We start from the raw sequence: 54,669 nt of genomic DNA on the forward strand, positions 1-54,669 counted from the left end.
CGAACTCGACGTGCACTGCATCGTCGACAACTACGGCAGTCACAAGCATCCGAAGGTCAAGGCGTGGCTGGCGGCACACCCCCGCTGGCATATGCATTTCATTCCCACCTACAGTTCGTGGCTCAACCAGGTCGAACGCTTCTTTGCGCTGATCACCGACAAAGCGATCCGTAGAGGCTCGTTCGGCTCGGTCAAACAACTGGTCAAGCGAATCGATCAATTCGTCTCCCACTACAACGAAAACTGCAAACCGTTCGTCTGGACCGCCTCAGCCGATTCCATCCTCGAAAAGCTGCATCGACTTTGCTCGCGAATCAGCGGAACAGGACACTAGGTCCCCCTCCATGCATCGCTAAGCATTGCTTTCAGAGTCTCGATCGAATCATAAAATCTCTTCTCCTGCTTGCGCTTCTCACCGGTAGCGAGAAACTCGCTCGTACCACTACCGATTCCGACGACATTTCTCCAGCATTGATTCGGAAGGGAGGCTAGATCGCTAGAGTGGAACGCGCGCAAATGTCGAATTGATCGTATGCGAGTGCTCCGAGGATGAGTTCATCAACTTGTACGACCGGAAACGGCCCCATTCGAGCCTGGCGGATCAGACGCCGAATGAGGCATACGTCGCGACGTTGCCTGCGACCAATTCGGCAGTATGATTGCCTCGGATGCTCCACTTAGAAATCTCAGAAAACGGTCCGAACGAGCGAGACCACCTCTCCCCACGACGGAACGTCGAAGGGTGCATCGCCGTCGTCCGACACCCGCGCCTGTCGGACGAAGCTCACGCATGCCACGTCGCCATGCCTGTTATGAGCTGGAAACGACACCCCGTCGCTTAACCCGTACATGCGACTTCCGATTCGAAGTTCGCGCTGTTCGGTTGTCGCGAAGATGCGATCGCACCAGATAATCGGCGTCAACGACGACATCGCGTGCAGCGCGATCGGATCAATCATCAGATAAGCCCGCTCCCGATAACGGGATAGCCACGCCTCCGGATAGTTCGACAATATGCGGCCAATCTTCAGTGTCCCGCCAGTCATTCGACAATCCTGGTAACAGACATGGTCAAATCCCGCGAGATGCCCGATGTCGATTAACATCCGGCGCAGTTCATCCACGCAAGTGCAACTGCCAATCTCGAACACCATCTCGAGCATTCGTTCGCTGCACCGACACGATGCAGACTCGCGACACTCGTCGGCCCGTTGAATGACGCGATCTCTGGCTTCTCTCATAATTTTTTAGAATTACTTATTGATTTAAGGTTATGAATCGATTCGATTGATCCTCAAGGCACTTGCTATCCGCCGATACCTGCCGGCAGGTCAGAACACCCGCGTCGCAGACGGGGGGCACACATGCTGTTTCAGGTAGGCGATCGCATCATTGATGGTCAGCACGTGCTGCTCCCCGCCCCTCATTCGCAACGACACCTCGCCGGCCAGCATCTCCTTCCGTCCGGCCACCGCAACGATCGGCGCCGCCAGTTCCCGCGCGTCAAAGATCTTGCGCGGCAGGCGCTCGGAACGGAAATCCCTCAGAACCCGACAGCCGAGGTCTTCGAAGGCAAACGCCGTGTTGTCGGCAAATGCACGTTCATCCTGCCCGATGTTCGCAACGACGATTTGATCGGGTGCCAGCCACGTCGGGAGCCACCCCTCGTAGTGTTCCAGGAGGATGCCGATGAACCGTTCGAGGCTCCCCAGTACAGCGTGGTGCAACATGACGGGCGTCGCTTTCGCGCCGTCCTCTGCGACATATGCAGCACCAAGCCGCTCGGGCAAGACGAAGTCGAGCTGGATCGTTCCGCACTGCCACTTCCGTCCTTGGCGGTCGAGCAGATGAAATTCGAGTTTGGGGCCGTAGAATGCCCCTTCCGCGGGCAGGATCGCGAAATCCAGGCCTGCCGCTCGCGCAGCGGACGCCAGCATCGCTTCGGCACGATCCCACACTGCATCGTCGCCGGCCCGGACCGCCGGCCTCGTCGACAAAGCTACATCGAATTCTCCAAACCCGAAGTCCGCATAGATCGTCTTCAGCAACACGCAGAATCGTGCGACCTCAACTTCGACCTGATCCGGCATGCAAAGAACATGTGCATCGTCCTGAGTGAACGCACGGGCGCGCATAAGACCATGCAGCGCCCCGGACGGTTCGGCTCGATGGACCGCCCCGAATTCCGAATATCGAATTGGGAGATCGCGGTACGAGCGAGAGCCTTTTTTAAAGATCTGCACGTGGCACGGGCAGCTCATCGGTTTGAGACAGTATGGGTTGTTATCGCTCTCGAGAGAAAACATGTTTCGCCCGAACTTCTCCCAATGACCGCTCTGTTCCCAAAGACTGCGCGAGACAATCTGAGGGGTCCGCACTTCGGAAAAGCCGGCCTGGCGCATGCGGGCGCGAATATATTCCTCGACGACCCGATATAGAACCATTCCACGCGGATGCCAGAAAATGGAGCCTGGACTTTCATCCTGCTGATGAAACAGATCCAGTTTGTTACCAAGCACTCGGTGGTCGAATTCGTCCATCATGTTCTCCGTTGACATTTGGTACCGGTCGAACGGAGCATTAAAAAAGCCCCGTCCGTTTCCGGCGGGGCTTGGGGATCGCTTGAGGCACTGACCTACGACGTGCAACCTCCCCCCGGCCCGCCATTGGCGGTCGTGGTGGTGGTCGTGGTAGTCGTGACGAAAAGTGCGTTCATGCGACTAATCTAGTCAACCGGCTAACGTCTGTCAATGTGGCATTCAAATCTAATTTCATTTTTCGATACCTCTTGATTCATTAAGAACCACAAAACCGTAAAGACAATGAAAGACCAAGTAGGAGTAAACAAAAGTGCGCCGAAGTAAATACAGGGAAGCTTTGTTCATGAATCAGATAGCGTGTGACGACAGCAAATCGATACTCGTTGGAGCCAGTCCCTCAACATTTGGCTTGCATTGCATCGCGTCCGGCACGGATCCACACCACTCAGCCACCGGATCACTGCTCCGCGAAAGTTGCACGAAGCGTGCGAGTTCCAACTGCGTTGTCAACCAACGCCAAAACGCCTGCATGAGCAGGATCGTCTCTTTGCTCCGGCCACAGCCGTAGACTTGCTGGGTGTTGGTTCGGGATACGCCACGAACCTCGGACTGCACAACTGCCGCGGGTGTGTGAATCGCGAAATAGTGCAGATCTCGCGTTTGTGCTGGAGTCGCTCTATAGGCCGAGAGCGCCGGAAAAGAAACGAAGTCGCCGACAAAAATTGTGCGAAATTTGATTTAATTGGAATTTCATCGCACATTTTTCTCGATGGTATGTTTTTAATCGCGCAAAACCATAAGTTTCCGCCCTTTATTCAAAAACAAAATATTTAGACCGCGAACATCTTTTCCGAGAAACAACAACCGATGATTCCGTCCCGGCCCCCATCCCCCTCCCCGTACCGGCAATCGTCAATCAAACTGTACCGGTACCGTACAGACAACCGTCGCTACACTGGCTCCATCCCAGTCTCGAACACGAATGGAGAATCCGCGATGGACTTCCTCACCCTCAGCGCATTGCCCGCCGGCATGCTGTTCGCGCTCGTCACGTCGATCACGCCCGGCCCGAACAACACGATGCTGCTCGCCTCCGGCGTCAATTTCGGTTTCCGCCGCACGATGCCGCACCTGTTCGGCATCAGCATCGGCGTCGCGATCCTGATGCTGTGCGTCGGCTTCGGTCTCGGCGAGGCGTTCCGGCGCGTGCCGGTCCTGTACACGATCCTCGAAATCGCGAGCGTCGCGTACCTGCTGTACCTCGCATGGCGCATCGGCACGTCCGGCGAAGTGAAGGCGCAGGGCGCCAAGCCGCGGCCAATGACGTTCCTCGAAGCCGCCGCGTTCCAGTGGGTCAATCCGAAGGCATGGATGATGGTGCTGACCGCCGCGACAACGATCCGCCTGTCCGCCGACTACGGGATGAACGCCGCGTGGATGGCCGTCGTGTTCATCCTGATCGGCTTTCCGTGCATCAGCCTGTGGGCCGCGTTCGGCCAGGGCCTGCGCCGCTTTCTGTCGAACCGCCGCGCGCTGCGCATCTTCAATGTGACGATGGCCGTGCTGCTGATCCTGTCGCTATACCCGCTCGTCGCGCATCTGCTCCCGCAGTAAGCGCTCACAAGCGCCCCCGTTGAGCTTCACGCCATGCAGGCGTACCCTTTCGGTACGGGCGCGTGCAGCCGCTTCGCCGGTTGCACCGCTGTTCTGCATGGAGATGCCGATGAAGCCGATGCTGAAAGCCGGCGAGCACATCGAGGGCATGCACTGGGTCGCCGAGTACCACCCGCTCACGCACGAGATCCGCGTGCTGCGCGAAAACATCGAAGTGGGTACGTACTGCGCGCCGTCCACGCTGTTCGGCGACGAGGAAGAGATGGGCGCCGCGAACCTTGCCGATCACCGCAGCCAGGAGGCCGCGCTGCGCGCGTATCTGCGCAACTTCGTCAAGGAACACGACGCGGAGGAGTAGCGGCGCGACGGCCGTAAAGTGGACGGGCCGCCGACGCGGCCCGGTCTGCCGTTGCGTGTCGGCCGCCGGCTCACGACCTTTCGCAACCAGCAAAAGGCCGGCGCATCGCCCCGGCCCCGATCCCGCTCAATGCCCGAGCGACTCGATCTTGCCGCTCGACTGCGCGACGCCGTGCGGCTGGGCCATCTGCTTGATCAGCAACGCAAGGCACGCAAGCAAGCCCGCGACCGCGATCGTCGCGAACACGCCGGCGAACGAGAAGTGCCGGCGCGTCAGTTCGGCAACGAGGAACGACCCGGCGATCCCGCCGAAGCGGCCGACACCGAGCATCCACGCCACGCCCGTGCCGCGCCCTTCGGTCGGATAGAACGCGGCGGCAAGCGCCGGCATCGACGATTGCGCGGTGTTCATCAGCACGCCGGCGATGAACACGACCAGCACGAGCAGCCCCACGTTTCCGGCCGCCTGCCCGATCGCATACACGCTGATCGCGGTCAGCGCGTAGCACACGGCGATCACGCGATTCGCGTTGAAGCGGTCCATCAGCACGCCGCACAGCACCGCGCCGACACCGCCGAGCGGGAACAGCGCAGAAATCAGCGTCGCGCTCTTCGGCGTGAGACCGGCATCCTTCAGCAGGATCGGCATCCAGTTGATCGACGCGTAGAAGATCACGAGGCCCATGAAGTACGCGAGCCACAGCATCACCGAGCCGACGACATACGAGCGCGACAGCACGACGCCTATCCCCTTGCCGCCCGTCTGCGGCGCGGATTCGGTCATTGCGAACGAGCCGGCGTTCAGCGCATCGCGCGAGATCCGCGAAAGCGTCGCGCGGATCCGGTCGATGCTCTGGCCTTGCGCGACCATGAAACGCACCGATTCGGGCATCTTCAGCAGCAACAGCACGCCGAGCAACAGCGGCGTCACGCCGCCGAGCATCAGCACGCTGCGCCAGCCGAAATGCGGGATCATCCACGCGGCGAGAAAGCCGCCGAACGCGGCGCCGAGCGGGAAGCCGCAGAACATCAGGTTGATCACGGTCGCGCGGCGCTTGTCCGGGCAGAACTCGCCCATCATCGTGACCGCGTTCGGCATCGCGGCACCAAGGCCGACACCGGTGACGAAGCGCAGCACCGTCAGGTGCCCGATGGTGTTGGAGAACGCCGACACGAAACATGCGACGCCGAACAGGAACACCGAGCCGAGCAGCAGCGAACGGCGCCCGACGCGGTCGGACAGCGGGCCCGACACGAGCGCGCCGCACGCAAGGCCGAACAGCGCGGCACTCAGCACGGGTGCGAGATCGGGTTTGGTGAGGTTCCATTCGCCGAGCAGCGAGGGCGCGATGAAGCCGATCGCGGCCGTATCGAAGCCGTCGAGCAGCACGATCACGAAACACATCAGGAATACGAGCCACTGGAAGCCGCCGAACGGCTGCTCATTGATGAAGGTCTGGACATCGACCACGGGTGCGCGATTCATCGCGAGTCTCCTGTTTAAACAACGCGGCCTGATGGCCGCGTCTTTCCTTGTTTGCGCGCCGATTCGCCGCCGGCGCGTCATGCGTCGTCGACACCTGCCGGCAGCGGCAGGTGTCGCGATCGGGTCACGTCCGGCGCAAGCCGGCCGTGTTATTCAGCCGCACCTAGGCGGCCCCATCCTGTTCCTTGAAGATCTTGTCGGCGAGATGGAACGCGGAATTCGCGGCCGGCACGCCGCAGTAGATCGCGGTCTGCAGCAGCACTTCCTTGATCTCGTCGCGCGTCACGCCGTTGTTGCGCGCGGCACGCAGGTGCAGCGCGAGTTCCTCGCCGCGGTTCAGCGCGACCATCATCGCGATGGTCAGCAGGCTGCGCGTATGGCGCGGCAGGCCCTCGCGCGTCCAGATCTCGCCCCATGCATAGCGCGTGATCAGGTTCTGGAATTCGTCGGTCACTTCGGTGCGGTTCTGGATCGAACGGTCGACGTGCGCGTCGCCGAGCACCGCGCGACGCACCTTCATCCCCGCTTCGTAACGTTGCTGGTCGTCCATCGTCGGTGCCTCACGCGGTCAGGAAGTCGAGCAGCGCGCGGTTGAAGCCGTCGGTGCACTCGATGTTCGAAATGTGCGCGGCGTCGAATTCGACGTGACGCGCGCCGGGAATCGCGCCGGCCAGCGCACGGCCCTGGTCGGGCGGCGTCGACATGTCCTTCGCGCCGGTCACGACGAGCACCGGCAGCGCAATGCCCTTCACTTCCTCGCGCAGGTCGGCCGCGTTCAACGCGTCGCAGTTCGCCGCGTAACCGTCCTTGTCGGTATGCACGAAGGTGTCGCGGATCGCGTCGAACAGGCGCGGCTCACGATCGACGAACGCGTCGGTGAACCAGCGCGGCAGCACGGCGTCGGCCAGCGCGGCCATCCCTTCCGCACGCGCCTTCTGCGCGCGCGGCGCCCATACTTCCGGCGAGCCGATCTTCGCGGCGGTGTTCGACAGCACGGCGCGCACGATGCGCGACGGGAAGCGCGCGGCGAGCGCGGCACCGGTCAGGCCGCCCATCGAAATCCCGCAGAAGTACGCGCGATCGATGCCGACGTGGTCGAGCAGGCCGATCACGTCGCCCGCGAGCTGGTCGATCGTGTACGAGCCGGCCGGTGCTTCGGAATGGCCGTGGCCGCGCGTGTCGTAGCGCAGGATGTTGAAGTGCTGCGTGAGCGGGCGAATCTGCGGTGCCCACATCTGCAGGTCGGCGCCGAGCGAGTTCGAGAAGACGAGCCACGGCGCGTCGTCGCGCGCGGCACGGTCGATCCGGTAATGCAGTTTCACGCCGTTGACAGTGGCGAAAGGCATCAGTGTTCTCCTGGTTGTGTCGTGCCCGCGTGCAGCGCGAGCACAGCGTCGACGTAGGCCTGCGCCTCGCCGACATAATGTGCGGGATCGAGCAGCCGCGCGAGCGCGTCGCGCGACAGATGGGCGGATACGGCCGGATCGGCGGCAAGCACGTCGAACAGCGTCGCGCCGGTGCGCACGGCTTCCTTCGACGCATGCTCGACGACATGATGCGCATCGAGGCGCCCGATCCGGTCGCCGAGTGCGAGCATCACGGCTTCGCCGAGGATCAGCCCGTGCGTCAGGTCGAGGTTCGCGGCGAGGCGTTCGGTGTTCACGTCGAGGCCCGCGACGATCTGCGCGATCTGCGCGAGCGCGCCGCCGGTCAGGCGCGCGAGGTCGGGCAGCGCATCCCATTCGGCCTGCCAGCCGCCGAGCGCGCGCTCGTGCTCCTGGACCATCCCGGCAAACACGGTCGCGACGAGGTTCGGCGCGCGCACCGCGGCGGTCAGCACGGCCGCACAGCCGACGGGGTTGCGTTTGTGCGGCATCGTCGACGAGCCGCCCTTGCCGGCGGCTGCCGGTTCGCCGAGCTCGCCGACTTCGGTCTGCATCTGCAGCGACACGTCGCGCGCGATCTTGCCGAGCGTGCCGGTCAGCATCCCGAAGCACGACGCGGCTTCCGCGATGCGGTCGCGCTGCGTATGCCACGGCACGGCCGGCAGTGCCAGCTTCAGGTCGGCCGCGAGCGCGGCGCTCACGCCGGCCGCCTGCTCGCGCAAGCTCGCCAGCGTGCCGGCGGCGCCGCCGAACTGCAGCACCAGCGCGCGCTCGCGCAATTCGGCGAAGCGCGCGCGATGGCGCAGCAGTGCGTCGAGCCATTGCGCGAATTTCAGGCCGAGCGTGATCGGCAGCGCCTGCTGCAGCCACGTGCGGCCGATCATCGGCGTCGCGCGATGGGCGCGCGCGAGCACCGCGAGCGACGCGCACGCTTCGTCGAGCAGCGGCTCGAGCACGTCGAGCGTGTCGCGCAGCTGCAGCACCGTCGCGGTATCGATGATGTCCTGGCTCGTCGCGCCCCAGTGCACGAACTTCGCGGCCTCGGGGTCGTCGGCCTTCACCTGGGCGGTGAGCTGCTTGACGAGCGGAATGGCGAGATTGCCGCCGAGCGCCGCGCCGTGCGCGAGCGCGTCGGCGTCGAGCCGGCCGGCGTCGCACGCGCGTTCGATCGGCGCGACCGCGGCGGCGGGAATTACCTGCCGCGCGGCGAGCGCACGCGCAAGCGCGGCTTCGACGTCGAGCATCCGCTGGATCGTCGCGCGCGGCGACCAGATCCGGTTGAGCGGCTCGGTGCCGCAAATGAGAGAGGTCAGGCGGGCGCTGTCTTCGAGCATGGCATCAGATTGGGGAAACGGCGTGCGCCTATTGTCTACCCAAGCGTGCCAACGTGCGCGCGATCGCGCGCGCCGGCACGCTTGCCGTTCAGGCCGCGGCCTTGCGCGTCGCGTCGATCAGCGGCACGCCGGTCAGCTTCTGCAGTTCGTCGAACGACAGGTCGGTGAAGATCTCGCTCACCGCGAGGCCGTCCGCCGTCACGTCGAGCACGGCGAGATCCGTATAGATACGGCTCACGCATTGCACGCCGGTGACCGGGTACGAGCACTGCGCGACGATCTTGCTCTCGCCCTGCTTCGTCAGGTGCTCCATCATCACGAACACCTGCTTCGCGCCGATCGCGAGGTCCATCGCGCCGCCGACGGCCGGAATCGCATCGGGCGCACCCGTATGCCAGTTCGCGAGGTCGCCGTTCGCCGACACCTGGAACGCGCCGAGCACGCAGTAGTCGAGGTGGCCGCCGCGCATCATCGCGAACGAATCCGAGTGGTGGAAATAGGCGCCGCCGGTGAGCAGCGTCACGTGCTGCTTGCCGGCGTTGATCAGCTCGTCGTCTTCCTCGCCGGGCGCGGGCGCCGGGCCCATGCCGAGCAGGCCGTTCTCGCTGTGCAGGAAGATCTCCTTGCTCGGATCGAGGTGGTTCGCCACCAGCGTCGGCACGCCGATGCCAAGGTTCACGTAAGCGCCTTCGGGGATGTCCTGGGCGACGCGCTTGGCCATTTCATCGCGGGTAAGTCGTTTCATTTCGGGTCTCCTCAGGCTGTCAGGCGGCTTGCGATGCACGTTCGGCGGCCAGCTCGGCCGCATGCGCGGCTTGCGGCACTTCGACGACGCGCTGCACGAAAATGCCCGGCGTCACGATGTGTTCCGGGTTCAGCCCGCCGAGCGGTACGACTTCCGACACCTGCACGATCGCGACCTTCGCGGCGCTGGCCATGATCGGCCCGAAGTTGCGCGCGGTCTTGCGATACACGAGGTTGCCCCAGCGATCGCCCTTGTACGCCTTCACCAGCGCGAAATCGGCGTGGATCGGCGTCTCGAACACGTACGACTTGCCGTCGATCACGCGCGTTTCCTTGCCTTCCGCGAGCTTCGTGCCGAAGCCCGTCGGCGTGAAGAAGCCGCCGATGCCGGCGCCCGCCGCGCGGATGCGCTCCGCGAGGTTGCCCTGCGGCACGAGCTCCAGCTCGATTTCGCCCGCACGGTACAGCGCGTCGAACACCTGCGAGTCGCTCTGGCGCGGGAACGAGCAGATGATCTTGCGCACCCGCTTCGCCTTGAGCAGCGCCGCGAGACCCGTCTCGCCGTTGCCCGCGTTGTTGTTGACGATCGTCAGGCCGCGCGCGCCCTGCTCGATCAGCGCGTCGATCAGTTCGGACGGCATGCCTGCCGTACCGAAACCGCCGATCATGATGGTCGCGCCGTCGTGGACGTCCGCGACCGCCGATTGAAGCGATTCGAAAATCTTGTTGACCATGTCTCTTCCTGATACGAACCCGCGGCACGATGCGCGGCCTGTCGAGGGGACACGCGCGTGTCGCGTGCCGCGTCGAAGGCCGTCGTCGACCTTCGGCATTTGTTCGCTATTCGAACCCATATTCGATTAGCGAACGATGGGCCGATCATAGAGTCGCGCACAGCGCGTTGTCAAGGCGGGATCCCTCGGGGGGTGTCTGGTCGTCGAACGGCAGGCCGACGTAGTTTTCGGCGAGCGATTGCGCGGCGGCCCGCGAGCGCGTCACGTACTTCAGCTCGGCAAACTTCAGGCGATTGACGAACGGCGAGTCCTCCGGCGACGAGTGCAGCATGTTCGTCATGAAGTACGAGAAATGCTCGGCGCGCCACACGCGTTCGAGACAGGTCGCCGAATAGCGCTCGAGCGGCGTCGCGTCGCCGCTGCGATAACGCGCGCCGAGCGCGCGGGACAGCGCGCGGACGTCGGCCACCGCGAGGTTCATCCCCTTCGCGCCGGTCGGCGGCACGATGTGCGCGGCATCGCCCGCGAGGAACAGGCGGCCGTGCTGCATCGTCTCCGACACGAAACTGCGCATCGGCGTCACGCTCTTCTGCGTGATCCGGCCCTCGGTCGGCGTCCAGCCGGTGTCGTTCGAAAAGCGCGTGTGCAGTTCGTCCCAGATCCGCGCGTCGGACCATTCCGCGAGGTCTTCGTCGGGCTTGCACTGCAGGTAGAGGCGCGTGACCGTCGGCGAACGCATCGAGAACAGTGCGAAGCCGTTGTCGTGATGGGCGTAGACGAGCTCGTCGAGCGACGGCGCCGCGTCGGCGAGGATGCCGAGCCACGCGAACGGATAGACGCGCTCGAACGTGTTCAGCCGCTCGGCGGGAATCGTCTGCCGTGCGATGCCGTGGAAGCCGTCGCAGCCGGCGATGTAGTCGCAGTCGATGCGGTCCGCGCGGCCGTCCGCATGCTTGAACGTGACGAACGGGTGCTCGCTTTCGATATCGTGCAGCGCGACTTCGCTGACTTCGAAATGCATCTGGTGCCCATGCGCGTCGCCGGCCGCGATCAGGTCGCGCACGACTTCATGCTGGCTATAGACGGTGATCGCGCGCCCGCCGGTGAGCGCGCTCAGGTCGATGCGATGGCGCTGACCGGAGAACAGCAGCTCGATGCCGTGATGTTCGAGCCCTTCGCGGCGCATCCGCTCGCCGAGGCCGGCTTCGTTCAGCGTGTCGACGGTGCCCTGCTCCAGCACGCCGGCGCGGATGCGGTTCTCGCAATATTCGCGCGAACGCGCTTCGATGAGGATGGAATCGACGCCTTGCAGGCGCAGCAGATGGGAAAGCAAAAGGCCGGACGGACCGGCGCCGATGATGGCGACCTGGGTGCGCATTGTTCGTCTCCTGAACATTGGTTCGAATAATTGAACCCATTTGAGCGCTTTCCCGACTATGCGGCAACGCGATTTTGGAGATAAGTTGTATACGTTTCCCGGATACCGGCCTCACGATGGATGCGCTCGATCTGAACCTGATTCCCTACCTCGTCGCGCTCGACGACACGCGCAACGTCAGCCGCGCCGGCGACCTGCTCGGCGTGAGCCAGCCGCGCGTGAGCACCGCGCTCGGCCGCCTGCGCGAGTATTTCGGCGATCCGTTGTTCGTGCGCACGTCGCGCGGCATGGAGCCGACGCCGCGCGCGCTCGCGCTGCTGCCGGCCGCGCGCGATGCGCTCGCGCAGATCGAGCGCGGCCTCGTCGCGCCGCATGACTTCGATCCGGCGGCGAGCACGCATACGTTCTCGATCGCGCTGTCGGACGTCGGCGAGATCGTGTTCCTGCCGAAGCTGCTGCAGGCGTTCGCGACGCGCGCGCCGCATGCGAACCTGCGCTCGGTCTCGCTCGCGCACGACGAAGTCGGCCGCGGCCTCGAAGCCGGCTCGATCGATCTCGCGGTCGGCTACTTCCCCGATCTCGACGGCAACAACTTCTTCCAGCAGCGTCTGTTCACGCACCGGTTCGTCTGCCTGATGCGGCGCGGCCATCCGCTCGAACAGGCGCGCCCGTTCACGGCCGAGCAGTTCCTCGCGTGCGGGCATGCGGTGGTGCGCGCCGAGGGGCGCAGCCAGGAGGTGCTCGAGAAATACCTCGCGAAGCAGCGCATGCACCGCCGTGCGGTGCTCGAGACGCCGCACTTCATGAGCCTGCCGTTCATCCTGAGCCGCACTGACCTGATCGCGACGGTGCCGCACGCGATCGGCTATGCCTATGCGGCCGAGCATGCGTTCATCGTGCCGGTCGAGCCGCCGTTGCCGCTGCCGCGCTTCGACCTGAAGCAGCACTGGCACCGCAAGTTCCACAACGATCCGCGCACGGCGTGGCTGCGCGGCGTCGTCGCGTCGTTGTTCAACGACGAGCAGGACGAATGGCCGAAGTGATGCAGGGTGTGCGACAGGCCGCACGCACGACCCGCGAAAGCATGAAACAATGCCCGGATATCCGCGCCGCCGCAGGCGGCCGCATTCGATGGAGTGACTAGATGGGTAAAAAATCCGCGCGGCCCGAGCCGGCCGCATCCCGGCCGAGTCGGGAAGAAGCCGAGGATGCCGTTCGCGTGCTGCTGCGCTGGGCCGGCGACGATCCCGCCCGCGAAGGCCTGCTCGACACACCGGCACGCGTCGTGCGCGCATATGAACAGTTCTTCGCCGGCTATGCGCTGGAGCCGCGCGACATCCTCGCGCGCACGTTCAGCGAAGTCGACGGCTACGACGAAATGATCGTGCTGAAGGACATCCGCTTCGAGAGCTACTGCGAGCACCACATGGTGCCGATCATCGGCCGCGCGCACGTCGCGTATCTGCCGAACCATCGCGTCGTCGGCATCTCCAAGCTCGCGCGCCTCGTCGACGCGTTCGCGAAGCGCCTGCAGATCCAGGAAAAGATGACCGTGCAGATCGCCGACACGCTGTTCGACGTGCTGCAGCCGAAGGGCGTCGGCGTGATCCTCGAAGCCGCGCATCAGTGCATCTCGACGCGCGGCGTGCACAAGCCGGGCGTCGAGATGGTCACGTCGCGCATGCTCGGCACGTTCCGCACCGATCCGTCCACGCGGCGCGAATTCCTGTCGATCGTCGCGAATCCATCTTCAGTCAACCTGACGAATACGTAATGCAGTCCACGAAGCAAGCGGCAGACGCGCCGGTCGTGCTCGTGACCGGCGCCGCGCGCCGGGCCGGGCGCGCGTTCGCCGAGTATTTCGCCGCGCACGGCTATCGCACCGCGGTGCACTACGACCGTTCGGCCGATGCCGCGCAGGCGGCGGCCCGCGCGATCGCCGAGAGCGGGCACGATTCGGTCGCGCTGCAGGCCGACCTGTCGGATGCCGGGCAGATCACCGCGCTGATCGACCAGGTGTATGCGCGCTTCGGCCGCCTCGACGTGCTGGTCAACAACGCGTCAGTGTTCTGGCAGGACCATTTCCCGAGCTTCGACCTCGCGGCATTCGACCAGGCATGGGCCGTCAACTGCCGCGCGCCGATCCTGCTCACGCGTGCATTCTACGAACGGGCCCGCGCGGCCGGCACGCAGGGCGTCGTCGTCAACGTGGTCGACCAGAAGATCAAGGAAAACTTCCACCGCGACCATTTCAGCTACACGGTCGCGAAGGCCGCGCTCGGCAACCTCACGCAGATGCTCGCGCTGTCGTCGTCGCCGGTGCTGCGCGTGAACGCGGTGTTCCCCGGGCTGATGCTGCCGAGCGACGACCAGACGCAGGCCGACTTCGAACACGCGAGCCGCGCTTCGACGCCGCTCGCGCGCATCGCCGGCCCCGACGACGTCGCGGGCGCGATCCTGCTGCTGACGGGCAGCGCGTACAACGGTGTGGATTTCGTCGTCGATGCGGGGCAGAACCTGATCCGCGTCGACCAGGACGTGCTGTACAAGCATCGCTCACCGGCCGGCAAACACTGACGAACGGTATGTTCGGCGGTAGCCGTGTGTGCCCTTCGCACACCTTGTGTGCGGACATCGGCGCACGCCTGCACCTGCGCTGCGCGAACGACCATTGCGCCGTTCGCGCGCCGCGTCACGGCTTCTCGGCGCTACCGCCTTCGCGGACCTTGCCCTGCGCGACGCTCGTGCCGGGCGGCACGCTGTGCGTAAGCCACACGTTGCCGCCGATCACCGAGCCGCGCCCGATCGTCACGCGGCCGAGAATCGTCGCGCCCGCGTAGATCACCACGTCGTCCTCGACGATCGGATGCCGCGCGTTGCCCTTCACCAGCGCGCCGTCACCATCCGCCGGGAAGCTCTTTGCGCCGAGCGTGACGGCCTGGTACACGCGCACGCGCTCGCCGATGATCGCGGTTTCGCCGATCACGACGCCGGTGCCATGGTCGATGAAGAAGCTCGGGCCGATCTGCGCGCCCGGGTGAATGTCGATGCCGGTGGCCGAGTGCGCGATTTCATTGATGAAACGCGCGAGCAGCGGCACACCGAGTTGGTGCAGAGCGTGCGCGAGCCGATGGTGCATCATCGCGAGCACACCGGGGTAGCACAGCAGGATCTCGGTGATGTGCTGCGCGGCCGGGTCGCCCGCGTAGGCAGCCTGGATGTCGCTGACCAGCAGCGCGCGAACCGCCGGCAACTGCCGGCCGAACTCGCGCGCGATCTCGAACGCGCGCTCGTCGAGTTCGGCGAACGGCGTGTCCGCATGCTCGGGCAGGAACGGCAGCGCGCGGCGGATCTGTTCCGAGAGGATCCGCAGCGTGCTTTCGAGCGTGTGGCCGACGTAGTAGTCGACGCTTTCATCGGTCAGATCCGGCGCGCCGTAGTGCGTCGGAAACATCGACGCGCGCAGGCCGGTGACGATCTTGCAGATCGCGTCGCGCGACGGCAGCTCGCGGATGCCGCGCGGATGACGCGTGCGATGAAGTTCCTCGCGCGATTCGCGCAAGCCGGCAACGATTTCTTCGAGGCCCCACTGACGGGCGGGTGATGTCGACATATGCCAATGCAGGCGGCCGCGCTCGATCGCACGGCCGCAAATAAAGTGACGGGTTCCAGAAGATTACCGCGTTTTCGATCGGCAGCGGCACGTCGGGGGATCGGCCGGACGGACGATGCCACCGCCGCGCGACACCGTCAGATCGTAATACTGCTCGCGTCGATCCAGCGCACGGCCCAGTCGCGCGCGTGCGCGATCGCGTCGCCTTCGTCGTTGAACTGGAGCTCGGTCGGAAAAAAACGGTTCGCGACGAGTTCCCCGTCGCTCGATCTGGAGATCACGACGTAGGGTTTGAACGACCCGTCGCTGGCGCGCGCGGGCGCGCAATTCAACAGATAACCGCGGTGCGTGAAAGCAGTAGTCGCTTGCATGAATCCGCCACCTCTAGTCCCTTGATTTGTTGTTCACTACCCGTCTTAAGGGTGCTGCGGTGCCCCCGGTGCGGGCAGAGGCGGCAAGACCTCATCCCCTGTCGCCGCTTCGCAGGAAATGAATCATACTCTGTAGAAAACCGGTGTTCTAGCCGAAATAAATCATGACAAATCAGCGCGCGCCACACCACCGCGGCGATCGCTCGCGCGCCGTTTTCCCGTCTTGCCCGGAACGGGATTTGCTTCGATCCGGAGCGCTTCGCCGCCAGGAGAGCCGTGATGGGAACGTCAGCTCAAGCGCACACCGCGCATCCGCGCAGCATCGAACTCGACAACGACGACACGCACGACAGCACCGTCGACACCGACGGCAAGAATCGCGAGGCCGCGCGTCTCGCGAGCGGCCGCGCCTTCTCGCCCGACCAGATCACGGGCAGCAACGCGTCGCTCGTCAACGCGATGCCCGAGGCCGGCGACGGCTTCGCCGGCTTCGACAGCCGGCCGGGCGGCAACCATCCGGCGTTCGCGCTGCGTGACGGCTACATGGTGATCGAGAAGGGGTTCGACGCGCCGTCGCACGCGGGCGACGCGCTGTACGGCCCGGTTCACCGGATGTACGGCAGCGCGTACTGGCCCGGTCATGGACGCCGGCCGGAACGGGTGATCGAAATCACGGCCGTGCCGCGGTGACGCGCGCGGCGTTTGAATCGATCGTTCGTTTGACGGGTCGAGGCGAGGCCGACGGCCGATGGCGGCGGAGCGACGTGCGGGTTCGCGCGCCGGTCCTCCGAATCGGTGCTGGAATCGATATCGGCGCCGGGTTCGGGTCGACAGTCGGATTTCGCGACATCGATGCATCGGCGTTGATCGAAGTCACGTCGTCGCGATACGGATGATATTCAATGCACACTCGCGACGACCGGCACGTCGCTGCAGAGTCCCTGCCGTTGGTTTACCCTGCCTCGCAGCGACGCACGGCCTGCTCGGCCGTTCGGCCGACTTTCGTTCAACCCGCCACTTGGAGACACCATGTACAAGCGCATTCTGGTTGCCATCGACGGCAGCGACACCGCCCGCCATGCGTTCGATGCCGCCCTCGCGCTCGCGAAGGAGCACGGTGCCGAACTGCAACCGCTCTACGTCGTCGAGAACGCCGCGATCTACTACAACGTGCCGGGCTACGATCCGTCCGTGCTGCGCGACCAGCTCATCGCGCAAGGCAATGCGCTCGCGGCGGAGTTCAAGAAGCTGATGCAGGCGGCAGGCGTGAAGGGCGAAACGCTGACGAGCGAGGCGTCGTCGCTCACCGACGTGTCGACGCTGATCCTCGACGGTGCGAAGGCGTTCGGCGCCGACCTCCTCGTGCTCGGCACGCACGGCCGACGCGGGTTCCGCCGCCTCGTGCTCGGCAGCATCGCCGAACAGTGCGTGCGGCATGCGACGCTGCCCGTGCTGCTGATCCCGGCCGCCGCGCATACGGACGATCAGGAAGACTGAGCGGCACCGGCATCAGCATCAGCGTGCGCGTCGCGGCGCGCATACGCAACGGCATGCTTGCGTGCCGCTACGATGCCCGCGACATGTGCGCGCGGTCGCGACGTTTTGTCACCCGACAGCGGCAACTTGCGGTGGGACAATAATTCGGTCGATTCAACGCTGGAGCAAACGATCATGTTGACGCCCGTCGCCACACGTCCCGCCGCCTCGTCCCACGCAGGCAACTGGGCTCCCCGTCAGGCCCCGCACTGCTCGTCGTGCGCAATGCGGCACCTGTGCATGCCGCAGGGCCTCGCACCCGAAGCGCTCAGCCGCCTCGAATCGGTCATCTGCGCGGCGCGCCCGGTCAAGCGCGGCGAAGCGCTGTTCCGCGAAGGCGACACCTTCGACAACCTGTACGCCGTGCGCTCGGGTTCACTGAAAACCGTCGCCACGCGCCACGACGGCCGCGAGCAGGTCACCGGTCTGCACCTCGCGGGCGAAGCGCTCGGCCTCGACGGCATCTGCGACGACACGCACCCGCGCACCGCGGTTGCGCTGGAAGACAGCTCGGTCTGCGTGATTCCGTACAGCGCGCTCAAGTCGCTGTGCTCGGAAGCCGGCACGATGCAGTTGCGCATGCACAAGCTGATGAGCGAGCAGATCGTGCGCGAAACGTCACAAACCATGCTGCTCGGCTCGCTGAACGCCGAAGAGCGCGTCGCCGCGTTCCTGCTCGACGTGTCGTCGCGCTACCTGAAGCGCGGCTACTCGCCGTCGGAATTCAACCTGCGCATGACGCGCGAAGACATCGGCAGTTACCTCGGCATGACGCTCGAAACGGTCAGCCGCACGCTGTCGAAGTTCCAGAAGCGCGGCCTGATCGAAATGCACGGCCGCCTCGTACAGATCGTCGATTTCGACGGCCTGCACCACGTCTGACCCCGCGCGGCGCGTAGCCTGCGCGCCGCCGCCCGCCACCGTCCGCCGCGCCCGCTTCGATCAGTCGAGAAACAGCGCGGCGCGCGCCTTCAGCGCCGCGCTGAAATCGTCGAGCCAGCCGATCGACAGGCGCCAGCTCTGCCAGTACAGGTCGATGTCGACGGTCCGCCCGCGCGACATGTCGACCAGTTCGCCCGCCGCCAGCTGGCGATCGACCATCCGGTCCGGGCACATCCCCCATCCCAGCCCCGTTTCGCATGCACGCAGGTAACCCGCGACGTGCGGGATCCAGTGTTGCGGCGGATCGAGATCCGCGCGCGTCACGCGCCGGATGAAGCGCGCCTGCAAACCGTCCTTCGGATTGAACATGACGCACGGCGCACGGCGCAGCGCATCGCGCGTGATGCCCGCGCCGAAATAGCGGTCGTAAAACGCCGGCGAACACACCGCGCGATAGCGGATGCGCCCCAGCCGCGTCGACCGGCATCCCTGGATCGGTTCAGCCTGCGCGGTCACCGCGCCCTGCACGCTGCCGTCGCGAATGCGCGCGGCCGTGTAGTCCTGGTCGTCTATCACGAGGTCGAGCAAGGTCTCGCGCTCGGTGCAGAACGGCCCGACCGCATCGATGAACCAGGTCGCGACGCTGTCGTCGTTGACGGCCACGCGCAGCATCGGCCATGCGCTCGCGATCTGGCCCGGCAGTGCAGGCATCCGGCCGCCCAGTTCGGCCTCGAGCAACTGCACGCGCTCCGTATGCCGGCAGAGCAACGCGCCCGACGTCGTCGCGACGCACGGCTGCCCGCGCTTGACGAGCACGCTGCCGACGCGCTCTTCCAATAGTTTCACGCGCTGCGATACCGCCGACGGCGTGACGTTCAGCTCCCTGGCCGCCCGTTCGAACGAACCGTGCCGGATCACCGCCGCGAGAGCGTCGAGCAATGCGTAGTCGAGCATTAGATTTCCTTAATCTGCATTAGGTGAATTAGCTTCTCTTATGTTCTGGCTGACCGCAGACTAGCGCCAACCGATTCACCCGTCTACTCCTTCACCGCTCCCCATCATGAACTGGATCGCTTTTTCCCACGGCGCCGCCCTGTGCGGGTCGCTCATCGTCACCATCGGCGCGCAGAACGCGTTCGTGCTCCGGCAAGGCATCATGCGCTCGCATGTCGGCAAGATCGTGCTGCTGTGCGCGCTGTCCGACATGATCCTGATCGGCGCGGGCGTCGGCGGCGCGTCAGTCCTCGTCGAACGCTATCCGACCTTCGTCCACGTCGTGCTGTACATCGGCCTCGCGTATCTCGCGTGGTTCGGCATCAACGCGCTGCGCCGCGCGTTCAAGCCGGGACACGAAACGCTCGACGTGCGCGGCGACGCCGTCGCGCCGCCGCCGCAGAGCGCGGTCGCGATCGTGCTGATGACGCTCGCATTCACGTGGCTCAACCCGCATGTGTATCTCGATACGTTCCTGCTGATCGGCACCGCCGGCGCGCGCGAGCCGGAAGGCTCGCGGCTGGCGTTCGCGATCGGCGCGATGTCGGTCAGCGTCGTGTGGTTCCTCGGGCTTGGATATGGCGCGCGGCTGCTTGCGCCGTGGTTCCGCAAGGCTGTTGCGTGGCGTGTACTCGATGGCGCGATCGGCAGCATGGTGCTGTTTCTGGCGGCCGTGCAGTTGCGGTAACGGATTAGAGCGCCGATCGATCACGGGTGGCAACGTTGCCGCCCGTTTTTCGTTCCGCTCCGTCGAAGTGACGTGATACGCCGGTCTCCGCCGGTCTCTCCCCCAGACGCTGCAAGATTCAGTTCCCGATCGAACGCAGCCGTACCGATCATCCACCTGGCGGACGGCACATCCGCTGTCCTCTGCAATTCCTCCGTCTTCATGACCGCGCGCCCGCTGCGCGATTCCGCTCGATCGGCGAGAATGTTCCGGCGTCCGCGACAACGGCGCAAGCGCTTCGCCCGCTCGCCTTCACGTCGCATTCATCCCGGCCAATCCTGTCGTCTCATCCCGTCACCCCCAGATTCCGGAGAGCAAAATGGCACTACGTACCCTCGGCACGTCGGACATCCAGGTTTCCCCGCTCGCCTTCGGCGGCAACGTCTTCGGCTGGACCGTCGACGAAAACGCATCGTTCGAGCTGCTCGACGCGCTCGCCGATACCGGCATCAACTTCATCGACACGGCCGACGTCTATTCGGCCTGGGCGCCCGGCAACAGCGGCGGCGAATCGGAAACGATCATCGGCAAGTGGCTCAAGCGTTCCGGCAAGCGCGACCAGGTCGTGCTCGCGACCAAGGTCGGCCTGCTCGCGGCGCGCGCCGGCCTGACGAAGGACAACATCCTGAAGGCCGCCGACGATTCACTGCGCCGCCTGCAGACCGACTACATCGACCTGTATTTCTCGCACCGCGATCTCGCCGACACGGCCTCGCTCGAAGAAACGCTCTCCGCTTACCAGACGCTGATCGACGCGGGCAAGGTGCGCATCATCGGCGCGTCGAACTACAGCAGTGCACGCCTGCGCGAGGCCGCCGACGTCAGCAAGCGCAACGGGCTGCCCGCGTATCAGGTGATCCAGCCGGAATACAACCTGATCGACCGCGCCGAGTATGAGCGCGATCTCGAGCCGGTCGTGCGCGACCTGAGGCTTGGCGTCGTCAACTACTACGCGCTCGCGAGCGGCTTCCTGTCGGGCAAGTACCGCAGCGAGGCCGACCTGAAGAAGAGCGTGCGCGGCGATCGCGTCGCCGGTTATCTCGATGCGCGCGGCCTGCGCATTCTCGCGGCGCTCGACGACGTGTCGGCGAAGCACGGCACGCAACCGGCCGCGATCGCGCTCGCGTGGCAGATCGCGCGACCGACGATCACCGCACCGATTGCGAGCGCGACGTCGCTCGCGCAGCTCGCATTGCTCGGAGAAGCGATCCGCGTGCGGCTCGACGATGAAGATATCCGCAAGATCGACGCAGCCAGCGCGGTCTGAAGTCTTGGGCAACAGGTCGGCGGCTCGAATCGCCGCGGCTTGCGGTTCTCGCCGCCGGCCTGAATCGCATTCGACACGCAAGCACGCATGTCTGCACCGCGCAGGTAGCGCGAGAGCGAAGTGCGCGGTGTCGAAGAAACGATCCGGCGACACACGGTTCGAATTCAGTAATACGAAACAACTTCAGCGATACGACGTCCGCGCTGAACCGAGCAATATTGCCTGAATGCGCGCCCGCGTTTTGCCTGACGCGGCCGTATCCGTTGGCTGATACGGACATCCCGCCGCGCCCCGCCAACCATCCTTCCCCAATAATCTTCCTTGACACCCTATCTTTCGATATATATCTTTCGATATGTTTTACGACACATAGGACACGATCATGCGACACGCCCCCTCCCGCGGCCATGCCCGATGCGACGGTCATGGTGCGCATGCCGGCCCTGACTGGTACGCCAGCGTCTGGCAAGCAATCGGCCGCCATCGGCGCGGTCACGACCCATTCGGCGGCGGCCCGTTTGGTGGCCGCGGCGGACGCGGCGGCTTTGGCGATTTCGGCGACGACGGCATGCCGCGCGGCCGCCAGTTCAGCTCCGACGATCTCCAGCTGCTGCTGCTCGCGCTGGTCGCCGAGCAACCGAGCCACGGTTACGAACTGATCAAGGCGCTCGACACGCGCTCGAACGGTTTCTACAGCCCGAGCCCCGGCATGGTGTATCCGGCGCTCACGTATCTCGAGGAAGTCGGCTTCGTCGTGTCGCAGGCGGAAGGCAACCGCAAGCGCTACGCGCTGACCGACGCCGGCCGCGCGCACCTCGATGCGCAGCGCGAGCGCGTCGACACCCTGTTCGCGCGCCTCACGCATCTCGCACGCAAGATGGAATTCATGCGCCGCGCGTTCGCCGGTGAATCGGCAGGCGGCGAAACGCAGGACGAAACGCAGCCCGGCTGGCTGCCGGAGTTCGTCGAAGCCCGTCTCGCGCTGAAGCGCGCACTGCTCCACAAGAGCGCCGCCAACGCCGACGAACAGCGGCGTATCGCGGCGATCATGCGCCGCGCGACGGCCGAAATCGAAGGCGGCACCGGCGCGTGACCCGCGCCGCCCGTCCACACCCAAGGAGAACGGATCGATGCAGAACCTATCCGAACGCGCCGTTACCCGCGTGCGCCATACGCTGAAGTTCCGCCTGCTGCAGGTCGTGCGCGTGCATGCGGTGACGCCGCACCTGCTGCGTGTCACCCTCGGCGGCCCCGACCTCGCGGACTTCGAATCGTCTTCGTTCGACGATCACGTGAAGGTGTTTTTCCCGCCGCCCGGCGCCGACCGGCCCGCGATGCCGACGCTCGGCGCGAATGGCCCGGAGTTTCCCGAAGGCCAACCGAAGCCGGTCGCACGCGATTTCACGCCGCGCCGCTTCGATCGCGCCGCGTGCGAACTCGATCTGGAATTCGTGCTGAACCATCCCGGCCCCGCATCGCAGTGGGCGGCCCAGGCACGCGTCGGCCAATGGCTCGGTATCGGCGGCCCGCGCGGTTCGTTCGTGGTCCCGATCAATTTCGACTGGCATCTGCTGATCGGCGACGATACGGCGCTGCCGGCCATCGCGCGCCGCCTCGAGCAATTGCCGGCCGGCTCGCGTGCGGCAGTCGTGCTGGAAGTCGCGGATCGCACCGCGCAGATCGCGTTCGATACGCGAGCCGACGTGCATGAGATCTGGCGCTTTCGCGCCGAAGCCGACGCGGCGGACGGCGACGTGCTGCTGAATGCGGTGCGCGAATTGCCGCTGCCATCCTCCGGCGACGGTTACGTGTGGGCGGCCGGCGAAGCGCAGTCGATGCGTGCGGTGCGGCAGCACCTGACTGGCGAGCGTGGCGTCGACAAGTCGCGCATCCGCGCGGCGGCATACTGGAAACGCGGCGCAGCGGCCGTGCACGAAACGCTGGAAGACTGACGCGAACGGGAGCCCGAACATCGGCGGGCTTGGCATCGGCGGGGCGGCTGGTATATATCTATGTCTGCGACGCCGCTGTCGGGCGACAGCCGCCGCAGCCCGCCCAGGAGCGCCCGTTCATGACAAAAGAAAGCCACGCTTCGCCTTTCCGTCATAACCTGAAGATCGCCGGCTATTGCGGCCTGGCGGTCGTCGTCCTCGCGCTGTTCGTTGCGATGTGCGCGATCCTGAAGGAAAGCGCACTCGAACGTGACGCCGCACAGCACCCGGGCGAGACGCCCGAACTGCACGAAGCGGGCGGCGGCCCGTCCGCTTCGGCTGAAGCGGCCAAGACGCCCGGTTGACGGCGTCCGGCCCGTACTTCTCCCGCGTAGTTCTCCCGCTCAGGGCGCTCGCTCGCGCCCCATCATCACCGCATGCACGACGTCGCCGATCCGTTCGAGCAGCTCGACGATGCGTTGTCCGTACAGATGCGCGGCCAGCGCGCCGGCGGTGCCGACCAGCACGCCGCCGGCCATGTCGAACGGCCAGTGCACGCCCGCATACACGCGCCCCCAAGCAATCACCACGGCCATCGCGGCCATCACGAACCCGCTCAGCCGCGTGCTGCCGGCGAGCATCATGCCGACCGCGAGACTCCACGCGAACGTCATGTGATCGCTCGGAAACGAGCTGTCCGGCGCATGCGGAATCAGTTGCGTGCCGACACCGGCCATGAACGGCCGCGGTGAAAACCAGAAATGCCCGATCACCTGCGCGAGCGCCAGCGCCACGCACGTGCCGACGCCGGCTTCGATCGCCTGGCGGCGCGTCGGGCGCTCGCCGAAGATCCAGGTCAGCAGCAGCATCGCGGGCAGCGCATAGACCAGCCAGTCGGCGGCGAAGATCGCGACGCGAGCAACACCGGGGGGCGGCACGGCGCCGGCATTGACGGCGGAAAACAGGGTGAGATTGAGGTTCTGCATGAATGCGGTTGCCTGGGGCGTAACGATTGGACCGGGCGTGCCGGCCGGGTGGAACGATGCTAGTGCTCACTCGCTTAAGTAACGCTTAATGCGTCGGACGGCCGATGATCAGGACCGGGCGTGCACGTCGCGCGCGAACGCGCTTAGAGCCCGCACTGCAACACAAGTTCACACAATTGTCACATTTCCGCGCGACCGTCTCCCGTAAAAGCTCACCCACCATCCCGTAAAGGCTCACTTTTTTCACATCGTGGCGTCATCGACGCCTGAGAATATCGGAGCGCCCCATGCGCTCAATGCCGCTCGCACCGTTCGCCTCAATATTTGCGTTGCAAATCATTCGAAATCGGCAACAATTAATTCCAGATGCGGCATCGCACAACGGCAACGCACAGGCATAGGATTACGAGCTTACGAGCACTCATCCACGAAGCGATCAACAACAAGGAGTCCGCATGAAACCCAGCGATGTCCGATCGAAAGCGTTTGCGATGCCGTTGACCAGCCCCGCCTTTCCGATGGGCCCGTACCGTTTCGTCGATCGTGAGTTTCTGATCATCACGTATCGCACCGATCCGGATCGTCTGCGTGAAATCGTGCCCGAGCCACTGCAGGTCATCGAGCCGCTCGTCCATTACGAATTCATTCGCATGGCCGATTCGACCGGCTTCGGCGACTACACGGAAAGCGGCCAGGTGATCCCCGTCGAGTACAACGGCCAGGCCGGCGGCTACACGCTCGCGATGTATCTCGACGATCACCCGCCGATCGCCGGCGGCCGCGAGCTGTGGGGTTTCCCGAAGAAACTCGCGTCGCCCACGCTGCACGTGAACACCGATCACATCCTGGGCACGCTCGACTACGGCAAGGTGCGCGTCGCGACCGGCACGATGGGCTACAAGCACAAGGAACTCGACATCGACGAGCAGACGAAGCGTCTCGCCGGCCCGAACTTCCTGCTCAAGATCATCCCGCACGTCGACGGCACCGCACGCGTATGCGAACTGGTGCGCTACTACATGCAGGACATCAAGATGAAGGGTGCGTGGACGGGCCCCGCCTCGCTCGAACTGGCACCGCACGCACTCGCGCCGGTGGCCGACCTGCCGGTACTCGAGATCGTCGAAGCGCGCCACCTCGTCGCGGATTTGACACTCGGCCTCGGCGAAGTCGTCTACGATTACCTCGCTCAGTAACCTCGGTAACACGTCCGCAGTCCTTTCTCCCTGTCAATCCTTTCACCACGGGAAATTCGAAATGAGCAACCTGAATGGCAAGACCGCAGTCGTCACGGGCGCCGCAAGCGGCATCGGCAAGGAAATCGCACTCGAGCTCGCGAAGGTGGGCGCAGCGGTCGCGATCGCCGACCTGAACCAGGACGGCGCAAATGCGGTCGCCGACGAGATCAACAAGGCAGGCGGCAAGGCGATCGGCGTCGCGATGGACGTGACCAGCGAGGAAGCGGTCAACAGCGGTATCGACAAGGTGGCCGAAACGTTCGGCTCGGTCGACATCCTCGTGTCGAACGCGGGCATCCAGATCGTCAACCCGATCGAAAACTATTCGTTCGCCGACTGGAAGAAGATGCAGGCGATCCACGTCGACGGCGCGTTCCTGACGACCAAGGCCGCGCTCAAGCACATGTACAAGGACGATCGCGGCGGCGTCGTGATCTACATGGGCTCGGTGCACTCGCACGAAGCGTCGCCGCTGAAGTCGGCGTACGTGACGGCCAAGCACGGGCTGCTCGGTCTCGCGCGCGTGCTGGCGAAGGAAGGCGCGAAGCACAACGTGCGCTCGCACGTCGTGTGTCCGGGCTTCGTGCGCACACCGCTGGTCGACAAGCAGATTCCGGAGCAGGCGAAGGAACTCGGGATCAGCGAAGAGGAAGTGGTGAAGAAGGTGATGCTCGGCAACACGGTCGACGGCGTGTTCACGACGGTGCAGGACGTCGCGCAGACGGTGCTGTTCCTGTCGGCGTTCCCGAGCGCCGCGCTCACGGGCCAGTCGTTCGTCGTCAGCCACGGCTGGTTCATGCAGTAACGTCCTCGCCTCCCTGACGGGGGGCGATTCCCGCACCACATCCATTCTCACGACTCACGATGGCGCACCGTCGCTCGACGGTATGCCATCCGTCTCCGCCATCTACGGCGGGATTTCTCGGAGCAACTGATGAAACCGCACGCGCGTACAGAAAAGCAGGCCGTCGATGCGGCGGACCTGCAACACGAAGCCGGCGCGCCGGCCGCTGCGCGGTCGCTGCCATACGAAACGATCGCGCTCGTCCTGCAGGGCGGCGGCGCGCTCGGCGCGTATCAGGCCGGCGTGTTCGAAGGGCTGCACGAAGCCGGCGTTCCGCTCGACTGGATCGCCGGCATCTCGATCGGCGCGCTCAACACCGCGCTGATCGCCGGCAATGCGCCCGAACATCGTGTCGAACGGCTGCGCGAATTCTGGGAAACGATCTGCCAGCCGGCATTCTTTCCCGCAATTCCGGCCGCATTCGAGTTCGCGCTGTTCAACAGCATCGACCAGATCCGCACGTTCTTCACCGCGTCGCAGGCCGCGAGCGCGATGATGCAGGGCCAGCAGGGCTTCTTCGTGCCGCGCTTGCCGCCGCCGCTGCCGGGCGTGTCCGATCATCCGGAAAAGATCAGCTGGTACGACACGTCGCAGCTGCGCGCGACGCTGCTCAGGCTGTGCGATTTCGACCGGATCAACTCGGGCGAGACGCGCGTGTCGGTCGGCGCGGTCAACGTCGGCACGGGCAACTTCGTGTACTTCGACAACTCGCGCATCCGCCTCGCGCCCGAGCACTTCATGGCGTCCGGCGCGCTGCCGCCCGCGTTCCCGCCGGTCGAGATCGACGGCGAATACTACTGGGACGGCGGCGTCGTGTCGAACACGCCGCTGATGGAAGTGCTGAGCGCGCGTCCGCGACGCGACACGCTCGCGTTCCAGGTCGACCTGTGGAGCGCACGCGGGCCGCTGCCGCGCACGATGGCCGACGTCGCGGAACGCACGAAAGACGTGCAGTATTCGAGCCGCACACGTTTCGTCACCGACACGCTGCAGCGCGAACAGCGCTACCGCAACGTGCTGCGCCACGTGCTCGAGCAGGTGCCGGAGGAGCAGCGCAAGAGCGACCCGTGGTGCGTCGAGGCTGAAGCGATGTCGAGCGGGAAGAAGTACAACATCCAGCACCTGATCTATCAGCAGAAGGCGTACGAGCACCACTACAAGGACTATCAGTTCGGTCTGTCGACGATGCGCGACCACTGGAGCGCGGGTCTCGACGACATCCGCAAGACGCTCGCGGTCAAGGACGGCCTCGCGCTGCCCGCCAACGACGCAGGCTTCGTCACGCACGACATTCACCGCCGCCGGTAATGCCGCGTGCGACGGACCGGCGCGCTGCCTGCGCCGGTCCACCCTCCTTTCCGATTCGACATGCCGATTTTCATTGCACTGTTCGCGCTCATCGCCGTGGGATGGGGCGCGGTTCATCTGTTTCACGTCATCGCCGCGCAGTTCGGCCAGCCGGTCGCGATCGCGGCCGCCTTGTTCGCCGCCGCGATCCTGATCGCGCTGATCGCGTGGTGGATCAAGCGCCGTCGCGACATCGCACCGAACGCGAAGGAACAAGGCTGGACCCACGTCGTGCATCGCGAGTGGGGCGACGTGCGCGTGTCCGCGACGCAGGGGCTGCTGTGGCTGTCGCACGACGGTGCGGACGGCCGCTATACGTTGTCGCAGCTCGACGGCTGCGAAGCCGAGCCGATCGACGGCCGCTGGCATCTGGTCGTGCGTGTGCGTGACGCCGCACGCGGTGAATGGAAGCTGCCGATGATGGACAAGCACGATGCGCGGCGCTGGGCGCGCGTGCTGATGCTCGCGAGGGACAGCCGGCTGTAACGGGCCACTACCGCGTGCCGACGCCGGCACGGCCGCGCACGACGCATGACGCCCGCTGCTTTCTAGCGCGCGCCGAGCGCCCATAACGCGTCGAGCACGTGCTGGGTCGACCGCTCGACCGGGCCGGCCCGATGGGCGATGCCCAGTTCGCGCCACAACGCCGGACGCAGCGGCCGCATGACGATACGTGCATCCGGCAACGGGGCACCCGCCTCGTGCGGCAGCAGCGTCGCGCCGTAGCCTGCAGCGACCAGACTCTTGATCGCATCGTTGTAGTTGAGTTCGATGCGCGGCTCGGGGCGGTGGCCACCGAGCGCGAACCATTCCGCGGTGAGCCGCGACAGGCGGGTAGTCGCATCGTTAAGAATCAGCGGACGCGCGGCCAGATAGGCCGGCGTCACACGCGCCGGAAGCCGCCAGGCCGCAGGTAGAAAGGCCAGCACCGGATCGCGCCGCCACGCGCGGATCGAGAGCCCCGCGACCGCCGGCTGTGGCAACGCCACCAGTCCGACGTCGAGCGTGCCCTGCGCAATGCGCGCCAGTGTGTCGTGCGACGTGAGCACGGCGATCTGAACATCGATGTCCGGATGCCGCTCGCGCAGCCGGGCCACCGCCTGCGGCAACAGATGGGCGATCGCCCCGGTCGATGCGCCGAGACGCACGCGCCCGGTCAGCCCCTGCACTTGTCGCTCCACGTCGTCGAGAGTCGACTCGACCTCGGCCAGCAGACGGCGCGCCCGCTCCACCAGCACCGCACCGATGGTCGACGGCTGCACGTTGCCGCGTGTGCGCGACAGCAACGGCGCACCGATGCGGCTTTCGAGCTCGGCGACATGAAGGCTGACCGTCGGCGGCGCAAGATGAAGCAGTTGCGCGGCGGCCACGAAGGATCCCTGGTCGGCGATCGCGACCAGCGTACGCAGTCGATCCAGACTGATCTCGCGCATTCCCACCTCTCGTTCAGGAAATCTGAATTTCGCAATCAGGAAATTCAACTTTTCCTATTCTAGGCGTTCGATGGACGATACGGCTTTCCCGACGTCCGAAGCGAGAAACGCGACCATCATGAGCCTCTCCACTGTCTACATCGACGGCGACCAAGGTACGACCGGACTGCTGATCCACGAGCGCCTGCGGGATCGCACCGATCTGCGGCTCCTCACGCTGCCGGATGCCGAGCGCAAGAACCCCGCGCGGCGCAGCGAAGCGATCAACGCATCCGATATCGCGATTCTGTGCCTGCCCGACGCCGCCGCGCGCGAAGCAGTCGGCTTCATCCGGAATCCGGCGGTACGCGTGATCGACGCGAGCTCGGCCCATCGCACCGATCCGGAATGGGTCTACGGTTTTCCCGAGATGGTCCACGGACATGCGCAGACGATCGCGCACGCGCGGCGCGTCACCAATCCGGGCTGCTATCCGACGGGCGCGATCAGCCTGCTCCGGCCGCTGCAACAAGCTGGCCTGCTGCCACGCGACTACCCGGCGAGCATCCATGCCGTGTCCGGTTACTCGGGCGGCGGCCGGACCGCCGTCGACGAATTCGAATCGAACGGGGCCGCACGCACGAAACCGCTGCAGGTCTACGGCCTCGCGCTCGCGCACAAGCACGTGCCCGAGATCCAGCTGCACGCGGGGCTCGCGCATCGTCCGCTGTTCGTGCCGGCTTACGGCGCCTATCGGCAAGGCATCGTGCTGACCGTGCCGATCGAGCTGCGCCTTCTCCCGGCCGGCGTGACCGGTGAGTTGCTGCATGCGTGTCTCGCGCACCATTACGCCGACGCGCGCCACGTCGAGGTCACGCCGCTCGCGGATACGCGCACGATCACGCATCTCGATCCGCAAGCGCTGAACGGTACGAACGACCTGCGGCTTGGCGTGTTCGTGAATGCCGAGCACGGCCAGGTGCTGCTGTCCGCCGTGTTCGACAATCTCGGCAAAGGGGCATCCGGCGCGGCCGTGCAGAACCTCGATCTGATGCTCGGTGCGGCGAAAGCGGCGTAAGCCCCAGGCGGCCAACATCATCGGCCGGCCCGGCGCATCGCGGCCGCCGGTGCGTCGGTGCGTCGGTGCGTCGGTGCGTCGGTGCGTCGGTGCGTCGGTGCGTCGGTGCGTCGGTGCGTCGGTGCCTGCGGCACGCTACCGGCTCGCGACGCGGTTGCGAGCCGTCAACGGGCCTTGGCCGACGCTTCTTACATGCCCCCGTAAAAGCTCACCTTTGGCCGATTTCAGGCCGCATCGTCACCCGCCGCGGCATTCAACCCGGCAAGCGCCTCCGCGAGAAAATCGACGCACACGCGCACTTTCGCCGAAGCCGCGACGCGTTCCGGATACACAGCCCAGATGTTCGCCGGCTGAATCACGTCCGACAGCACGCGACGCAGCGCGCCGCGTTCGATCAGTGGCCCCGCTTCCCAGATCGAGCGCAGCACGATCCCGCGCCCGGCCAGCGCCCATTGCACGGCCACCTCGCCGTGGTTCGTCGACAGCGCGCCGCCGACCTTCACCGTTGCCGTTTCTCCGCGCAGGTTCAGCCGCCAGACGCCGAACGGATGGTCGCGCTCCTTGATCGCGAGGCAGTCGTGCGATGCGAGATCCGCGAGCGTGCGCGGCGTGCCGCGCCGTGCGAGATAGTCGGGCGACGCGCACAGCACGCGATAGTTCACGGCAAGGCGGCGAGCGATCAGGTGATCGGCGATCTCGTCGCCGATGCGCACGTCGAGGTCGTAGCCTTCGCCCGCGACGTCGACGAGCCGGTCGAACAGATCGAGCCGCACGTTCAGCTGCGGATAACGCGCGGAGAAGTCGAGCAACGCCGGCGCGACGACATGACGGCCGAAGCCGAAGCTGCTCGATATGCGCAGCGTGCCGCGCGGCACCGTGCGCGTGGTCGACACGTCCTCGACGAGATGGTCGACGTCATCGAGAATCTTCTCGGCACGCGCGAACACGCGTTCGCCGGCCTCCGTGACCGTCACGCGGCGCGTCGAGCGATGCAGCAGCCGCGTGCCGAGCTGCGCCTCGAGCAGCGCGATGCGCTTGCTCACATATGCGGGCGATACCGCGAGCTGCTCGGCCGCCGCGCTGAAGCTCGTCAGGCGGACGACCAGGCTGAAGACGCGCAGGTCGTCGAGATTCGGCGATTTGTTCACGATTCGTGGAAAGTCGATTAACCTTTCGCACGATTTTAATCTGAATGGAAATAAATAAAATGGCGTCGTGTACCGCTGCGCACGCTGCCGGCGGCCCGATCAGCCAAGGAGGCTTGCATGAGCGACAAGACGTACAAGATTGCCGTCATCCCCGGTGACGGCATCGGCCGTGAAGTGATGCCCGAGGGCCTGCGCGTGCTCGACGCCGTGACGGCGCGCTTCGGCATCCGTTTCCAGTTCGAGCAGATCGACTGGGCGAGTTGCGACTACTACGCCCAGCACGGCAAGATGATGCCGGACGACTGGAAGGCCCGGCTCACGGGCATGGATGCGATCCTGTTCGGTGCGGTCGGCTGGCCCGCGACGGTGCCCGATCACATTTCGCTGTGGGGTTCGCTGCTGAAATTCCGCCGCGAATTCGACCAGTACATCAACCTGCGGCCCGCGCGCCTGTTCGACGGCGTGCCGTCGCCGCTCGCCGGCCGCAAAGCAGGCGACATCGACTTCATGATCGTGCGCGAGAACACCGAAGGCGAATATTCGTCGGTCGGCGGCACGATGTTCGAAGGCACCGAGCGCGAAGTGGTGATGCAGCAATCGATCTTCACGCGCCACGGCACGGAGCGCGTGCTGAAGTTCGCGTTCGAGCTCGCGCAGCGCCGCGCGAAGCGCCTGACCGTCGCGACGAAGAGCAACGGCATCGCGATCAGCATGCCGTGGTGGGACGCACGCGCGGCCGAGATGGGCGAACGCTATCCCGAGATCGCCGTCGACAAGCAGCACATCGACATCCTGTGCGCGCGCTTCGTGCTGCAGCCTGACCGCTTCGACGTCGTCGTCGCGTCGAACCTGTTCGGCGACATCCTGTCCGACCTCGGGCCGGCCTGCACGGGCACGATCGGCATCGCGCCGTCGGCGAACCTGAACCCGGATCGCACGTTTCCGTCGCTGTTCGAACCGGTGCACGGCTCCGCGCCGGACATTGCGGGCCAGTACGTCGCGAACCCGATCGCGATGATCTGGTCGGCGGCGATGATGCTCGACTTCCTCGGCAACGGCGCGGGTCGCGAACGCGCGGCGCACGATGCGATCGTCGCGGCGATCGAGGACGTGCTGCGCACCGGGCCGCGCACGCGCGATCTCGGCGGTCAGGTGGGGACGCAGGAAGTGGGCGAGGCGATCGCGGCGCGGATCGCCGGCTGACGGAACGTCCGAAGGCGCGCGGCTCGGAAGTGTTCGATCGATGTCATGCTCAAGGGTGAGCAGCACGACTGACTGCCGCGCACCTTCGCCGATTTCGACGCGCACGCCTGTATGCGTGCATGTCGATGACGAACGGTGAGTTGGATCGCACATCGATACACACCGATTGAATCTCACCACCATGCGTGTATGCAGCAAGTGCGCCGCCGATGTCGCATTCGATCCGCATGCGAGCAACGCTTCGCTCAGTGCAACCGGACCGTTTCCTGCGAAGATTGATCGGTGAGATGCAGGGCGTGAAGAATCACACCGTCCCGCACGAAATGCCTCCTCTCCCGAAAACGCTCACCTCAACCCGCGGCTCCCGTATTCCCTCACCGTTGAGCACAGGCGTCACGCTCGATGCACAATCGAGCGCGTCCACGCGACGCCATCGTGCTACGTCACAGCCCAAGATCGGACAGACCGGGATGATCGTCCGGACGGCGACCGAGAGGCCAGTGGTACAGGCGATCCGCTTCGCGAATCGGCAGGTCGTTGATGCTCGCGTGGCGATGCGCCATCAAGCCGTTTTCGTCGAACTCCCAGTTTTCGTTCCCGTATGAGCGGAACCAGTTGCCGGCGTCGTCATGCCATTCGTATGCGAATCGCACCGCGATGCGATTGCCGCCGAACGCCCACAGCTCCTTGATCAGCCGGTAGTCGAGCTCGCGCGTCCATTTCCGCTGCAGCAGTCCGACGATCTCGTCGCGGCCCGTCACGAACTCCGCGCGATTGCGCCACCGGCTCTGCGGCGTATAGGCAAGCGAGACGCGCTGCGGGTCGCGCGTGTTCCACGCATCCTCCGCGGCACGCACTTTCTGGCGCGCCGTATCGAGCGTGAAGGGCGGAACGGGCGGACGAATTTCCGGGGAAGCGGACATGGGATGCTCCTGTTCAAGGTTGGGGCTGCGCACGAACGCAGCCGGTTGGGACACGTTACTTCGACGCTCGAGACACCGTTTCGAGCAAGAGCTCGGCGGTTGCGCGCGCGTCGCGCGCCGCAGTCGCTTCGCCGCTGACGAGCGCGACGCCGATCGCGCCGTCGATCAGCACCAGCCATTGGCGCGCGATGCGGGCCAGGCCGCGGCGCTCGATGCCGGCGTCGTCGGCATACGCGTCGAGCCGCTCGCGCACGAACGCGAGCAAGCGCGCCTTGTGCATACGCGCGACGACGCGTATCGGATCGTCGGCGTCGGCAATCTCGCCGGACGCGTTCAGGAACGCGCAGCCGTGAAAATCGGGTTGCGAGAACCAGTCGCGCAGCACATCGAACATGCCGAGCAAGTGCGCACGCGGCGACTTGCCGCGCGCCAGCGTGGCATCGACGAACCAGCGCATCCAGCGCTCGTCGCGCCGCTCGAGGGCGGCGACAACCAGCGCCTCCTTCGATTCGAACTGCGAATAAAAGCTCTTTCGCGCGGCACCGGATCGCTTCACGATCGCATCGACACCCGTGGCGTGGATGCCGCCCGAGTAGATCAGCGCTTCGGCCGCGTCGAGCAGTCGATCGCGAACGGCCGGTTCGCCGGAGAAGTCATCATGTGTGTTCATGGGTTTGCGGTAGAACGATCGTTCTCCAACGTCAACACCCATGTGAAAAGGCCCTGCCGTCGGAAGGGCCGAACGCCGCATGGTTTCGGTGGCGGGCAGCGCATCGCAGGCGGCGTTTACGACATTTTTTCTTGAAGCTGGCGCAGGGTGCTCACTACACTTCGGTCACCCCGTCTGGCCGAAAGGACATCATGCAGCGACCGGAATCCGCACGCGCCAAGCGTGCCTATGCAGCTTATGCGAAGCGGCTCGATGGCCGCGTCGTCGTACGGCGTTTCGATCCGTGCAGCGATTCGTATGAATCGCTGACCGCGTTGCTGCATCGCGCGTACGCGCCGCTCGGCGCCGCAGGCTTCAACTGTCCCGGTGTCGACCAGCCGGCGTCGGAGACGCGCGAACGCATGCTCACCGGCGAGTGTTTCGTCGCGCTCGGTAACGGGCATCTGGTCGCGACGATCACGATGCAGCCGCACGACCCCGATTCGCGGTGCGATCCGTACCGCAGCCGACGCGTCGCGACGCTCGGCCAGTTGGCCGTCGATCCGGTCTGGCAGGATCGCGGCATCGGCCGAGCGCTGCTCGCGTTCGCGCAACGGCGGGCGGCCGCGCGTGGCGCGACGCACCTCGCGCTTGACGCGCCGCATGCGGCTGTCCGGCTCGTCGACTTCTATCGACGCGAAGGGTTTCAGTTGATCGACGTGATGCGGTTTGCAGGACACAGCTATGACAGCGCGATCCTGTGCAAGGCCGTTGGCGTGTCGGACGGGAGGATACCTGCATCCGACATGACGTCGATCGATGTCACGCGGCGTGCCGGAGCGGCGTCATGAAACACGAAGCTGACGACGATCGTGCGCGGCTCGCACTGAAGCATGCCCGCACACGGGCAGCGCTGCGCATGCGCGGGCTGGTGAAGCTGACGGTCGTCACGATCGCGGTCACGCAACTTCTGACGCTCGTGTTCGAGGCCCTGCTCGTCGCGGTCGGCTACGCGCCGGAAGCCGCGACGTTGCTGCTGTTCCGCTTCGTCACGTGCGCGCTCGTCAGCTTCTGGCTTCAGGCGGACGCATCCCGCGTGTATCGGCATGCGGCGAAGCGCGGGCTCGTGACGATGTCCGGTGAGCATGGCGAACTGATCGAGATCGCACCGCAATGCCCAAAACGCTGGCTCGTCGTGTTGAATCTGCAACTCGAACCGCGATGGTTGAACGGTGAGCGGATCAGATAGCGGGCAGCGCACCAATCAATGCGGTCTGGCAGGCGGACAGGTGAGTTCGCACGTCGTTGATCGGCTCACGCATCAAGAAGGCGCCGTGACGGCGTTGCGTGGTGACGTGCTGTCACGAAAGCACGGCAAGACCGTGGCCAGGCAGGCGGTGCGACAGGGCGGCGCTATTCAGGCGCGGCAAACGAAACGGAAGGGCAGGAAGAGACACTCGCGCCGAGCGACGCGATAGTGCGGGCGGGAGCGCGACGCTGACGGGTGAGATGCATGCGTGATTGCATGTCATCGATACGCGCTGCGGCAGCGAAGCGCGATCGCCCTCATATCGTCAAGAAGAAACGCCGTGCCGTCGTTGAATTCCTCGCCTGCGCGTCACACGACGGCACGATCGAGGCCATCATTCGGCACGCAAACAGCTCCCGAATAATCTCACCTCACGCGTTCTTCGAAGCAGCCCTGCCTAGACAAACGCTCATGCCGACACGAACGGGGCACTCGGCAAACGCGCCGAGCCGCCCCGCCGGCACTCAGACCGTCCAGTCGAGGATCACCTTACCGCTTTCACCGGACAGCATCGCGGCGAAGCCTTGTTCGTAATCGTCGGCTGCAAAACGATGCGTGATGATCGGCGACAGATCGAGGCCGCTTTGCAGCATCGCGACCATCTTGTACCAGGTCTCGAACATCTCGCGCCCGTAGATGCCCTTGATCTCTAGCCCCTTGAAGATCACCTGGTTCCAGTCGATCGCCGTCTGCGCGGGCGGAATGCCGAGCAGCGCAACCTTGCCGCCGTGATTCATCGCCTCGAGCATGCTGGTGAACGCGCTCGGCACGCCCGACATCTCGAGGCCGACGTCGAAGCCTTCCGTCATGTGCAGGTCGGCCATCACGTCGCGCAGCGACTCGCGTGCGACGTTGACCGCGCGCGTCGCGCCCATCTTGCGCGCGAGTTCGAGCCGGTAGTCGTTGATATCGGTGATCACGACGTTGCGCGCGCCGACGTGCTTCGCGATCGCGACGGCCATGATGCCGATCGGGCCCGCGCCCGTGATCAGCACGTCCTCGCCGACGAGATTGAACGACAGCGCCGTATGCGTCGCGTTGCCGAACGGATCGAAGATCGACGCGAGATCGTCGGAGATCTCGGGCGGAATCTTGAACGCGTTGAACGCGGGAATCGCCAGATACTCGGCGAACGCGCCCTCTCGATTCACGCCGACGCCGACCGTGTTGCGGCACAGATGCCGGCGGCCGGCACGACAGTTGCGACAGAAGCCGCACGTGATGTGGCCTTCGCCGGACACGCGGTCGCCGATCGCGAAGCCGCGCACTTCCTGCCCCATCTCGACGATCTCCCCGACGTATTCGTGGCCGACGTGCATGGGTACGGGAATCGTCTTCTGCGCCCAGTCGTCCCACTTCCAGATATGGATGTCGGTGCCGCAGATCGCCGTGCGGCGAATCTTGATCAGCACGTCGTTGTGTCCGACCTCGGGGCGCTTCACGCGCGTGAGCGTGAGGCCCGGGCCGCGCTCGAGCTTTGCCAGTGCTTTCATGGTCGCGCCTCCGTCAGACGATGCCGAGCGACTTGCCGACGCGCACGAACGCGGCGACCGTCTGATCGATCTGTTCAGGCGTATGCGCGGCGCTCATCTGCGTGCGGATGCGTGCGCGACCGCGCGGCACGACCGGGAACGAGAAGCCGATCACGTAGACGCCTTCTTCGAGCAACTTGTCGGCCATGTTGGTCGCAAGCTGCGCGTCGCCGAGCATCACCGGGATGATCGGATGCGCACCGGGCACGAGCGTGAAACCCGCGGCGGTCATCTGCTCGCGGAAACGCACGCCGTTCTCGCGCACGCGTTCGCGCAGCTTCGCCCCTTCCTCGCTGCCGAGCAGTTCCAGCACCTTCAGCGACGCCGCGGCAATGCTCGGCGTCAGCGTGTTCGAGAACAGGTACGGACGCGAACGCTGGCGCAGCAATTCGACGACCTCGCGGCGGGCCGCGACATAGCCGCCCGATGCGCCGCCCAACGCCTTGCCGAGCGTGCCGGTAATGATGTCGATGCGACCATCGACGCCGCAGTGCTCGGGCGTGCCGCGGCCATGCGCGCCGATGAAGCCGACCGCGTGCGAATCGTCGACCATCACGAGCGCGCCGTAACGATCGGCGAGGTCACAGATGCCTTTCAGGTCGGCGATGATGCCGTCCATCGAGAACACGCCGTCGGTCGCGATCAGCTTGTGGCGCGCGCCCGCTGCGTCGGCTTCCTTCAGCTTCGCCTCGAGATCGGAGAGATCGTTGTTCTTGTAACGGAAACGCTTCGCCTTGCAGAGGCGGATACCGTCGATGATGCTCGCGTGGTTCAGCTCGTCGCTGATCACTGCGTCGTTCTCGTCGAGCAGCGTCTCGAACAGGCCGCCGTTCGCATCGAAGCAGCTCGAATAGAGGATGCTGTCTTCCGTGCCGAGAAACGACGCCAACGCGCTTTCGAGTTGCTTGTGCACGGTTTGCGTGCCGCAGATGAAGCGCACCGACGCCATGCCGAAGCCGTCCTGGTCGAGACCGGCCTGCGCCGCGGCGATCAGGCGCCGATCGTTCGCCAGACCGAGATAATTGTTCGCGCAGAAATTCAGCACGCCGGCACCGCTGGCGAGCCGCACGGCCGCCGCTTGGGGACTCGCGATCTCGCGCTCGGTCTTGTAAAAACCGTCCGCGCGGATCTGGTCGAGCGTCCCGCGCACCTGGGCGAGAAAGGCATCACGCATCGCAAAGCTCCTGACAGGGATTCGCAATCCGCCGCGCGCCGCTCGTGGCGGCTGCGCAACGGCCTGCTACTGTTATAGTCGGTCGTTCGGTTGACCGCATTTATCCGATATTCCGAACTAGAATTCGAAATACCGAACAACTCTAAGCGAACGGAAACCAAATGGCAAGTTCCTCCGCGTCGCGGCGCACGCCTGCCGGCGCCGCACCGCAGCCGCCGGGCGTGACGCCGCCGCGCGTCGGCGAGCAGATCCAGCGACTGCGCAACGAGCGCAAGCTGACCCTCGACGACCTGTCGCGCGCAGCCGGCGTATCGAAGTCGATGCTCTCCGAGATCGAGCGCGACAAGGCCAATCCGACGATCGCGGTCGCATGGCGGCTCACGAATGCGCTCGGCATCACGCTCGACGAGCTGTTCTCGCAGCCGAAAGCGCCGGAGACGATCCGCGTGGATGGCCCGCACGACATCCCGACGCTCGCCGGCCACGACGGCCGCTATCAGTTGCGCGTATGGGGCCCGATCGACCTGGCCGGCAAGTTCGAGTGGTACGAACTGACGCTGCCGGGCGGCGGCGCGCTCGTGTCGAACGCGCACGAACCCGGCACGCGCGAGCACCTCACCGTGCTCCAGGGCGCGATGGAAATCGAAGCCGCGGCGGCGAGCCGACGCCTGAAAGCGGGCGATACCGCGCGCTACCCGGCCGACACGCCTCACGCCATCCGCAATCCCGGCAAGGCGGAAGCGCGCGCACTACTGATCGTGATTCATCGCTGACGATGCGAATAGCTGGCCGAAAGGCCAGTTGCGGAAAACACTGTATGTTTGTACAGTATACGGACATTCCGCCATGCATTGGCCGGGGCCGCCGCACCGAGGCGCCCGCTCCGGTCGACAGGAGCCTGCGATGACAGAAGAACAAGATTTGGCCGCGCTCAGCTTCAAGGCTGCCGCGCACGACCTCGAGTTGATTGTGCGCCATATAGCCGGGCGCTACATCCATCAGCGCGTCCCGCTGTCGTGGCGCCTGCTGCACGCCATCGAAGCCGAGGCACTCGCGGATCTCGGGTTTGCCAGTCGGCACGAAGCCGGCATGCGCCAGCTGTTCGAACGGCCGTCGGACATGACTTTTCCCGAAACGGATGATCCGATCGATTTCGGACGATCGAATGCGCTACCCGCTGTCTTCTCGTTCGCGGTTCTCGCGTATGAAGCGGCGGCCAGATCGCAGGAAGCGGCACCCAGCGAGCGCATTCATCGCCCATCCAAGGCGTGGGGTGACTGACATCAGGCCCTGGCCGTTCGGCACGGCGGCCGGCTCCCGCATCCTGCTGCCCGCCACGTTGCGGATAGGGCTACCATATACGCAACTAACGGAATAAACAACATGCCCCTTCCCACCCCCTCCGACACGCCCGCACGCCCGGAAGAAAAGGATCTGTTCGACCGTGGTGCGTCCGACTGGATCATCTCGCCCGAAGCCGCGTTCGACGCGTGGCTTGCCATGCAGGACTACCGCCGTTCGTCGGCCGACGTCTATCGCGCACAATGGGGCGCCTTTCTCGCGTGGCTACGTGCACATCAGAAAAACCTGGCCACGGTCGATACCGCAACGATCGCGAATTTCGTCAGCGAGCTTCCCATACGGAAAACGCAGCGAATGCGCTATTTGAGGCTGATCGAACGCGTGCTCGACCACATCCGGCGCACCGAGCTCGCGTCCACCAACCCGGCCCGCTTCATTGCTCAGGATGGCGAAGCGGATTGGCGTCAGGCACGCGACAACGAGCCGACCGGTTTCCTGACACCGGCCGAACGCGCGAAGTTGCTGGCCTACCTGTTTTCGCCGATTGGCGTATCTGGCTCCGCATACTGGAAGGAGCGGCGAGACCGCGCGCTCGTCGCCGCATTTCTCGGGGCCGGCGTGAAAACCGGCGAAGCACGCGCGCTTACGATTAGTTGCATCAATGCAAGCGGAACGTCGCTGCAGATCCCGTCGACACATCCCGATTTCGCGCGCGAAACCCATCTGGCCTCGTTCGCGATCGCGTTGCTCGAAGCATGGCTCGTGGAACGCAAGCGCCAGGAGATTCCGGGCGAGCTCGTGTTTCCGGCATCGCACGCCGGGCGGCCGATGCACAAGGCGACGATGCTGCGCGCGATCGATGCAATCGTTGAATCCGCGGGGCTCACGTCGTCACGCACCGCGCGCGCGAGCCCGCAAACGCTGCGCAACACTTACGCTGCCGAACTGTTCGAGCACGACGTGCCGCCCGAGCGGGTCGGCAAATGGCTCGGCTTCATGCGGCCGATCTCGTCGAACCGCCTTCATCGCGCATGGAAAAACTGGCGCGATGATCTCGCGAATGGTGACGCGTCCGAGCAGGACGAAACTCACTGATGCCGAGCCGGCTGCTCACGCGGCATGATCCGTGAGCAGCCTTGTGCGGCGTAGCCTCACCGTTTCACAGCTCCCGGAAAACCTCACCTCACGCGTCCCGAATCTCCTCACCTGTGCGATCCCCGTGCCGGGCGACACGTCAGACGCGTGTAAAGCGCGCGACCGCTTCGAATCGGGAAGGCCAGGGCCCCGACGCATGTTCGCATTCGGGGCAAGACACTTCGAACCCGTCGTCGCCCTGCGACAATTCCGGTTCGCCGTCGCAGTGCGGGCACTGGGTCGGCACCGGAATCTCATGGTCCAGTGACGTCCCGATCGCGGAAAACGCATCCGCATCGAGCTGACCTGCATCGGCCAAGCGCCGGATCAGCGCGGAAATCTCCGGATTCATCCCGCGGCTCGCGCGCAGCGTATTCACGTCGCGTGTCGCACGGTCCAATTCGTCGCTCTGGGTGCGCAGCTGTTCCTCGAGCCGGTCCGCGCGGGCCTTGGCCGAACTCAGTTGCTGAAGAAAATCGAATTCCTTGCGCTGCACGTCGCGCAGGCCGCTCTGGTAACTCGACGCCATGCTGCGCAGCGAGTCCAGCTCGACCAGCATCGGTTTGACGCGGCGCTCGGCTTCGGCCACGGCATCCTTGATCTGCTGCGCATAGTGTTCGGTACGCTGCTGCAATTCGGCCTGGAGCGTGTCGATGCGGTCGCGCAGCGTCGCATTCTGCGTCTGCTCCGCATCGACGCGGGCAGCCATGACAGCCAGTTCCTTTTCAAGTCGAGCGACTGTGGTGAGCAGCGTCGCCTCGTTTGCCGAACCGTGCGTCGATTGCGAGGCCAGCTGCACCTCGAGCTCGGTCATACGCGCCTGCAGTTGCTCATTGCGGGTTTCGCTGCGCGTCAGTGCGCCCTCTAGGGTTTCCTGGCGAACCGTGGCGTCGCGCAGCCGCTGTTCCGCATCGGCCATGCCGGCGCGAACCTGTTCGCGATCGACATCGAGGCTTTCCCTGGCCGCTTTCAACGCCTCTTCATATAGCGCGCCAAGCAATGAGCCTGCCTTTTCCTCGACCGCTCTCGGGATCGCCGCACCGTCGAGCCGGATTTTCGAGGCGGAACGGATTCGTTCCCAGAAATGATCGATGTCCTTCGGAATGTCGCTGGCGCTGCCGGTCTGGGTCAGGTCGCGAACGTTGGCAGCCGATGGTCGGATACCGAGATCGAAGAACAACCGCTTGCACGCATGCAGCGACAACTCCTGGCGGCGCGCGCCGCTCGCACGAAGCGATTCCAGTTCTTCTCGGATGACTCCACGCATTTCATCCAGCGTCATGGGAGGACTCGCAGACATTGACATGTTGAGATCATAACGAAATACGTATTTTTTGATACTTGTTTTCGCACAGCGTGGTGAATTTACATCGCTGTGCACAGAAATCTGGGCTGTGAGCCAATCCGGACGAACCAGCACTTCGATTCCGTGAAACAAAGCGAAGAAAACAAGGCAAGCCTTTGTTCTGGAAGCGTTTTCGGGTAGGCCCCGAAAAAGTGCATTTGTTTCACATGCCAGGCGTCATCGTAGCCGGCCGGTGTTCTGGGGTTGGGGTCTCTGTGGAAAACTCGATGACGGATGTCTTGAGAGTATTAGAAGTAAACACCCTTGAACCCTTAGTTAAAAACGTTAACGCCACGGCACAGCCTTATGTAGCAAGGCTTTCCGGCTGACAAGGTGAAGTTTTACGGGAACCAAGGTGATCTTCTGCGGGAGCTGAAGTGATGGGATTCAGGGATCTGCGTGAGCCGATGCGGGAAAGGTCGTGAGCGGATTCGGGATCACAGTGAAACATGAGATTTCCCAATGGTGAGGTTTTTCGGGGCCACACAGCCACGGAACCCATGCTGTGCCTGAACGCACAGTTTTCTGCCTGTGCAGACATAGGTGAGCATTTGCGGGACCTTCTTCGCGCCCCCATTCTGCCCATCTTTTGGGCAGTTTTCGGGAAAGGTGAGGTTTCACGGGACTCCACAGCGATTTGCTGTGAGGATTTCCGGGAATCGACCGTCATTTTGCACAGCAAAAGTGCCCTGTGGAGCCTGTGAGGCCCAAAAGGTGAGGCTTTTCGGGAGCGAAATGCGGGTTTTCCTGCCCGGATGCCGATAAGGTGAGCTTTTTCGGGGCATGGGTCACAGGCCGTCGGATGTCTTACAGGTGAGGTTTTTCAGGAGCGCTATTTGCTCAAGAATTGGTCAAAGGTGAGGCTTTCCGGGATCCGGAGCGGGGCGAATTCGCTGAAAAGCCCACCGGGACTGGCGGAAATCTGATTTTCCCTGTGCCACTTTTTGGCACAGGTGAGATTTTTCGGGAATCGGCACACGGCTGTCGCGTCCGCCCGAACACCGTGAAGGTGAGGTTTTTCGGGAGATGGTCGCCGGACACAGCGGAACGCCTGACGCACATAAGTATCGGATGTCATTGACATTTTTGATACCGCGGCGGTTACGGTGAGATTTTTCGGGAGTCGCTTCCGCGTCCGTTGGAATGCCGTTTTTGTCGTCAAGGTGAGGTTTTTCGGGAGCCTCTGGCTGCTGATCCCGCGTGTGCCGGGGATTCGTCGATATCAGGGTCACAGAATTTCGAGCCGATAAGGTGAGAATTTTCGGGACTGAATGGTTTCTGTGCGCTGTACAATGCGCGCCCGGGCCGTTGAAACGGTTTCGATCGACGTCGCGGAGTCCCTCTTCGGCGCGGGTTTCCGGGCACCGGTCGCGGTCGCGATCGCCCCGTCAGTCGAGCCTGTACATGCATACAGGGCGTTGCGGGCCTGTCCGCTCGATGCCGTGACAGCCAGTGGCGACCCTGTGACGAGGACCCGGAAGTGCAGTCGTAAAATTACGACAAATCGAAAGGTGAGCCGATACGGGAGCAAATTTCGCACGTATCGAGCACAGGCAAAAATCTGTGAATCCGCGCATCCCGCGACACGTCTGGACGAGTCCGAAACGCTTTAAATCCGGACCGGTGAGGGTTTTCGGGAGAGGGTTGGGGTGAGTGCCGTTTTGCACGTGCGCTTCACCGGCTATGGTGAGCATGTCGTTCTGGACGCATATCACCACAGGCGCTATCCTTCCGTGAAACTTCTCCTCCGACCTGACGCATGGCCACGAAGCGCGCCAAGAAAACCGATGTGGATGTGGTGAGTGCCAGTTCAGCCGAATTGCGTAAGGCCGTCGAGGCGATCGCAATTCAGCCGAAGAGCGGCAAGATCACGCTCCTGACCCGCAAGCTGTTCAACGTCCTGCTCGCCGTCGCGCAGCAGGCCGACGACTCGGGCGATACCTATCGCGCGCTGCTGTCGGACATCGTCGCCAACTCCGCCTTCGATTCGAACGACACCGCGCTGGTGAAGGAACACCTGCGCCGTATGGTGTCCGTCCAGGTCGAATGGAGCTCGGGGACGTCGAGCCAGAAGCCGGGCCGCAAGTGGGGGATCTCGACACTGATCGCCGATGCCGAAATTCTTGAGGATCCGGCCACGCGCCGCGTGTGGGTCGAATTTTCATTTGCACCGAAGATCAAGAAGAAGCTGCTCGACCCGGTCCAGTACGCGCGTCTGAGCCTGCAGTTCCAGAGCCAGCTGCGCAGCAGCGCTGGTCTTGCGCTCTACGAAATCTGCGTGCGTTACCTGACGAACCCGAGCCATCTGACGATGCGCGAGCCGTGGGAATGGTGGCGTCCGATCCTGTCGGGCACGCCCGATACGGAAGCCGGCGACGAGGCGAAGCGCGAGTACAAGTACTTCAAGCGGGACTACCTGCGTCCGGCGATCGCAGAGGTCAATGCGGTCACCAACATTTTCGTCGAGCTGATCGAGCATCGGGAAGGGCGGCGGGTCGCGGAGATCCAGTTCCGCGTGACCGAGCGCAAGCAGCCGATGCTCGCGCTCGACGAGCATCCGAACGTGTTCGACAGCACGCTGGTCGACCGGATGGTGAAGCTCGGGATTCCGCTCAAGGAAGCGCAGACGCTCTACGCGGACAGCGAGGAGAACCGGATTCGCGCCGCGCTGCAGATGACCGAGCAGCGGATGCGCAGCACGACGCTGCCGCCGGTGCGCAGTGCGCCCGCGTTGTTCAAGGACGCGCTGAAGAAGGGTTATGCGCCGCCGGTCGAGTCCGTCGACGCGCTGCCTTCCGGCGCGCCTGCCGCGAAGGCCGTCTCGGCGCAGCCGGACGATCTGAAGGCACGTCTGTTGAGCGAATTCGCGGCGTTCCGCCGCAAGGAAGCGAAGGTGTTGTACGAGGAGCAGGGCGACGCGGAGCGCGAAGTGGCGCGCGAGTCGTTCGAGTCGGAAGTGTTGCCGACGATGGGCTCGCACCTGCGCGACGACTGGCGCAAGCGCGGTCTCGATTCGAAGCTGGCCGAGACGGCCTTTTTCGACTGGCTTGCCCAGAAAACCTGGGGCGAGCCGACCGACGGCGACCTGCTGTCGTTCACGCTGAATCAATCCCGGGCCGCCTGAGGCCCGTTCAGGCCCCTCTGACGGGCCGTCGCCGGCCGCCCGCCCGTCCGGCGGGCCCGGCGCCTCGCCAGGCCCTGGCGGCCATTTCCATCAGTCCGACAACAGCATCCGCTCGAGTTGCTCGAGGATCGCGTCGCGCTTGTCCTTCGGGAGGCCGCGCAGGCGCAGTTCGATGCGGTCTTCGCCATACGACTTCAGGTCGCCGACCGACTTGCCGCCGAGCTTGATCTCGAGACGCTGCGCATAGCGCTGGCGGCCCGCCGGCTTCGGCGTTTCCTGTGCCGCGACGCGGCCCTTGACGATGTCCGACACCTGGCGCGTGCTGAGATCGTCGGACACGATCTTGTTGATCAGCCGCAGCGTCGCCTCGGTGCCGCGCGCATTGTGATAACGGCCGACCTGATACGCCATGTTCGAACCGAAGCGATCGGGGCGTGCGACCATCTCCTGCATCACGCTTTCCGGCAGCTTGCCGATCGACAGCGCAACCGCTACCGTCGACTCGTCGAGGCCGAGATGCTCGGACAGTTCCTTCTGACTCTGGAAATGTTTGTCGTCGAGGAAGCGGCGCCATACGACGGCGTTGTCGAACACCGTCTGCGAATCGCGTTGCACGTTCAGGTCGTAGCCGAGCTTGTAGCTCTGGATTCCGATCGGCACGTCGATCACGATCGCCTTCACCGACTCCTTGTTCGCTTCCTTCAACGCACGCACACGACGGCCGCCGTCGCTGACGAAATACGAACCCGGATTGTCGTAGTCCGGAATCACATGGATCGCCTGCTGCTGCCCTTGCTTCGCGATGTTGACCGCAAGTTCGGCAATCGACGACTTCAGATAGAAGTGCCGCGGGTTGAACGGACTATGCTTGATCGCCTTCAGCGACAGCTCGATCACCTGGCCGGGCGCATAACGATTCTCGAGGCGCCACGCGCGATATTGCGGCGACTCGTCGGTCGGCGGATCGAGCAGGACGTCCGGCGGCGGCGCGATGTCCTTCTTGGCGGACTTCGTCGGGGCCGGCGTGGCCGTCTCGGATTTGACGATGCCATCGATGGCATTCAGCCGATCAAGCGCCGTGCGCTTCTCGCTCGTCGTGATATCCGGGCGCGCCTGGAATCCTTTTGCAAATTGGGAGGGTTTCATGCGACTCCTTTATGCGCATAAAGTCAGGGCAGCATGGCGACGATTTCGTCGGCACATGCGCGGATTTCCGCAGCGGCCAGCTTGGCGCCGCGATCGTTCATCTGCAGCACGGTCTGACCGAGCGCCATCGCCTGCTTGTACGCTTCCCGGGTCGGGATTTGCGTCTTCAGCAACGGGAAGCCGAGTTCCTCGAGTGCGCGCTTGAGCTCGCGGGTCAGCATGCGCTTCTCTTCCGTCTTGTTCAGCAGGAAGACGGCGCGGAGGTCCTCGTTCATCACCTGCGCCTGCTGGATCAGCTTGACCAGCCCAACGCTCGACCAGTAATCGGCCGGCGACGACGAAGTCGGGATCACGGCGATCGATGCGGCCAGCAGCACCACGCCGGAGACCTTCTCGGTGATCGACGGCGGGCAATCGACGACGATGATGTCGTAGTCGTTGATGAACTTCTTGATTTCGCGATGGATCTGGCCGCCTGCTTCGGCGAGGTTGACGACCGGGAACGGGATGCCGGCGTCGCTGTCACCGGATGCGCTCGACCAGTGAACCAAAGTGTTTTGACCGTCTGCGTCGATGACGAGGACGCGCTTCCCTTTCTCATGGAATGCCGCGCCGAGGTGCATGGCAATCGTGCTTTTGCCGACGCCACCTTTTTGTTGAGTGACTGCAATGATTTCCGCGGCCAATTTTCACTCCTGTTTTTGGTCGTTGGAATTCTACAGGACGATATTTATATTTCAATGAAATTGTCGTTCGCCGACTACGCGTTAGCCATTCGGGCTATTGGTTTATGCGCATAAACGAGCGGGTGATGCCGGATGGCTGGCACCGGTGGACGCGAGGTTGCTGCGTTGGAGGATGAACGGAGATAGTCGTGACGACAGGCGGCTTCGGTCTCACGTTCGGCACGCTGATCGGCGCAATGTATCGGTGCTGCCCTTTCGATCATTGAAGGGGGCTGCTGCCGTGGTGTCGGGGAGTTTGTGCGCATAAACTTCGGCGGTATTGGAGAGCATCGGCGAGTCTGAGTCCTCGCTCGCGCGCCCCACTCCGATGACGAACGCCGCGCGGCTCAGGCCGATGCGGTGCATACATGCCATGTTCAGTGACGAAGCGTGCTGGCCGTCCCCCACTGTGTTTATGCGCATAAACGATCGAGCGGCTCGGCCGATATCAACGGTCGCACGGTCGGCAGACATGCATAAAGACAACCGTACGGCGATGCCCCGGACGCCATCGCATATTGCGCTGATGATCGTTCGGGGCCATCGAAGTGTCCGGGCCGACCGCGATATCAGCGGTCGTCTCCACCCAGGCACGCGATAGCTTTATGCGCATAAACCCAGCGACGGTTACATGCGGTGGCTCTGTGTCGGCGGCGGCAACACGGCATGACGATGAGCTTATCCCCCGGGCTATTCGCCGACGAAGAAGGCCTCGGAAATTTCCGAGGCAACGCACTTTATGCGCATAAACGCGTCAAGCGGGCTGCGCGCTCGTCGGCGCAACGCACGCTTTCTGCACGCCACACCGAGACTCCAATCCCCTTCCTCCCGTGTGCCGACACCCCGCCGAAACACCCGCAACCAGACTGGCTACAATACTGGCCTTTCTCATGCAGGCCCGAACGATGATCACGATCTACCACAACCCCCGCTGCTCGAAGTCCCGCGAGACACTTGCACTGATCGAGACGCTGAACACCACTGGCACGCCGGTGAACGTCGTCGAGTACCTGAAGACGCCGCCGACGGTCGAGGAACTGGAAGCGCTGCATCGTCAGCTTGGGCGCCCGGTGCGCGACATGCTTCGCGAAGGCGAGGAGCCGTACAAGACGCTGGATCTGGCCCGTGCGAATCTGACGGACGCGGAGGCCTACGAGGCGATTGCGGCGCATCCGATTTTGCTGCAGCGTCCGATCGTCGTGTATCGAGGCAAGGCAGCCATCGGTCGCCCGCCCGAGTCGGTGCGGGCGCTGTTCGAATAATTTTAGTTCGACGTATTTTTCTTATCGAATCATCCCGGTGCGAGCGCGCCGGGATCGACCGACAGCATTCGCAACCGCCAACCACATCTGACGCCGCGCAGCGGACAGCCCGTATTCGACGCGCGCCCCGCGAGCTGCCTCGAGCGTCGACCTACGACGTCAACAACGACATCGCCAACTGCAAAGCGCAACCTCAGACCGACATCGGCAACTTAGCCCTCCCGCCCGTCGCCCGACGATTCATCCCGATCACCCCCCGCTTCATCCCCAGTCCCCCGCCCCGCCGCCGCATGCGCCGCCGTTCGCAGCAGCGCGATCTGCTCGCGATATGCGCGGCATCCACTGCAAGCCGGCAGATGCACGTGCACCTGCATGCGCTCATGGAGCGTCAACGCTCGGTCGAGCGCATCCGAGAGCAGTCGCGTCACGTCTTTACATTTCCCCAGCAGCATCTTCGGTCGTCAGTCCTTTTTCGCTCAGGCAGGTGCGCAGGCGCGTGCGCGCCCGATACAGCAGCACGCTGCAATGATTCGTCGTCAACGTAAGTTCGCTGCAGATGTCGTCAATCTCGACGTCGAGGAATTCGCGCATCATGAACACGCGTCCGATGTGTTCCGGCAGATGGTCGAGGCAGGCCTGGAACAGTGTCCAGAACTGCTGTTGCAGCAACAGCGTTTCGGGGCCCGCCCACGGTCGCGGCTTCGTGTGCGGGGCCCAGTGCCCGTTTTCCTTGAACAACTCGCGCTCGAGCACGGATTCGCCGTCGAGCTCCGCATCGAGCGCGGACAGACTGACCGTCCGCTGCCGTGCACGCAGAACGTCGATCAGCTTGTTGCGCAGGATGCCGAATACCCAGGTCTTGTGGGCCGACCGTCCCGCGAACTCGCCCGCATGCGTCCACGCAGCGGTCAGCGCTTCCTGCACGGCATCCTCGGCCGCATCGGCATCGCGTAGCTGGAGTCGTGCGAAGCGCAACAGGTCGCGGCGCAGTTGCGCGAGATAGGCAGGGTCGTCGTATGCGGACGGCATGGCGGATCGGGAGCCTTACGAAGCGGAGGCGATCGTGTGCGCGCCACCGGGCGGGCGCATCGCGGTGCGAGCAGCTTACTGGGCGAGACGCCGCGCCGCAATGGATGTTCCGTCACGAATTCATGAAGCCGGTCGGCGCGCTGCGCTATGCTTTCCGGAGCCCCGCGTCGCGCGTTGCGAAATCGCGACGCGGGCGTTCTGTAACATCAGATCATAACGATCAAGTTATCCACAATTTCTGTGGAAAACCTTGTGGAAAGTCGGCTGGTTTGCCCCGTGGGACGGCTCGCGGGCTGGCTTGCCTATAAACAGACCTTTTTTGCCTGTTCGGAATCAATCGATCCGATTCCTCACTCACCGGAAGGAGAAAGCCATGTCCTATCGTGTTGCAGTCGTCGTCGGCAGCCTGCGTCGCGGTTCCTGGAACCGCGCGCTCGCGCATGCCGCAATCTCGCTCGCCCCCGCCGATTTCTCTTTCGAATTCGTCGAGATCGGCGAACTGCCGCTGTACAGCCAGGACTACGACACGGATTTTCCGGAAGTCGCGAAGCGCTTCAAGCAGTCGATCGAAGCGGCCGACGCACTGCTGTTCGTCACGCCCGAATACAACCGTTCGATCCCGGGCGTGCTGAAGAACGCGCTCGACTGGGGCTCGCGCCCGTGGGGGCACAACTCGTGGTCCGGCAAGCCGGGCGCCGTGCTGGGCACGTCGCCGGGCGCGGTCGGTACCGCGCTCGCGCAGCAGCACCTGCGCAACGTGCTCGCGTATCTCGACGTGAAGATGCTCGGGCAGCCGGAAATGTTCATCAAGCATGACCCGGCGCGCATCGACGACGAGGGGCAGATCGTCAGCGAGGACACCCGCAAGTTCCTGCAGGGTTTCGTCGATCGCTACGTCGACTGGGTGCGCGTGCTGAAGGCGGCCTGATCGCCGTCCCCTTCCCGCGGCCGGCGCGGGCCCGCATGCGGCGGGTCAGGCGCCGGCGTGCCGCGCATCGCGTGCTTCGCGAATGCCGAGCAGGATCTCGTCGAGCAGTGCGATGTCGAACGGCTTCGACAGCACGCGCACGTTGACGGTACGCGTGCGGTCGAGTTCCTCCGCGTATCCCGTGACCAGGATCACGGGCAGCTTCCCCGGCCGCTTGTCGATCGCTTCGGCGAGATCGATGCCGTTCAGGCGGCCCGGCATGTGGATATCCGAGATCACCAGATCGAATGCGTCGTTCGCGGCCGCGCCCTCGATCAGGCGCAACGCGTCGTCGGCGGTGGGTGCGTAGGTGACGCGGTGCCCGAGTAGCGTCAGCAGCGCTTCGGTGCCGGCTGCGACTTCACTGTTGTCCTCCACCAGCAGCACATGCAGGCCCGCCAGCGCGCCGGCGTCGTGCGAGACGGGCTGCGACCGCGGGACGATGTCCTCGACGCGTGCGCGCGGCAGGTAAAGGCGCACCGACGTCCCGGCGCCGACTGCGCTGTCGATCGTCGCTAGGCCGCCCGAGCGCTCGCAGAACGCGAACACTTGCGGCAGCCCGAGCCCCGTTCCCATTCCCTGCGCCTTCGTCGTGAACAGCGGCTCGAACGCGCGCGCGAGCACGTCGGGCGCCATGCCCGAGCCCGTATCGTCGAGCGAGATCTGAACGAAGTCGCCGATCAGCGGAAAGCCGTCCTCGCGGCGCAGCGTCACGTTGCGCGCGCCGACCGTGAAGCGGCCGCCGACCGTCATCGCATCGCGCGCGTTGACGGCGAGATTGATCACCGCGAGCTCGAGCTCCGCGACATCGACCCGGATCGGCCAGATGCCGGGCTCGATCGCGACGACCAGCGACGACTTCGAACCGAGCGACGTCTTCAGCAGTTCGCGGCACGTGCCGAGCCACTGGCCGACGTCGATCGTTTCGTTGTGCAGCGGCTGCTTGCGCGCGACGCCGAGCAACTGGCGCGTGAGCGACTGGCCGTTCTTCAGCGCGCGTTCGATCGCGCCGAGTTCCTTGTCGAGATGCTGGACGCCGCGTCGCCGCGCGATCTGCACGTTGCTCGAGATGATCATCAGCAGGTTGTTGAAGTCATGCGCGACGCTGCCGACCAGGTTGCCGAGCGCCTGCATCTTGCGCGACTGCCGGTATGCCGATTCGATCGAGCGCCGCATCGACGCTTCGGCCTGCCAGCGGTCCCAGGCTTCCTCTTCCGCCTTCAACCGCTTCAGCGACAGCCAGATCACCGACCACAGCGCGATCGACGGCGCGAACATCGAGATGAACAGCACGCTCAGGTGTTCGTACCATTCATGCCAGATCGCGGAGGTGCGGTACGCACACGTCACGTACACGGGGTAGCTGCCGACCTGGCGGTACGCGACGATCTCGCTGCTGGCGCCGTCGTGGCGCACGCGCACGACGCCCGCGCGCGGATCGTTGCGCGCGTTGCCGAACGTGGCCGTGAGATCGGTATGCGCGAGCGATGGCGGCGGTGGATACGACGCGATCACCGCGCCGTCGGAGCGCGCGAGCGCCATCGTCATCGGCGTGGCCGCACCGCCGAGCAGGTCGCGGTAGAACGCATTGAAATACGAAGACTTCAGCGCGATCGACACCATCCCGGCGAACGAACCGTCGCTGTGGCGTCGCGCGACGCCCGTGTTGAATACGGGGATGTTCTCGAGCTTGAGCGGCCCCATCATCAGCTTCGAGATGTGCTCGATCACCTTGCCGTCGCGGATGCCGGCGAAGTCGTCGCGGTACGCAATCGACGCATAGGGCGCCGGATAGTAGAGGCTGTTCGCGAGCAGCATCCCGCTCGCACCGAAGATCGACACCGCGGCCACCTGCGGATAGCCGCCGCCGATCGTGTTCAACGCTTCGTGGATGTCGGATTCGTGGCGGCGCACGGTGGCGTCGTCCATGTCCTGCACGAGGTCGACGATGCGCGCATCGAGCGTCTCGCTCAGGTCGAACACCTTGAGCGCATGCTCCTCGGCGACGCGCACGGTGCGCATCGTCACGTCGCTCGCCGCGGCCTCGCGTGCCGTCAGGTCGTTGTACGCCATGACCGACACGTAGATGCACGGCAGCACGATCGCCGCGACCAGCAGCACGATCAGTGTCACGCGCCGGACAGCGAAATCGTGCTCGGGTGCGCCGGACGCATAGCTGCCGTCGTCCTGCCAGTCGTCGGTGGGCGGGGAGGCGGGTGTGCGGGAGTCGGCGGGACGTTCGGACGTCATTGAGGAATGCGGGCCAGGCTGAGATGTTCAATCATAAACGAGTTGCGCTTGCTCGCCGTACCGGCGCACGGATGTGCAACCTGATGATTCCGACAGGTGCGAAATGAAAGTTTGAAAACGCTATGAATCCGGCAGCGCAAACGTACACAAAGAAAAATTTTGCGTGCTTATCTTGAAAATGGCCGCGACTGTTTTCGGAATGCCGCGCGATCGAACCGATTCTGTTCGAAATGGTGAAAATGGCGAGTTGCACTGCCCTCGGTTTACTCAGAGAATCGCGCCTTGCTTTCCCTATGACAGATATATGCGCCCGCCGGCGTTCGCGGCGCGGTGTGTCGCGTGCCTCGCGCCGCGACGCCCACGCGCGGCCGCACGGTGGGGCCCACGCTTGATTGCATGGCGCCTCAAGAATTGCGCCGCGCAGTCGTTAACGCGAGAGAGACCATTCCGTATACCGCTTCGCCGCCATGCCTTTGCCGATCGTGATCGCCGACGACTCCTTGCTCGCTCGCAAACTTCTGACAAAGGCACTGCCGGGAGACTGGGACGTCGACGTCGCGTATGCGGCGAATGGTCGCGAGGCTCTGGCGCTCTATCGTGACGGCAAAGCTTCCGTGATGTTTCTGGACCTGACGATGCCCGACATGAACGGCTATCAGGTGCTCGAGACACTGCGCCACGAAGATCTGAACACGTTCGTGATCGTGGTATCCGCCGATATTCAGCCGCAGGCGCAAGCACGCGTGCGCGAGCTGGGCGCGATCGCATTCGTTGCCAAGCCCGTGACGTCGGAGGCGTTGCTGCCCATTCTCAAGGAGTATGGGTTGTATGCCTGAATCGGTGTTCACGGCGGAGCAACGCGACGCGTTGCAGGAGATCGCCAACCTCGCGATGGGCCGCGCCGCCGCACGGCTCGCGCTCCTGCTCGGGCATTTCATCGAGCTCTCGGTCCCGCGCGTGCGCGTCGTGAAGGCTGCCGATGCGGGCGACGCGCTGCGCGAGATGACGGGCATCCACGAGAACGTGACGGCCGTGCGCCAGGGATTCCGTTCCGACATCAAGGGCGAGGCGATCGTGCTGTGCCGCAGCGCGGGCGTCGCGCGGCTCATGTCGCTGATGGACCGCACGTTCGGCGACGGCGTGTACGCCGGCATGGCCACGCAGGACGAACTCGTGTTCGACGTCGCGAACGTGCTGATGAGCGCGTGCGTCGCGTCGATTCTCGACGAACTCGGCCGCAAGCCCGTGTTCTTCCCGCCGGGGCTGCTCGGCGCGAACGTGTCGTTCGACGACGTGTTCCAGCCGACCGCGCTCGCATGGAGCGTCGCGCTGCTGCTCGAAGTGAACTTCGGCCTCGAGGATCACGCATTCCGCGCACATTTCGTGATGCTGATGGCCGAGGATTCGATCCGGCTGATGGGCGACGCGCTCGACGCGTTGCTGTCCGCGCTATGACCGCTACCCCGATCACCACCGCCGCGTCGCTGAGCGACCTCGTGATCGAACGGGTCGGCTTCGGCTTGTTCGTGCTCGACCGCACGATGAACGTGCTGATGTGGAATCGCTTCATGCAGGACCACAGCGGTATCCCGGCTGCCGACGTGATCGGCCGCAACCTGTTCGACCGCTTTCCGGAACTGCCGCGCGCATGGCTCGAACGCAAGCTCGAGAGCGTGTTCCAGCTCGGCAGTTTCGCATTCAGCTCGTGGGAGCAGCGGCCCTACCTGTTTCGCTTCGAACACGACCGGCCGATCACCGGCGGCGTCGACTACATGCAGCAGGACTGCACGTTCATGCCGCTCACGCGTGGCCGCGAAGTCGAGGCCGTGTGCGTGACGATCTCGGACGTCACGCACGTGAGCGTGATGCAGCGCGAGCGCGAGGAGGCGGTCGCGAAGCTGCGCGAGCATGCGAATCGCGACGGTCTTACCGGCATCGCGAACCGTCGTTTCTTCGAGGCGCGGCTCGGCGACGAGTTCGCGCGCTGGCAGCGCTACGGCGGTGACCTGTCGGTGCTGCTATTCGACCTCGACCACTTCAAGACGATCAACGACCGGTTCGGGCATGCGGCCGGCGACGCGGTATTGCGCGAGACGGCGCGCCGCGTCGCTTCGATCGTGCGCGCGCAGGATACGTTCGGCCGCTTCGGGGGCGAGGAATTCGCGCTGCTGCTGCCGTGCACGAATCTCGACGAGGCGATGCGGGTGGCCGACAAGGTGCGCGACGCGATCGGCAGCACGCCGGTCGATGCGGAAGGCGTCAGCGTGCCGGTGACGGCGAGCGTCGGCTGCGCGTGCGCGACGGCGGGCGCGTTGGCGTTCGACACGCTCGTCAACGAGGCCGACACCGCGCTCTATCGCGCGAAGCGGCTCGGGCGCGATCGGTCGGTCGCCTACGCGTAACCGCCGCGCCGCCGCTTCACGCGTGCGATCCGCGCCGTTCAGCTTTTCGCGATATCCACGAGCACGCCGGCCAGCACGGCCGGCTGCGACATGAACGGCGAATGGCTGCTGTCGAGCTGGTGCACGTGCGTCGGATTACCGGGCACGAACGCGTCGGCTTCGTCGATGAAGCGCTGCTGCAGCGCGGGCAGGATCACGCGATCCGCCAGGCACTTGATGTAGTGGCGATCGATCGCGCCCCAGCGCGC

At 64.6% G+C, this 54,669-nt stretch carries 57 protein-coding genes (1 of these 57 only partly in view); 31 read left to right on the forward strand and 26 right to left on the reverse strand.

All coding sequences use genetic code 11. The features are described 5' to 3' along the window. Positions 1-334 (forward strand): transposase (locus BTE28158_RS22470; protein WP_174920089.1); only part of this gene is annotated, 334 nt, incomplete at its 5' end. A gap of 352 nt (positions 335-686) precedes the next feature. Here the strand turns inward: BTE28158_RS22470 and BTE28158_RS22475 are convergent. Then, positions 687-1,163 carry an autoinducer binding domain-containing protein gene (locus BTE28158_RS22475; protein WP_170296399.1) on the reverse strand — a complete coding sequence of 159 codons (477 nt, stop codon included), beginning with the start codon at positions 1,161-1,163 and terminating at the stop codon, positions 687-689. 168 nt (positions 1,164-1,331) lie between these two features. Further along, positions 1,332-2,540 (reverse strand): threonine--tRNA ligase, encoded by a 1,209-nt coding sequence (gene thrS, locus BTE28158_RS22480; RefSeq protein WP_239007450.1) that lies wholly within the window; start codon positions 2,538-2,540, stop codon positions 1,332-1,334. 996 nt (positions 2,541-3,536) lie between these two features. Between thrS and BTE28158_RS22485 the strand changes: the two genes are divergently transcribed. Both BTE28158_RS22485 and BTE28158_RS22490 read left to right on the forward strand, forming a co-directional pair. Further along, a complete protein-coding gene (locus BTE28158_RS22485; RefSeq protein ID WP_059684979.1) occupies positions 3,537-4,154 on the forward strand; it encodes a LysE family translocator in 618 nt (205 codons plus the stop codon). A gap of 109 nt (positions 4,155-4,263) precedes the next feature. Next, positions 4,264-4,512, forward strand: a complete 249-nt coding sequence (locus BTE28158_RS22490) for a hypothetical protein (protein WP_059598707.1) — start codon at positions 4,264-4,266, stop codon at positions 4,510-4,512. Between the two features lie 126 nt (positions 4,513-4,638). Here the strand turns inward: BTE28158_RS22490 and BTE28158_RS22495 are convergent, their stop codons facing one another. The 7 genes from BTE28158_RS22495 to pobA all read right to left on the reverse strand — a co-directional run bounded on the left by BTE28158_RS22495 (position 4,639) and on the right by pobA (position 11,572). Continuing rightward, entirely contained in the window at positions 4,639-5,997 is a 1,359-nt protein-coding gene (locus BTE28158_RS22495; RefSeq protein ID WP_124627783.1) for an MFS transporter, read from the reverse strand. Between the two features lie 163 nt (positions 5,998-6,160). Further along, on the reverse strand, positions 6,161-6,547 hold the full coding sequence (pcaC, locus tag BTE28158_RS22500) for a 4-carboxymuconolactone decarboxylase (protein WP_059598704.1): 387 nt from the start codon (positions 6,545-6,547) through the stop codon (positions 6,161-6,163). Between the two features lie 10 nt (positions 6,548-6,557). After that, the gene (gene pcaD, locus BTE28158_RS22505; RefSeq protein WP_151048197.1) at positions 6,558-7,343 is read right to left on the reverse strand and encodes a 3-oxoadipate enol-lactonase; all 786 of its coding nucleotides are present in this window, start codon (positions 7,341-7,343) and stop codon (positions 6,558-6,560) included. After that, on the reverse strand, positions 7,343-8,716 hold the full coding sequence (locus BTE28158_RS22510) for a 3-carboxy-cis,cis-muconate cycloisomerase (protein WP_151048198.1): 1,374 nt from the start codon (positions 8,714-8,716) through the stop codon (positions 7,343-7,345). Before BTE28158_RS22510 ends, pcaD begins: the two co-directional genes overlap by 1 nt. Positions 8,717-8,804: 88 nt before the next feature. Beyond that, complete coding sequence (locus BTE28158_RS22515) at positions 8,805-9,461, reverse strand: CoA transferase subunit B (protein ID WP_012365076.1); 657 nt, start codon at positions 9,459-9,461, stop codon at positions 8,805-8,807. Between the two features lie 19 nt (positions 9,462-9,480). Continuing rightward, positions 9,481-10,194, reverse strand: a complete 714-nt coding sequence (locus BTE28158_RS22520; protein ID WP_014900666.1) for a 3-oxoacid CoA-transferase subunit A — start codon at positions 10,192-10,194, stop codon at positions 9,481-9,483. A gap of 145 nt (positions 10,195-10,339) precedes the next feature. After that, complete coding sequence (gene pobA, locus BTE28158_RS22525) at positions 10,340-11,572, reverse strand: 4-hydroxybenzoate 3-monooxygenase (protein ID WP_151048199.1); 1,233 nt, start codon at positions 11,570-11,572, stop codon at positions 10,340-10,342. A 116-nt stretch (positions 11,573-11,688) separates the two neighbouring features. Between pobA and BTE28158_RS22530 the strand changes: the two genes are divergently transcribed. The 3 genes from BTE28158_RS22530 to BTE28158_RS22540 all read left to right on the forward strand — a co-directional run bounded on the left by BTE28158_RS22530 (position 11,689) and on the right by BTE28158_RS22540 (position 14,149). Beyond that, positions 11,689-12,615, forward strand: a complete 927-nt coding sequence (locus BTE28158_RS22530; RefSeq protein WP_059598699.1) for a LysR family transcriptional regulator — start codon at positions 11,689-11,691, stop codon at positions 12,613-12,615. A 101-nt stretch (positions 12,616-12,716) separates the two neighbouring features. After that, complete coding sequence (folE, locus tag BTE28158_RS22535) at positions 12,717-13,346, forward strand: GTP cyclohydrolase I FolE (RefSeq protein ID WP_048250599.1); 630 nt, start codon at positions 12,717-12,719, stop codon at positions 13,344-13,346. After that, the gene (locus tag BTE28158_RS22540; protein ID WP_124627789.1) at positions 13,346-14,149 is read left to right on the forward strand and encodes an SDR family oxidoreductase; all 804 of its coding nucleotides are present in this window, start codon (positions 13,346-13,348) and stop codon (positions 14,147-14,149) included. Before folE ends, BTE28158_RS22540 begins: the two co-directional genes overlap by 1 nt. Before the next feature lie 115 nt (positions 14,150-14,264). Here the strand turns inward: BTE28158_RS22540 and epsC are convergent, their stop codons facing one another. Further along, on the reverse strand, positions 14,265-15,185 hold the full coding sequence (epsC, locus tag BTE28158_RS22545; RefSeq protein WP_059533573.1) for a serine O-acetyltransferase EpsC: 921 nt from the start codon (positions 15,183-15,185) through the stop codon (positions 14,265-14,267). A 137-nt stretch (positions 15,186-15,322) separates the two neighbouring features. Continuing rightward, positions 15,323-15,556, reverse strand: a complete 234-nt coding sequence (locus tag BTE28158_RS22550; RefSeq protein ID WP_011659947.1) for a hypothetical protein — start codon at positions 15,554-15,556, stop codon at positions 15,323-15,325. Between the two features lie 279 nt (positions 15,557-15,835). On the opposite strand from BTE28158_RS22550, the gene BTE28158_RS22555 reads away from it, so the two are divergent. From BTE28158_RS22555 to fnr, 3 genes are all read left to right on the forward strand, one after another. Then, complete coding sequence (locus BTE28158_RS22555) at positions 15,836-16,246, forward strand: DUF3005 domain-containing protein (protein ID WP_151048200.1); 411 nt, start codon at positions 15,836-15,838, stop codon at positions 16,244-16,246. A gap of 339 nt (positions 16,247-16,585) precedes the next feature. Continuing rightward, positions 16,586-17,053, forward strand: coding sequence for a universal stress protein (locus tag BTE28158_RS22560; protein ID WP_151048201.1), 468 nt, complete (start codon positions 16,586-16,588; stop codon positions 17,051-17,053). A gap of 174 nt (positions 17,054-17,227) precedes the next feature. After that, on the forward strand, positions 17,228-17,974 hold the full coding sequence (fnr, locus tag BTE28158_RS22565; RefSeq protein ID WP_059447453.1) for a fumarate/nitrate reduction transcriptional regulator Fnr: 747 nt from the start codon (positions 17,228-17,230) through the stop codon (positions 17,972-17,974). 60 nt (positions 17,975-18,034) lie between these two features. Here the strand turns inward: fnr and BTE28158_RS22570 are convergent, their stop codons facing one another. Continuing rightward, on the reverse strand, positions 18,035-18,928 hold the full coding sequence (locus BTE28158_RS22570; protein ID WP_059598694.1) for a LysR family transcriptional regulator ArgP: 894 nt from the start codon (positions 18,926-18,928) through the stop codon (positions 18,035-18,037). A gap of 106 nt (positions 18,929-19,034) precedes the next feature. On the opposite strand from BTE28158_RS22570, the gene BTE28158_RS22575 reads away from it, so the two are divergent. The 5 genes from BTE28158_RS22575 to BTE28158_RS22595 all read left to right on the forward strand — a co-directional run bounded on the left by BTE28158_RS22575 (position 19,035) and on the right by BTE28158_RS22595 (position 23,257). Continuing rightward, complete coding sequence (locus tag BTE28158_RS22575) at positions 19,035-19,655, forward strand: LysE/ArgO family amino acid transporter (RefSeq protein ID WP_151048202.1); 621 nt, start codon at positions 19,035-19,037, stop codon at positions 19,653-19,655. 358 nt (positions 19,656-20,013) lie between these two features. Next, positions 20,014-20,961, forward strand: a complete 948-nt coding sequence (locus BTE28158_RS22580; RefSeq protein WP_151048203.1) for an aldo/keto reductase — start codon at positions 20,014-20,016, stop codon at positions 20,959-20,961. 382 nt (positions 20,962-21,343) lie between these two features. Beyond that, complete coding sequence (locus tag BTE28158_RS22585) at positions 21,344-22,054, forward strand: PadR family transcriptional regulator (RefSeq protein ID WP_151048204.1); 711 nt, start codon at positions 21,344-21,346, stop codon at positions 22,052-22,054. Between the two features lie 37 nt (positions 22,055-22,091). Beyond that, on the forward strand, positions 22,092-22,913 hold the full coding sequence (locus BTE28158_RS22590) for a siderophore-interacting protein (protein ID WP_151048205.1): 822 nt from the start codon (positions 22,092-22,094) through the stop codon (positions 22,911-22,913). Between the two features lie 119 nt (positions 22,914-23,032). Next, the gene (locus tag BTE28158_RS22595; RefSeq protein WP_059605810.1) at positions 23,033-23,257 is read left to right on the forward strand and encodes a hypothetical protein; all 225 of its coding nucleotides are present in this window, start codon (positions 23,033-23,035) and stop codon (positions 23,255-23,257) included. A 39-nt stretch (positions 23,258-23,296) separates the two neighbouring features. Here the strand turns inward: BTE28158_RS22595 and BTE28158_RS22600 are convergent, their stop codons facing one another. Continuing rightward, entirely contained in the window at positions 23,297-23,878 is a 582-nt protein-coding gene (locus BTE28158_RS22600; RefSeq protein WP_124627801.1) for a phosphatase PAP2 family protein, read from the reverse strand. A gap of 455 nt (positions 23,879-24,333) precedes the next feature. Between BTE28158_RS22600 and BTE28158_RS22605 the strand changes: the two genes are divergently transcribed. The 4 genes from BTE28158_RS22605 to BTE28158_RS22620 all read left to right on the forward strand — a co-directional run bounded on the left by BTE28158_RS22605 (position 24,334) and on the right by BTE28158_RS22620 (position 27,793). Further along, on the forward strand, positions 24,334-25,074 hold the full coding sequence (locus tag BTE28158_RS22605; protein ID WP_124627802.1) for an acetoacetate decarboxylase: 741 nt from the start codon (positions 24,334-24,336) through the stop codon (positions 25,072-25,074). Between the two features lie 61 nt (positions 25,075-25,135). Then, positions 25,136-25,921, forward strand: coding sequence for a 3-hydroxybutyrate dehydrogenase (locus BTE28158_RS22610; protein ID WP_151048206.1), 786 nt, complete (start codon positions 25,136-25,138; stop codon positions 25,919-25,921). 129 nt (positions 25,922-26,050) lie between these two features. Next, positions 26,051-27,268, forward strand: coding sequence for a patatin-like phospholipase family protein (locus BTE28158_RS22615; RefSeq protein ID WP_170296400.1), 1,218 nt, complete (start codon positions 26,051-26,053; stop codon positions 27,266-27,268). A 60-nt stretch (positions 27,269-27,328) separates the two neighbouring features. Next, positions 27,329-27,793, forward strand: coding sequence for a hypothetical protein (locus BTE28158_RS22620; protein WP_059604569.1), 465 nt, complete (start codon positions 27,329-27,331; stop codon positions 27,791-27,793). A 62-nt stretch (positions 27,794-27,855) separates the two neighbouring features. On the opposite strand, the gene BTE28158_RS22625 is transcribed toward BTE28158_RS22620, so the two are convergent. After that, positions 27,856-28,740 (reverse strand): LysR family transcriptional regulator, encoded by an 885-nt coding sequence (locus BTE28158_RS22625; protein ID WP_059604572.1) that lies wholly within the window; start codon positions 28,738-28,740, stop codon positions 27,856-27,858. A 118-nt stretch (positions 28,741-28,858) separates the two neighbouring features. On the opposite strand from BTE28158_RS22625, the gene argC reads away from it, so the two are divergent. After that, positions 28,859-29,797: an N-acetyl-gamma-glutamyl-phosphate reductase gene (argC, locus tag BTE28158_RS22630; protein WP_151048207.1), complete on the forward strand. Its 939-nt coding sequence runs from the start codon at positions 28,859-28,861 to the stop codon at positions 29,795-29,797. Positions 29,798-30,021: 224 nt separating this feature from the next. Here the strand turns inward: argC and BTE28158_RS22635 are convergent, their stop codons facing one another. Next, on the reverse strand, positions 30,022-30,945 hold the full coding sequence (locus tag BTE28158_RS22635) for a LysR substrate-binding domain-containing protein (protein ID WP_170296401.1): 924 nt from the start codon (positions 30,943-30,945) through the stop codon (positions 30,022-30,024). Between the two features lie 117 nt (positions 30,946-31,062). On the opposite strand from BTE28158_RS22635, the gene BTE28158_RS22640 reads away from it, so the two are divergent. Next, positions 31,063-32,148 carry a tartrate dehydrogenase gene (locus BTE28158_RS22640; RefSeq protein ID WP_151048209.1) on the forward strand — a complete coding sequence of 362 codons (1,086 nt, stop codon included), beginning with the start codon at positions 31,063-31,065 and terminating at the stop codon, positions 32,146-32,148. Positions 32,149-32,591: 443 nt separating this feature from the next. Here BTE28158_RS22640 and BTE28158_RS22645 read toward each other — a convergent pair whose 3' ends face one another. Further along, complete coding sequence (locus BTE28158_RS22645) at positions 32,592-33,071, reverse strand: nuclear transport factor 2 family protein (protein WP_059604582.1); 480 nt, start codon at positions 33,069-33,071, stop codon at positions 32,592-32,594. 55 nt (positions 33,072-33,126) lie between these two features. Continuing rightward, positions 33,127-33,741 (reverse strand): TetR/AcrR family transcriptional regulator, encoded by a 615-nt coding sequence (locus BTE28158_RS22650; RefSeq protein WP_124901797.1) that lies wholly within the window; start codon positions 33,739-33,741, stop codon positions 33,127-33,129. Positions 33,742-33,932: 191 nt separating this feature from the next. On the opposite strand from BTE28158_RS22650, the gene BTE28158_RS22655 reads away from it, so the two are divergent. Both BTE28158_RS22655 and BTE28158_RS22660 read left to right on the forward strand, forming a co-directional pair. Then, positions 33,933-34,571, forward strand: a complete 639-nt coding sequence (locus BTE28158_RS22655; RefSeq protein ID WP_151048210.1) for a GNAT family N-acetyltransferase — start codon at positions 33,933-33,935, stop codon at positions 34,569-34,571. Then, positions 34,568-34,969: a hypothetical protein gene (locus BTE28158_RS22660; protein ID WP_151048211.1), complete on the forward strand. Its 402-nt coding sequence runs from the start codon at positions 34,568-34,570 to the stop codon at positions 34,967-34,969. The genes BTE28158_RS22655 and BTE28158_RS22660 overlap by 4 nt, the downstream gene beginning before the upstream one ends. A gap of 524 nt (positions 34,970-35,493) precedes the next feature. Here the strand turns inward: BTE28158_RS22660 and tdh are convergent. Next, positions 35,494-36,522, reverse strand: a complete 1,029-nt coding sequence (gene tdh, locus BTE28158_RS22665; RefSeq protein WP_059529060.1) for an L-threonine 3-dehydrogenase — start codon at positions 36,520-36,522, stop codon at positions 35,494-35,496. 13 nt (positions 36,523-36,535) lie between these two features. Further along, complete coding sequence (locus BTE28158_RS22670; protein ID WP_151048212.1) at positions 36,536-37,735, reverse strand: glycine C-acetyltransferase; 1,200 nt, start codon at positions 37,733-37,735, stop codon at positions 36,536-36,538. A gap of 161 nt (positions 37,736-37,896) precedes the next feature. Here BTE28158_RS22670 and BTE28158_RS22675 point away from each other — a divergent pair, with 161 nt between their 5' ends. From BTE28158_RS22675 to BTE28158_RS22685, 3 genes are all read left to right on the forward strand, one after another. Next, a complete protein-coding gene (locus BTE28158_RS22675; RefSeq protein ID WP_040138960.1) occupies positions 37,897-38,508 on the forward strand; it encodes a helix-turn-helix domain-containing protein in 612 nt (203 codons plus the stop codon). A gap of 130 nt (positions 38,509-38,638) precedes the next feature. Then, the gene (locus tag BTE28158_RS22680; protein ID WP_059604597.1) at positions 38,639-39,016 is read left to right on the forward strand and encodes a DUF2471 family protein; all 378 of its coding nucleotides are present in this window, start codon (positions 38,639-38,641) and stop codon (positions 39,014-39,016) included. Positions 39,017-39,118: 102 nt separating this feature from the next. After that, complete coding sequence (locus tag BTE28158_RS22685; RefSeq protein ID WP_151048213.1) at positions 39,119-40,132, forward strand: tyrosine-type recombinase/integrase; 1,014 nt, start codon at positions 39,119-39,121, stop codon at positions 40,130-40,132. Positions 40,133-40,271: 139 nt separating this feature from the next. On the opposite strand, the gene BTE28158_RS22690 is transcribed toward BTE28158_RS22685, so the two are convergent. Beyond that, positions 40,272-41,453: a DNA-binding protein gene (locus tag BTE28158_RS22690; RefSeq protein ID WP_151048214.1), complete on the reverse strand. Its 1,182-nt coding sequence runs from the start codon at positions 41,451-41,453 to the stop codon at positions 40,272-40,274. A gap of 1,822 nt (positions 41,454-43,275) precedes the next feature. On the opposite strand from BTE28158_RS22690, the gene BTE28158_RS22695 reads away from it, so the two are divergent. Then, positions 43,276-44,640, forward strand: coding sequence for a replication initiation protein (locus BTE28158_RS22695; RefSeq protein WP_059604605.1), 1,365 nt, complete (start codon positions 43,276-43,278; stop codon positions 44,638-44,640). 90 nt (positions 44,641-44,730) lie between these two features. Here BTE28158_RS22695 and BTE28158_RS22700 read toward each other — a convergent pair whose 3' ends face one another. Together BTE28158_RS22700 and parA are read right to left on the reverse strand one after the other, a co-directional pair. Continuing rightward, positions 44,731-45,786, reverse strand: coding sequence for a ParB/RepB/Spo0J family partition protein (locus BTE28158_RS22700; protein ID WP_151048215.1), 1,056 nt, complete (start codon positions 45,784-45,786; stop codon positions 44,731-44,733). 23 nt (positions 45,787-45,809) lie between these two features. Beyond that, the gene (gene parA, locus BTE28158_RS22705; protein WP_040138954.1) at positions 45,810-46,472 is read right to left on the reverse strand and encodes a ParA family partition ATPase; all 663 of its coding nucleotides are present in this window, start codon (positions 46,470-46,472) and stop codon (positions 45,810-45,812) included. A gap of 944 nt (positions 46,473-47,416) precedes the next feature. On the opposite strand from parA, the gene arsC reads away from it, so the two are divergent. After that, on the forward strand, positions 47,417-47,773 hold the full coding sequence (gene arsC / locus BTE28158_RS22710) for an arsenate reductase (glutaredoxin) (protein WP_059604814.1): 357 nt from the start codon (positions 47,417-47,419) through the stop codon (positions 47,771-47,773). Between the two features lie 212 nt (positions 47,774-47,985). Here the strand turns inward: arsC and BTE28158_RS22715 are convergent, their stop codons facing one another. Both BTE28158_RS22715 and BTE28158_RS22720 read right to left on the reverse strand, forming a co-directional pair. Next, positions 47,986-48,225, reverse strand: coding sequence for a zf-HC2 domain-containing protein (locus BTE28158_RS22715; RefSeq protein ID WP_082728993.1), 240 nt, complete (start codon positions 48,223-48,225; stop codon positions 47,986-47,988). Beyond that, positions 48,206-48,802, reverse strand: a complete 597-nt coding sequence (locus BTE28158_RS22720) for an RNA polymerase factor sigma-70 (RefSeq protein WP_151048216.1) — start codon at positions 48,800-48,802, stop codon at positions 48,206-48,208. Before BTE28158_RS22720 ends, BTE28158_RS22715 begins: the two co-directional genes overlap by 20 nt. A 373-nt stretch (positions 48,803-49,175) precedes the next feature. On the opposite strand from BTE28158_RS22720, the gene BTE28158_RS22725 reads away from it, so the two are divergent. Then, positions 49,176-49,730, forward strand: coding sequence for an NADPH-dependent FMN reductase (locus BTE28158_RS22725; RefSeq protein ID WP_124629522.1), 555 nt, complete (start codon positions 49,176-49,178; stop codon positions 49,728-49,730). 45 nt (positions 49,731-49,775) lie between these two features. Here BTE28158_RS22725 and BTE28158_RS22730 read toward each other — a convergent pair whose 3' ends face one another. Continuing rightward, positions 49,776-52,019 carry a hybrid sensor histidine kinase/response regulator family protein gene (locus tag BTE28158_RS22730; protein ID WP_151048217.1) on the reverse strand — a complete coding sequence of 748 codons (2,244 nt, stop codon included), beginning with the start codon at positions 52,017-52,019 and terminating at the stop codon, positions 49,776-49,778. Positions 52,020-52,486: 467 nt separating this feature from the next. On the opposite strand from BTE28158_RS22730, the gene BTE28158_RS22735 reads away from it, so the two are divergent. The 3 genes from BTE28158_RS22735 to BTE28158_RS22745 are packed head-to-tail and all read left to right on the forward strand — an operon-like array spanning position 52,487 to position 54,421. Beyond that, on the forward strand, positions 52,487-52,855 hold the full coding sequence (locus BTE28158_RS22735; protein WP_040138947.1) for a response regulator: 369 nt from the start codon (positions 52,487-52,489) through the stop codon (positions 52,853-52,855). Next, a complete protein-coding gene (locus tag BTE28158_RS22740) occupies positions 52,848-53,474 on the forward strand; it encodes a chemotaxis protein CheC (protein ID WP_059604625.1) in 627 nt (208 codons plus the stop codon). The genes BTE28158_RS22735 and BTE28158_RS22740 overlap by 8 nt, the downstream gene beginning before the upstream one ends. After that, positions 53,471-54,421, forward strand: a complete 951-nt coding sequence (locus tag BTE28158_RS22745) for a GGDEF domain-containing protein (RefSeq protein WP_059604628.1) — start codon at positions 53,471-53,473, stop codon at positions 54,419-54,421. The genes BTE28158_RS22740 and BTE28158_RS22745 overlap by 4 nt, the downstream gene beginning before the upstream one ends. Positions 54,422-54,459: 38 nt before the next feature. Here BTE28158_RS22745 and BTE28158_RS22750 read toward each other — a convergent pair whose 3' ends face one another. Then, positions 54,460-54,669, reverse strand: partial view of an alpha/beta fold hydrolase gene (locus tag BTE28158_RS22750; protein WP_151048218.1) — the final stretch only. 675 nt of this gene lie beyond the right edge of the window; the window shows 210 of its 885 coding nt (coding positions 676-885); its start codon lies beyond the right edge, outside the window; it ends in the stop codon at positions 54,460-54,462.

Source organism: Burkholderia diffusa (assembly GCF_902499115.1).
Classification (GTDB): Bacteria; Pseudomonadota; Gammaproteobacteria; order Burkholderiales; family Burkholderiaceae; genus Burkholderia; species Burkholderia diffusa.

What these genes read in the sequence shown, in the direction of transcription:
- BTE28158_RS22475 (WP_170296399.1), bottom strand. Translation starts at nt 1,163, where the DNA reads ATGCTCGAGATGGTGTTCGAGATTGGCAGTTGCACTTGCGTGGATGAA.
- thrS (WP_239007450.1), bottom strand. Translation starts at nt 2,540, where the DNA reads ATGGACGAATTCGACCACCGAGTGCTTGGTAACAAACTGGATCTGTTT.
- BTE28158_RS22485 (WP_059684979.1), top strand. Translation starts at nt 3,537, where the DNA reads ATGGACTTCCTCACCCTCAGCGCATTGCCCGCCGGCATGCTGTTCGCG.
- BTE28158_RS22490 (WP_059598707.1), top strand. Translation starts at nt 4,264, where the DNA reads ATGAAGCCGATGCTGAAAGCCGGCGAGCACATCGAGGGCATGCACTGG.
- BTE28158_RS22495 (WP_124627783.1), bottom strand. Translation starts at nt 5,997, where the DNA reads ATGAATCGCGCACCCGTGGTCGATGTCCAGACCTTCATCAATGAGCAG.
- pcaC (WP_059598704.1), bottom strand. Translation starts at nt 6,547, where the DNA reads ATGGACGACCAGCAACGTTACGAAGCGGGGATGAAGGTGCGTCGCGCG.
- pcaD (WP_151048197.1), bottom strand. Translation starts at nt 7,343, where the DNA reads ATGCCTTTCGCCACTGTCAACGGCGTGAAACTGCATTACCGGATCGAC.
- BTE28158_RS22510 (WP_151048198.1), bottom strand. Translation starts at nt 8,716, where the DNA reads ATGCTCGAAGACAGCGCCCGCCTGACCTCTCTCATTTGCGGCACCGAG.
- BTE28158_RS22515 (WP_012365076.1), bottom strand. Translation starts at nt 9,461, where the DNA reads ATGAAACGACTTACCCGCGATGAAATGGCCAAGCGCGTCGCCCAGGAC.
- BTE28158_RS22520 (WP_014900666.1), bottom strand. Translation starts at nt 10,194, where the DNA reads ATGGTCAACAAGATTTTCGAATCGCTTCAATCGGCGGTCGCGGACGTC.
- pobA (WP_151048199.1), bottom strand. Translation starts at nt 11,572, where the DNA reads ATGCGCACCCAGGTCGCCATCATCGGCGCCGGTCCGTCCGGCCTTTTG.
- BTE28158_RS22530 (WP_059598699.1), top strand. Translation starts at nt 11,689, where the DNA reads ATGGATGCGCTCGATCTGAACCTGATTCCCTACCTCGTCGCGCTCGAC.
- folE (WP_048250599.1), top strand. Translation starts at nt 12,717, where the DNA reads ATGGGTAAAAAATCCGCGCGGCCCGAGCCGGCCGCATCCCGGCCGAGT.
- BTE28158_RS22540 (WP_124627789.1), top strand. Translation starts at nt 13,346, where the DNA reads ATGCAGTCCACGAAGCAAGCGGCAGACGCGCCGGTCGTGCTCGTGACC.
- epsC (WP_059533573.1), bottom strand. Translation starts at nt 15,185, where the DNA reads ATGTCGACATCACCCGCCCGTCAGTGGGGCCTCGAAGAAATCGTTGCC.
- BTE28158_RS22550 (WP_011659947.1), bottom strand. Translation starts at nt 15,556, where the DNA reads ATGCAAGCGACTACTGCTTTCACGCACCGCGGTTATCTGTTGAATTGC.
- BTE28158_RS22555 (WP_151048200.1), top strand. Translation starts at nt 15,836, where the DNA reads ATGGGAACGTCAGCTCAAGCGCACACCGCGCATCCGCGCAGCATCGAA.
- BTE28158_RS22560 (WP_151048201.1), top strand. Translation starts at nt 16,586, where the DNA reads ATGTACAAGCGCATTCTGGTTGCCATCGACGGCAGCGACACCGCCCGC.
- fnr (WP_059447453.1), top strand. Translation starts at nt 17,228, where the DNA reads ATGTTGACGCCCGTCGCCACACGTCCCGCCGCCTCGTCCCACGCAGGC.
- BTE28158_RS22570 (WP_059598694.1), bottom strand. Translation starts at nt 18,928, where the DNA reads ATGCTCGACTACGCATTGCTCGACGCTCTCGCGGCGGTGATCCGGCAC.
- BTE28158_RS22575 (WP_151048202.1), top strand. Translation starts at nt 19,035, where the DNA reads ATGAACTGGATCGCTTTTTCCCACGGCGCCGCCCTGTGCGGGTCGCTC.
- BTE28158_RS22580 (WP_151048203.1), top strand. Translation starts at nt 20,014, where the DNA reads ATGGCACTACGTACCCTCGGCACGTCGGACATCCAGGTTTCCCCGCTC.
- BTE28158_RS22585 (WP_151048204.1), top strand. Translation starts at nt 21,344, where the DNA reads ATGCGACACGCCCCCTCCCGCGGCCATGCCCGATGCGACGGTCATGGT.
- BTE28158_RS22590 (WP_151048205.1), top strand. Translation starts at nt 22,092, where the DNA reads ATGCAGAACCTATCCGAACGCGCCGTTACCCGCGTGCGCCATACGCTG.
- BTE28158_RS22595 (WP_059605810.1), top strand. Translation starts at nt 23,033, where the DNA reads ATGACAAAAGAAAGCCACGCTTCGCCTTTCCGTCATAACCTGAAGATC.
- BTE28158_RS22600 (WP_124627801.1), bottom strand. Translation starts at nt 23,878, where the DNA reads ATGCAGAACCTCAATCTCACCCTGTTTTCCGCCGTCAATGCCGGCGCC.
- BTE28158_RS22605 (WP_124627802.1), top strand. Translation starts at nt 24,334, where the DNA reads ATGAAACCCAGCGATGTCCGATCGAAAGCGTTTGCGATGCCGTTGACC.
- BTE28158_RS22610 (WP_151048206.1), top strand. Translation starts at nt 25,136, where the DNA reads ATGAGCAACCTGAATGGCAAGACCGCAGTCGTCACGGGCGCCGCAAGC.
- BTE28158_RS22615 (WP_170296400.1), top strand. Translation starts at nt 26,051, where the DNA reads ATGAAACCGCACGCGCGTACAGAAAAGCAGGCCGTCGATGCGGCGGAC.
- BTE28158_RS22620 (WP_059604569.1), top strand. Translation starts at nt 27,329, where the DNA reads ATGCCGATTTTCATTGCACTGTTCGCGCTCATCGCCGTGGGATGGGGC.
- BTE28158_RS22625 (WP_059604572.1), bottom strand. Translation starts at nt 28,740, where the DNA reads ATGCGCGAGATCAGTCTGGATCGACTGCGTACGCTGGTCGCGATCGCC.
- argC (WP_151048207.1), top strand. Translation starts at nt 28,859, where the DNA reads ATGAGCCTCTCCACTGTCTACATCGACGGCGACCAAGGTACGACCGGA.
- BTE28158_RS22640 (WP_151048209.1), top strand. Translation starts at nt 31,063, where the DNA reads ATGAGCGACAAGACGTACAAGATTGCCGTCATCCCCGGTGACGGCATC.
- BTE28158_RS22645 (WP_059604582.1), bottom strand. Translation starts at nt 33,071, where the DNA reads ATGTCCGCTTCCCCGGAAATTCGTCCGCCCGTTCCGCCCTTCACGCTC.
- BTE28158_RS22650 (WP_124901797.1), bottom strand. Translation starts at nt 33,741, where the DNA reads ATGAACACACATGATGACTTCTCCGGCGAACCGGCCGTTCGCGATCGA.
- BTE28158_RS22655 (WP_151048210.1), top strand. Translation starts at nt 33,933, where the DNA reads ATGCAGCGACCGGAATCCGCACGCGCCAAGCGTGCCTATGCAGCTTAT.
- BTE28158_RS22660 (WP_151048211.1), top strand. Translation starts at nt 34,568, where the DNA reads ATGAAACACGAAGCTGACGACGATCGTGCGCGGCTCGCACTGAAGCAT.
- tdh (WP_059529060.1), bottom strand. Translation starts at nt 36,522, where the DNA reads ATGAAAGCACTGGCAAAGCTCGAGCGCGGCCCGGGCCTCACGCTCACG.
- BTE28158_RS22670 (WP_151048212.1), bottom strand. Translation starts at nt 37,735, where the DNA reads ATGCGTGATGCCTTTCTCGCCCAGGTGCGCGGGACGCTCGACCAGATC.
- BTE28158_RS22675 (WP_040138960.1), top strand. Translation starts at nt 37,897, where the DNA reads ATGGCAAGTTCCTCCGCGTCGCGGCGCACGCCTGCCGGCGCCGCACCG.
- BTE28158_RS22680 (WP_059604597.1), top strand. Translation starts at nt 38,639, where the DNA reads ATGACAGAAGAACAAGATTTGGCCGCGCTCAGCTTCAAGGCTGCCGCG.
- BTE28158_RS22685 (WP_151048213.1), top strand. Translation starts at nt 39,119, where the DNA reads ATGCCCCTTCCCACCCCCTCCGACACGCCCGCACGCCCGGAAGAAAAG.
- BTE28158_RS22690 (WP_151048214.1), bottom strand. Translation starts at nt 41,453, where the DNA reads ATGACGCTGGATGAAATGCGTGGAGTCATCCGAGAAGAACTGGAATCG.
- BTE28158_RS22695 (WP_059604605.1), top strand. Translation starts at nt 43,276, where the DNA reads ATGGCCACGAAGCGCGCCAAGAAAACCGATGTGGATGTGGTGAGTGCC.
- BTE28158_RS22700 (WP_151048215.1), bottom strand. Translation starts at nt 45,786, where the DNA reads ATGAAACCCTCCCAATTTGCAAAAGGATTCCAGGCGCGCCCGGATATC.
- arsC (WP_059604814.1), top strand. Translation starts at nt 47,417, where the DNA reads ATGATCACGATCTACCACAACCCCCGCTGCTCGAAGTCCCGCGAGACA.
- BTE28158_RS22715 (WP_082728993.1), bottom strand. Translation starts at nt 48,225, where the DNA reads ATGCTGCTGGGGAAATGTAAAGACGTGACGCGACTGCTCTCGGATGCG.
- BTE28158_RS22720 (WP_151048216.1), bottom strand. Translation starts at nt 48,802, where the DNA reads ATGCCGTCCGCATACGACGACCCTGCCTATCTCGCGCAACTGCGCCGC.
- BTE28158_RS22725 (WP_124629522.1), top strand. Translation starts at nt 49,176, where the DNA reads ATGTCCTATCGTGTTGCAGTCGTCGTCGGCAGCCTGCGTCGCGGTTCC.
- BTE28158_RS22730 (WP_151048217.1), bottom strand. Translation starts at nt 52,019, where the DNA reads ATGACGTCCGAACGTCCCGCCGACTCCCGCACACCCGCCTCCCCGCCC.
- BTE28158_RS22735 (WP_040138947.1), top strand. Translation starts at nt 52,487, where the DNA reads ATGCCTTTGCCGATCGTGATCGCCGACGACTCCTTGCTCGCTCGCAAA.
- BTE28158_RS22740 (WP_059604625.1), top strand. Translation starts at nt 52,848, where the DNA reads ATGCCTGAATCGGTGTTCACGGCGGAGCAACGCGACGCGTTGCAGGAG.
- BTE28158_RS22745 (WP_059604628.1), top strand. Translation starts at nt 53,471, where the DNA reads ATGACCGCTACCCCGATCACCACCGCCGCGTCGCTGAGCGACCTCGTG.